The 57,671-nt window shown below is 67.6% G+C and carries 51 protein-coding genes (1 of these 51 running past the window's edge); 24 read left to right on the top strand and 27 right to left on the bottom strand.

Features of this window, described 5'->3' with window-relative positions; all coding sequences use genetic code 11:
• From fabF to fabD, 4 genes are all read right to left on the bottom strand, one after another.
• A protein-coding gene (fabF, locus tag AC1RUS_RS06580; RefSeq protein WP_492914267.1) for a beta-ketoacyl-ACP synthase II crosses the window boundary here: on the bottom strand, positions 1-477 show its 5' portion. 804 nt of this gene lie to the left of the window's left edge; 477 of the gene's 1,281 nt are visible here — the first part of the coding sequence; its start codon is at positions 475-477; its stop codon lies beyond the left edge, outside the window.
• A gap of 172 nt (positions 478-649) precedes the next feature.
• Positions 650-889 (bottom strand): acyl carrier protein, encoded by a 240-nt coding sequence (locus tag AC1RUS_RS06575; protein WP_007672577.1) that lies wholly within the window; start codon positions 887-889, stop codon positions 650-652.
• A 140-nt stretch (positions 890-1,029) separates the two neighbouring features.
• Positions 1,030-1,770 (bottom strand): 3-oxoacyl-[acyl-carrier-protein] reductase, encoded by a 741-nt coding sequence (gene fabG / locus AC1RUS_RS06570; protein ID WP_492914265.1) that lies wholly within the window; start codon positions 1,768-1,770, stop codon positions 1,030-1,032.
• A 138-nt stretch (positions 1,771-1,908) separates the two neighbouring features.
• Complete coding sequence (gene fabD, locus AC1RUS_RS06565) at positions 1,909-2,853, bottom strand: ACP S-malonyltransferase (RefSeq protein ID WP_492914263.1); 945 nt, start codon at positions 2,851-2,853, stop codon at positions 1,909-1,911.
• Positions 2,854-3,032: 179 nt separating this feature from the next.
• On the opposite strand from fabD, the gene AC1RUS_RS06560 reads away from it, so the two are divergent.
• The 3 genes from AC1RUS_RS06560 to AC1RUS_RS06550 all read left to right on the top strand — a co-directional run bounded on the left by AC1RUS_RS06560 (position 3,033) and on the right by AC1RUS_RS06550 (position 5,616).
• Complete coding sequence (locus AC1RUS_RS06560) at positions 3,033-3,575, top strand: peroxiredoxin (protein WP_492914261.1); 543 nt, start codon at positions 3,033-3,035, stop codon at positions 3,573-3,575.
• Positions 3,576-3,645: 70 nt separating this feature from the next.
• A complete protein-coding gene (locus AC1RUS_RS06555) occupies positions 3,646-4,749 on the top strand; it encodes a helix-turn-helix domain-containing protein (RefSeq protein WP_492914259.1) in 1,104 nt (367 codons plus the stop codon).
• A 69-nt stretch (positions 4,750-4,818) separates the two neighbouring features.
• Positions 4,819-5,616: a sterol desaturase family protein gene (locus AC1RUS_RS06550; RefSeq protein WP_492914258.1), complete on the top strand. Its 798-nt coding sequence runs from the start codon at positions 4,819-4,821 to the stop codon at positions 5,614-5,616.
• Here the strand turns inward: AC1RUS_RS06550 and AC1RUS_RS06545 are convergent.
• Positions 5,591-6,232 (bottom strand): hypothetical protein, encoded by a 642-nt coding sequence (locus tag AC1RUS_RS06545; RefSeq protein WP_492914256.1) that lies wholly within the window; start codon positions 6,230-6,232, stop codon positions 5,591-5,593. The two genes, AC1RUS_RS06550 and AC1RUS_RS06545, sit on opposite strands and share 26 nt — an antisense overlap.
• Positions 6,233-6,510: 278 nt before the next feature.
• Here AC1RUS_RS06545 and rpsF point away from each other — a divergent pair, with 278 nt between their 5' ends.
• The 7 genes from rpsF to alr all read left to right on the top strand — a co-directional run bounded on the left by rpsF (position 6,511) and on the right by alr (position 14,005).
• Entirely contained in the window at positions 6,511-6,897 is a 387-nt protein-coding gene (gene rpsF / locus AC1RUS_RS06540) for a 30S ribosomal protein S6 (RefSeq protein WP_492914254.1), read from the top strand.
• Between the two features lie 15 nt (positions 6,898-6,912).
• Entirely contained in the window at positions 6,913-7,188 is a 276-nt protein-coding gene (rpsR, locus tag AC1RUS_RS06535) for a 30S ribosomal protein S18 (protein WP_029914647.1), read from the top strand.
• A gap of 13 nt (positions 7,189-7,201) precedes the next feature.
• Positions 7,202-7,786 (top strand): 50S ribosomal protein L9, encoded by a 585-nt coding sequence (gene rplI, locus AC1RUS_RS06530; protein WP_492914251.1) that lies wholly within the window; start codon positions 7,202-7,204, stop codon positions 7,784-7,786.
• Positions 7,787-7,980: 194 nt separating this feature from the next.
• A complete protein-coding gene (locus AC1RUS_RS06525; protein WP_492914249.1) occupies positions 7,981-10,422 on the top strand; it encodes a TonB-dependent receptor plug domain-containing protein in 2,442 nt (813 codons plus the stop codon).
• Positions 10,423-10,574: 152 nt separating this feature from the next.
• Positions 10,575-12,095, top strand: coding sequence for a replicative DNA helicase (locus AC1RUS_RS06520; protein WP_492914247.1), 1,521 nt, complete (start codon positions 10,575-10,577; stop codon positions 12,093-12,095).
• 66 nt (positions 12,096-12,161) lie between these two features.
• A complete protein-coding gene (locus tag AC1RUS_RS06515) occupies positions 12,162-12,851 on the top strand; it encodes a MarC family protein (RefSeq protein WP_492914245.1) in 690 nt (229 codons plus the stop codon).
• Between the two features lie 65 nt (positions 12,852-12,916).
• Positions 12,917-14,005, top strand: coding sequence for an alanine racemase (gene alr, locus AC1RUS_RS06510; protein ID WP_492914243.1), 1,089 nt, complete (start codon positions 12,917-12,919; stop codon positions 14,003-14,005).
• A 16-nt stretch (positions 14,006-14,021) separates the two neighbouring features.
• Here the strand turns inward: alr and AC1RUS_RS06505 are convergent, their stop codons facing one another.
• Positions 14,022-15,215 carry a Yip1 family protein gene (locus AC1RUS_RS06505; RefSeq protein ID WP_492914241.1) on the bottom strand — a complete coding sequence of 398 codons (1,194 nt, stop codon included), beginning with the start codon at positions 15,213-15,215 and terminating at the stop codon, positions 14,022-14,024.
• Positions 15,216-15,382: 167 nt separating this feature from the next.
• Between AC1RUS_RS06505 and radA the strand changes: the two genes are divergently transcribed.
• The 7 genes from radA (at position 15,383) to AC1RUS_RS06470 (ending at position 23,505) form a co-directional block, all read left to right on the top strand.
• Positions 15,383-16,765 (top strand): DNA repair protein RadA, encoded by a 1,383-nt coding sequence (gene radA / locus AC1RUS_RS06500; protein ID WP_492914238.1) that lies wholly within the window; start codon positions 15,383-15,385, stop codon positions 16,763-16,765.
• Entirely contained in the window at positions 16,762-17,379 is a 618-nt protein-coding gene (locus AC1RUS_RS06495) for a CvpA family protein (RefSeq protein WP_492914236.1), read from the top strand. Before radA ends, AC1RUS_RS06495 begins: the two co-directional genes overlap by 4 nt.
• Positions 17,376-18,875 (top strand): amidophosphoribosyltransferase, encoded by a 1,500-nt coding sequence (purF, locus tag AC1RUS_RS06490; RefSeq protein ID WP_492914234.1) that lies wholly within the window; start codon positions 17,376-17,378, stop codon positions 18,873-18,875. Before AC1RUS_RS06495 ends, purF begins: the two co-directional genes overlap by 4 nt.
• A 123-nt stretch (positions 18,876-18,998) precedes the next feature.
• Positions 18,999-20,015 (top strand): bile acid:sodium symporter family protein, encoded by a 1,017-nt coding sequence (locus tag AC1RUS_RS06485; RefSeq protein ID WP_492914232.1) that lies wholly within the window; start codon positions 18,999-19,001, stop codon positions 20,013-20,015.
• A gap of 8 nt (positions 20,016-20,023) precedes the next feature.
• On the top strand, positions 20,024-20,773 hold the full coding sequence (locus tag AC1RUS_RS06480) for an SDR family NAD(P)-dependent oxidoreductase (protein WP_492914230.1): 750 nt from the start codon (positions 20,024-20,026) through the stop codon (positions 20,771-20,773).
• Between the two features lie 91 nt (positions 20,774-20,864).
• Positions 20,865-21,896: a hypothetical protein gene (locus AC1RUS_RS06475; RefSeq protein ID WP_492914228.1), complete on the top strand. Its 1,032-nt coding sequence runs from the start codon at positions 20,865-20,867 to the stop codon at positions 21,894-21,896.
• A gap of 208 nt (positions 21,897-22,104) precedes the next feature.
• Complete coding sequence (locus AC1RUS_RS06470; RefSeq protein ID WP_492914227.1) at positions 22,105-23,505, top strand: methyl-accepting chemotaxis protein; 1,401 nt, start codon at positions 22,105-22,107, stop codon at positions 23,503-23,505.
• Between the two features lie 85 nt (positions 23,506-23,590).
• On the opposite strand, the gene der is transcribed toward AC1RUS_RS06470, so the two are convergent.
• The 16 genes from der to AC1RUS_RS06390 all read right to left on the bottom strand — a co-directional run bounded on the left by der (position 23,591) and on the right by AC1RUS_RS06390 (position 34,750).
• Positions 23,591-25,363 (bottom strand): ribosome biogenesis GTPase Der, encoded by a 1,773-nt coding sequence (der, locus tag AC1RUS_RS06465; protein ID WP_492914224.1) that lies wholly within the window; start codon positions 25,361-25,363, stop codon positions 23,591-23,593.
• Positions 25,364-25,437: 74 nt separating this feature from the next.
• Positions 25,438-26,310, bottom strand: a complete 873-nt coding sequence (locus AC1RUS_RS06460) for a class I SAM-dependent methyltransferase (RefSeq protein ID WP_492914222.1) — start codon at positions 26,308-26,310, stop codon at positions 25,438-25,440.
• 99 nt (positions 26,311-26,409) lie between these two features.
• Positions 26,410-27,840, bottom strand: coding sequence for a PQQ-like beta-propeller repeat protein (locus tag AC1RUS_RS06455; RefSeq protein WP_492914220.1), 1,431 nt, complete (start codon positions 27,838-27,840; stop codon positions 26,410-26,412).
• On the bottom strand, positions 27,837-28,583 hold the full coding sequence (locus tag AC1RUS_RS06450) for a tetratricopeptide repeat protein (RefSeq protein WP_492914218.1): 747 nt from the start codon (positions 28,581-28,583) through the stop codon (positions 27,837-27,839). Before AC1RUS_RS06450 ends, AC1RUS_RS06455 begins: the two co-directional genes overlap by 4 nt.
• Before the next feature lie 168 nt (positions 28,584-28,751).
• Positions 28,752-29,579, bottom strand: coding sequence for a 3-methyl-2-oxobutanoate hydroxymethyltransferase (panB, locus tag AC1RUS_RS06445; protein WP_492915276.1), 828 nt, complete (start codon positions 29,577-29,579; stop codon positions 28,752-28,754).
• Positions 29,580-29,680: 101 nt separating this feature from the next.
• Entirely contained in the window at positions 29,681-30,061 is a 381-nt protein-coding gene (locus tag AC1RUS_RS06440) for a hypothetical protein (RefSeq protein WP_492914216.1), read from the bottom strand.
• Entirely contained in the window at positions 30,054-30,626 is a 573-nt protein-coding gene (locus AC1RUS_RS06435; protein ID WP_492914214.1) for an RNA polymerase sigma factor, read from the bottom strand. The genes AC1RUS_RS06440 and AC1RUS_RS06435 overlap by 8 nt, the downstream gene beginning before the upstream one ends.
• 28 nt (positions 30,627-30,654) lie before the next feature.
• Positions 30,655-31,038 (bottom strand): DUF6249 domain-containing protein, encoded by a 384-nt coding sequence (locus AC1RUS_RS06430; RefSeq protein WP_492914212.1) that lies wholly within the window; start codon positions 31,036-31,038, stop codon positions 30,655-30,657.
• Positions 31,039-31,145: 107 nt separating this feature from the next.
• Positions 31,146-31,436, bottom strand: a complete 291-nt coding sequence (locus AC1RUS_RS06425; RefSeq protein ID WP_492914210.1) for a hypothetical protein — start codon at positions 31,434-31,436, stop codon at positions 31,146-31,148.
• The gene (locus AC1RUS_RS06420) at positions 31,433-31,951 is read right to left on the bottom strand and encodes an RNA polymerase sigma factor (protein WP_492914208.1); all 519 of its coding nucleotides are present in this window, start codon (positions 31,949-31,951) and stop codon (positions 31,433-31,435) included. Before AC1RUS_RS06420 ends, AC1RUS_RS06425 begins: the two co-directional genes overlap by 4 nt.
• Positions 31,951-32,382, bottom strand: coding sequence for a hypothetical protein (locus AC1RUS_RS06415; RefSeq protein ID WP_492914206.1), 432 nt, complete (start codon positions 32,380-32,382; stop codon positions 31,951-31,953). Before AC1RUS_RS06415 ends, AC1RUS_RS06420 begins: the two co-directional genes overlap by 1 nt.
• 24 nt (positions 32,383-32,406) lie before the next feature.
• Entirely contained in the window at positions 32,407-32,586 is a 180-nt protein-coding gene (locus AC1RUS_RS06410; RefSeq protein WP_492914204.1) for a hypothetical protein, read from the bottom strand.
• Positions 32,587-32,631: 45 nt separating this feature from the next.
• Positions 32,632-33,300 carry an HAD hydrolase-like protein gene (locus tag AC1RUS_RS06405; RefSeq protein ID WP_492914202.1) on the bottom strand — a complete coding sequence of 223 codons (669 nt, stop codon included), beginning with the start codon at positions 33,298-33,300 and terminating at the stop codon, positions 32,632-32,634.
• A 118-nt stretch (positions 33,301-33,418) separates the two neighbouring features.
• On the bottom strand, positions 33,419-33,775 hold the full coding sequence (locus AC1RUS_RS06400) for an ArsC family reductase (protein WP_492914200.1): 357 nt from the start codon (positions 33,773-33,775) through the stop codon (positions 33,419-33,421).
• A 60-nt stretch (positions 33,776-33,835) separates the two neighbouring features.
• Positions 33,836-34,408: a 2'-5' RNA ligase family protein gene (locus tag AC1RUS_RS06395; protein ID WP_492914198.1), complete on the bottom strand. Its 573-nt coding sequence runs from the start codon at positions 34,406-34,408 to the stop codon at positions 33,836-33,838.
• Positions 34,409-34,411: 3 nt separating this feature from the next.
• Positions 34,412-34,750: a DUF8776 family protein gene (locus tag AC1RUS_RS06390; protein WP_492914196.1), complete on the bottom strand. Its 339-nt coding sequence runs from the start codon at positions 34,748-34,750 to the stop codon at positions 34,412-34,414.
• Between the two features lie 347 nt (positions 34,751-35,097).
• On the opposite strand from AC1RUS_RS06390, the gene AC1RUS_RS06385 reads away from it, so the two are divergent.
• From AC1RUS_RS06385 to AC1RUS_RS06355, 7 genes are all read left to right on the top strand, one after another.
• Entirely contained in the window at positions 35,098-36,375 is a 1,278-nt protein-coding gene (locus tag AC1RUS_RS06385) for an MdtA/MuxA family multidrug efflux RND transporter periplasmic adaptor subunit (protein ID WP_492914193.1), read from the top strand.
• Between the two features lie 9 nt (positions 36,376-36,384).
• Positions 36,385-39,513, top strand: coding sequence for a multidrug efflux RND transporter permease subunit (locus AC1RUS_RS06380; RefSeq protein WP_492914191.1), 3,129 nt, complete (start codon positions 36,385-36,387; stop codon positions 39,511-39,513).
• Positions 39,510-42,728, top strand: a complete 3,219-nt coding sequence (locus AC1RUS_RS06375; protein WP_492914189.1) for an efflux RND transporter permease subunit — start codon at positions 39,510-39,512, stop codon at positions 42,726-42,728. Before AC1RUS_RS06380 ends, AC1RUS_RS06375 begins: the two co-directional genes overlap by 4 nt.
• Positions 42,728-44,122 carry an efflux transporter outer membrane subunit gene (locus AC1RUS_RS06370; RefSeq protein ID WP_492914187.1) on the top strand — a complete coding sequence of 465 codons (1,395 nt, stop codon included), beginning with the start codon at positions 42,728-42,730 and terminating at the stop codon, positions 44,120-44,122. Before AC1RUS_RS06375 ends, AC1RUS_RS06370 begins: the two co-directional genes overlap by 1 nt.
• Positions 44,123-44,223: 101 nt before the next feature.
• Entirely contained in the window at positions 44,224-44,595 is a 372-nt protein-coding gene (locus AC1RUS_RS06365; RefSeq protein ID WP_492914185.1) for a response regulator, read from the top strand.
• 120 nt (positions 44,596-44,715) lie between these two features.
• Positions 44,716-48,711: a PAS domain-containing protein gene (locus AC1RUS_RS06360; RefSeq protein WP_492914183.1), complete on the top strand. Its 3,996-nt coding sequence runs from the start codon at positions 44,716-44,718 to the stop codon at positions 48,709-48,711.
• Positions 48,712-48,720: 9 nt separating this feature from the next.
• The gene (locus AC1RUS_RS06355; protein ID WP_492914181.1) at positions 48,721-49,128 is read left to right on the top strand and encodes a response regulator transcription factor; all 408 of its coding nucleotides are present in this window, start codon (positions 48,721-48,723) and stop codon (positions 49,126-49,128) included.
• Here AC1RUS_RS06355 and AC1RUS_RS06350 read toward each other — a convergent pair.
• From AC1RUS_RS06350 to AC1RUS_RS06330, 5 genes are all read right to left on the bottom strand, one after another.
• Positions 49,125-50,384, bottom strand: a complete 1,260-nt coding sequence (locus tag AC1RUS_RS06350) for a histidine-type phosphatase (RefSeq protein WP_492914178.1) — start codon at positions 50,382-50,384, stop codon at positions 49,125-49,127. The genes AC1RUS_RS06355 and AC1RUS_RS06350 overlap by 4 nt on opposite strands.
• 5 nt (positions 50,385-50,389) lie before the next feature.
• On the bottom strand, positions 50,390-51,508 hold the full coding sequence (locus tag AC1RUS_RS06345) for an acyltransferase family protein (protein WP_492914177.1): 1,119 nt from the start codon (positions 51,506-51,508) through the stop codon (positions 50,390-50,392).
• A gap of 7 nt (positions 51,509-51,515) precedes the next feature.
• Positions 51,516-53,819, bottom strand: coding sequence for an alpha-N-acetylglucosaminidase (locus AC1RUS_RS06340; protein ID WP_492914175.1), 2,304 nt, complete (start codon positions 53,817-53,819; stop codon positions 51,516-51,518).
• 146 nt (positions 53,820-53,965) lie between these two features.
• Positions 53,966-56,650, bottom strand: a complete 2,685-nt coding sequence (locus AC1RUS_RS06335; RefSeq protein ID WP_492914173.1) for a TonB-dependent receptor — start codon at positions 56,648-56,650, stop codon at positions 53,966-53,968.
• A gap of 482 nt (positions 56,651-57,132) precedes the next feature.
• On the bottom strand, positions 57,133-57,671 hold a 539-nt coding region (locus AC1RUS_RS06330), incomplete at its 5' end, for a PTS sugar transporter subunit IIB (protein ID WP_492914171.1).

The following is a 57,671-nucleotide window of genomic DNA, read 5'->3' as shown; positions in this document are numbered from 1 at the left end:
CTGCCCTGAGATCAGGTTGATCAGGGCCGAGGAGATGAAGAACGGGCTGACGCGGCGCGGGCCCTTGGCTTCCAGCTCCAGAGCGGTGTCGGCGATCGTCGACAGGCCGCCGATGCCCGAACCCAGGATCACGCCGGTGCGATACTTGTCTTCTTCCGTCTCGGGAACCCAGCCGGAGTCCTTCACGGCTTCATCAGCGGCGGCGATGCCGTACAGGATGAAGTCGTCCACGCGCTTCTGGTCGCGCGGGCTCATGGTCAGGTCGGGGTTGAACGAGCCCTCGATGTCGGGGCCGCCGCCGCCGCGTCCGTCGACGCGCGGAACCTCGCAGGCCACCTGGCAGGCATATTCGGTGGGATCGAAGGCCGAGATCCGATTCGCGCCGGACTTGCCGGCCAGGATGTTCTTCCAGGACACATCAACGCCCTGGCCCAGAGGGGTCAGCAGGCCCAGCCCGGTGACGACAACTCTACGCATGGATCACTCCCAAACCTTCGTATCGCGGGGAATATAGGGATGCGGACGAAAATCCGTACACGCCGCCCGGACCGCGAATCTTGGCCACATACGAAAACCGCCGCGCGCACGATGGCAAGAGCCCGTGCTGCGCGGCGGTGATAGACGTGTTCGCAACTAGCGAACCGGGCCGTTAGGCGCCGGTCTTTTCCGTGATGAACTTCACGGCGTCGCCAACCGTCTGGATGTGCTCGGCGGCGTCGTCCGGAATTTCGATGTCGAACTCTTCTTCGAACGCCATCACCAGCTCGACGTTGTCGAGGCTGTCGGCGCCCAGGTCGTCGATGAAGGAAGCCTTCTCGGTGACCTTCTCGGGATCGGCATCCAGGTGCTCGATGACGATCTTACGCACGCGCTCGAGAATGTCGGACATTCTGTTAGTCCCTCAGTTTGAATTCTGTTGTCCGCAAACGGTTTGGCCTTGGCCTCTCCATTCACGGGAATTGTCGGCCACCGCCTATCACGTTCCTTTTCAGGTGACCAGCGGGTCCCCTGCCAAGAAAACGTAAGCCGCTAGATCATGGCCATGCCGCCGTTCACGTGCAAGGTCTGACCCGTGACATAGGCGCCCTGGTCGCTGGCGAGATAAACGCACGCGGCGGCGATATCGCTCCCTTCGCCCAGGCGACCGGCCGGAATACTCGACAGGATGCCGGCCTTCTGGGCCTCGTTCAGGGCGTCGGTCATCGGGCTGGCGATGAAGCCCGGCGCCACGCAGTTGACGGTGACGTTGCGGCTGGCCAGTTCCTGAGCCAAGGCCTTGGAAAAGCCGATCATTCCGGCCTTCGAGGCGGCATAGTTGGTCTGCCCCGGATTGCCCGTGACGCCCACCACCGAGGTGATGCCGATGATGCGGCCCGAGCGGCGCTTCATCATGCCCTTGGCGGCCGCGCGGGCCAGGCGGAAATAGCCTTCCAGATTGACCTTGATGACCGTTTCCCAGTCCTCGTCCTTCATCCGCACGATCAGGCCGTCGCGGGTGATGCCGGCGTTGGCGATCACGATGTCCAGCGGCGCGCCGGCGGCCTCCTCGGCCTTGGCGACCAGGCCGTCGACGGCTTCGGCGTCCGACAGATTCGCGGCGACGGTCGAGACGCGCTCGCCCAATTCCGCCTTCAGCTCGGCCAGGGCCGATTCGCGGGTGCCCGAGAGCACGACATGGGCGCCTTGCGCGTGCAGGGCCTTGGCGATGGCCCCGCCGATGCCGCCGGTGGCGCCGGTGACGAGGGCGGTCTTGCCGGTGAGATCGAACATGATGGTTTTCCGTTCGGAGTGTGTCTTTGAGCGGAAACCTCGTCCTTCGACAGGCTCAGGATGAGGTCTTCCGAATGAACGCCGTGAAAGTAGCCCTCATCCTGAGCTTGTCGAAGGACGAGGGCGACCGCGCGGCGCCTAGAGCGATTTAGCGAAGGCTTCGAGGTCGGCCGGGGTGTTCAGCGGCGTGGCCTCGGCGTCGGGGGCGATGCGCTTGGCCATGCCCGACAGCACCTTGCCGGCGCCGGCCTCGGCGAAGCGCGTGACGCCGCCCTCGCCGGCCAGCCAGATCATGCTCTCGCGCCAACGGACGCGGCCGGTGACCTGTTCCACCAGCAGGCCGCGAATGACGTCGGGATCATGCACCGGGCCGGCGGTGATGTTGGCCACTAGCGGGGCGCGCGGCGAGACGATCGTCGTGCCGGCCAGGGCCTGGGCCATCTCGTCGGCGGCCGGCTGCATCAGCGGGCAATGGAAGGGCGCCGAGACGTTCAGCGGGATGGCGCGCGCGCCCAGTTCCTTGGCCTTCTCGATGGCCTTGTCGACCGCGGCCTTCTCGCCCGAGATCACCACGTTGCCGTTGTTGTTGTCGTTGGCCACGACGCAGACGCCGACTTCCGAACCGGCGGCGGCGGCGGCTTCGGCCAGGGCTAGGTCGGTCTTGGGACCGATCAGCGAGGCCATAGCGCCCTCGCCCACCGGCACGGCGCGCTGCATGGCCTGGCCGCGCAGCTTCAAGAGCTTGGCGGTGTCGGCCAGGGTGATGGCGCCGCCGGCGGCCAGGGCCGAGTATTCGCCCAGGCTGTGACCGGCCACGAAGGCGGCGCGGTCGATGCCGACGCCGAATTCCTTTTCAAGGACCCGCGTCACGGCCAGGCTGACGGCCATCAGGGCCGGCTGGGCGTTCTCGGTGAGGGTCAGGTCGCTCTCGGGACCTTCCTTCATCAGCGAAAACAGCTTCTGGCCCAGGGCGTCGTCGACCTCCTGGAAAACCTCGCGGGCGGCGGCGAACGCCTCGGCGAGATCGGCGCCCATGCCGACCGACTGGCTGCCCTGACCGGGGAAAATGAAGGCGATGCTCATGGAAGCCCGCTCCGTTTCTAGAGATTCAAACGTCGTTCTTGGGGGCGGAGGGTTAGGGGAAAGCCCCCTGCCCGGCAAGTCCGGCGGTGTTTGGCGACCATCGCTTGCTTTCTGTCACGGGGCGTCCAAATTGCCCGCCGGCCCGTAGCTCGGGCGTCGATCATCGCTTGGAGTTCTTCATGAAACGCCTGACCGCCGGCCTCGCGGCCATCGCCGTGCTCGCCGCCTCGCCCGCCTCGCCCGCCTTCGCGGCCCTGAAGCAGGGCGACAAGGCCCCCGACTTCACCGCCCCCGGCGCGCTGGCCGGCAAGGACTTCAGCTTCACCCTCAGTAAGGCCCTGAAGAAGGGCCCGGTGGTGCTGTACTTCTTCCCCGCCGCCTACACCTCGGGCTGCACCGCCGAGGCGCATGAGTTCGCCGAAGCCACGCCCGAGTTCGAGAAGCTGGGCGCCACCGTCATCGGCGTGACGGGCGGCAATGTCGACCGCATCAAGGACTTCTCCAAGGAACACTGCCGCGACAAGTTCGCGGTGGCCGCCGCCAACCCGGCCCTGATCAAGTCCTATGATGTCAGCCTGCCGCTGAAGGACACCTGGTCCAACCGGACGTCGTATGTCATCGCGCCGAACGGCAGCATCCTGATGGCCTATACCGACGGAAACTTCGCCGGCCACGTCACCAAGACGATGGACGCCGTGAAGGCCTACAAGACCAAGAAATAAGGGCGAGCCCTTTTCGGTTTCGACCAGTCTCGCGGCTTGAACGTCGCGAGACTGACGGGGAGGATCGGACATGACCGATCCGATGCTTCTTGAAGCCATGGTCCGGGGCGTCGCCATCGGCGGGTTCGCCGCTACGGCCGCCGCCATGGCCGCCAGCCGCAAGCTGGCGCCGCTGCGCTGGATCGGCGCGCTGCTGTTCATCTCCGCCATCGGCCATGTGATCGACAGCGCCAGCGGTCCACGTCATCCCAACGTCCTGCCTTGGGCTCTTTCGGTGACCGCGCCGGGCGTATTCTGGCTGTTCGCCATGACGCTGCTCAAGGACGAGCCCGCGATCTCACCTTGGCGGTTCGCCCCGCCGGTCGCGGCTTTCAGCCTCTGGGTTCTTGGCGCGACCTTGCCTCAACCCTTCTGTTTCTGGGTTTGGCGGCTGTACGCTGCATTCTCGGCGGGCTTGGTGATCCATGTGCTAGCAGTGGCCTGGCAGGGTTGGCGGTGCGATCTGGTCGATCAACGCCGCCACCTGCGCGCGCCGCTGTCGGCGGCGGCGGCCGGCTACATGCTGATCCAGGCATTTTGTGATTTCGGCTTGCCTGGCCTACCGCGACTTCCCTCCTGGGTGCAGGCGTTGGTCCTGGCGGCGCTGGGCCTCGGCGCGGTCGTGGCGCTGCTCCGCGTCGAGCCCGAGTTGGTTCAGCCTCCTGTGGCGTCCGGCAAGCCCATACAGGCTCCGTCCGCGACCTCGCTCATCCTGGGGCCCGCCGACCGCCTGATCCTGGCCCGCCTGGAACGCGCCATGACCGAGAACGAGGTCTGGCGCGACGAGACCCTGTCGATCGGAACCCTCGCCGCCCTGGTCGGCGCGCCCGAGCATCGCCTGCGCCGGCTGATCAACGGCGTGCTGGGCCACCGCAACTTCGCCGACTACGTCAACAGCCGCCGGATCGAGGCCGCCAAGACCGCCCTCGCCGATCCCGAACGGGCCCTGACCTCGGTGTCGACAATCGCCTACGACCTGGGCTTCGCCTCGCTGGGACCGTTCAACCGCGCCTTCCGGGCCGAGACCGGCGCGACCCCGACCGCCTGGCGCCAGCAGGCCTGCGCCGGCGCCCCGCCCCGGCTGCGACTGGTCGAAACCGGCGAAACGGCGTCGAATTCGAACAAGTCGGCCTGATATCCGGTTTCGGCGCGCCCGCCGCGTCGCCGCTTGCTGGGATCCCCTCGTTCATATCGAGGAGCTCCCATGGACGCCGTCAAACCATTCCTGATCCATTGGCTGGCCGCCACCCAGGTCGACGTCAGCCGCTATGTCGTGTTTTCCATCGGCGTCTGGCTGACACTGTGGGTGGTCCTCGCCGCGCCGCTCGCCGGGCGCAAGATCCGGGACCAGCGACCGCCGGCCCGCCAGCTGCTGATCGAGTTCGCGGTCTCCATCCGGTCGATCACGATCTTCTCGACGGTGGGACTGCTGACCTTCGGCCTGTTCCACGCCGGCTGGATGCCTGGTCCCCATATCGCGCGAAGTTGGGGACCCGCGTGGTTCTGGACCAGTCTGGCGCTGATGATCCTCGCCCACGACGCCTGGTTCTACTGGACCCACCGGTTGATCCACGACCGGCGGCTGTTTCGCGCCTTCCATCGGCGGCATCACCGCTCGAACAACCCCTCGCCCTTCACCGCCTACAGCTTCGACCTGGGCGAGGCGGCGATCAACGCGCTGTTCGTGCCGCTGTGGATGATCCTGGTCCCGACCCAGTGGCCGGTGACGGGCCTGTTCATGCTGCACCAGATCATCCGCAACACGATCGGCCACGCCGGCTACGAGCTGTTCCCCGCCCGCCGCGACGGCCGGCCGCTGATCCCCTGGCTGACGACCGTGACGCATCACGACCTGCACCACGCCCAGGCCGGCTGGAACTACGGTCTCTATTTCACTTGGTGGGATCGGTGGATGGGCACCGAGAACCCGGTCTATCTGGCGCGGTTCGCCGAGGCCGCAGCCTCCAAGCGCCAGCCTACCAGTTCGCCTTCACGAGCTTGACCATGAACCGGCCGTCCTGGATGCGCTCGTCGGCGGCGCGCAGGCTGACGGTGAACTCGGCGGGGATGTCGAACGGCCGCGTGAAGCTGACGTCGACGCCCTCGTCGCCCATCGTGCCGCCACCGACCGCGATCGAGCCGATGGGACGGCCTTCCAGGGTCAGGCTGGAGCGCACATTGGCCCGCGCCACCGGGATCTGGCCGGGGACGACGATCGACTGGCTGGCGTTCATGTCCATCGACACGCTGACATAGTTGGCGCGCGGTACGAGGCCGAAACCGAAGGCCTTGGACATCGACGAGCGCAGCCGGGCCTCGCGGTCGTTCCACGACGCGCCCAGCGCCAGCGACCGCTTGCCGGTGCGGGCCTCGTCGGGCTTCTGGACCAGGTTGAGGTCAAGATCGTAGGTCGGGCTCTCGATCGTGCCGGCGACCCTGGCGGTCAGCTTGGCGCTTTCGGTGTCGGTGGACAGGTCCAGCGGCAAGGCGGCCGAATAGCCGGTGAAGCGGCCGTCATTGGCCGACACCGACAGGGCCGGCTTCTGGATCGCCTGGGCGGCGGCCGGACCGCCAAGCCCGAGAACCGCCACGGCGCATAGGACAGCGCTGGACTTCATCAAGGTCGCTTCCTAGCACAACCGGCCCGTGCGACAAGTTCGGGCGAGACGCGTTCGACGACGTTTTCGCGGACGCCCGCCGGATAGGCGCGAACGCCGCCCGGCAATGCATTCTTGCCTCTGGCGTCCTTCTCCTGTAATAGCGCGCGCTCTCACGGATGGCGGTCTTGCACGCAGCCCTCACGGGTCGGGATTTCCCGCTCGGCTTGCAGGATCCATCGTGGTCGTCGGACTTCCGCCGCCGACCACGCCGCTATCCAAACCGGAAGAAGGAAAACATGGCGTTCTACGAACACGTGGTCATCGCGCGGCAGGATATCTCGCCGCAACAGGCCGAAGCTCTGAATGAGCAAATCAAGACCCTGATCGAAGAAGGCGGCGGTCACATCGCCAAGATCGAATACTGGGGCCTTCGCAACCTCACCTATCGCATCAAGAAGAACCGCAAGGGCCACTACTCCCTGCTCGCCATCGACGCTCCGGCGCCGGCGGTGAAGGAAGTCGAGCGCCAGCTGCTGATCAATGAAGACGTTCTGCGCTTCATGACGATCCGCGTCGAAGAGCTGGACCTGGAACTGTCGCCGGTTCTGGCCCGTCGTGACCGCGAACGCAGCGAGCGCCCCGAGCGTTCGGACCGTCCGCGCGACGACTTCGCGGCCGCGTAAGGGAGAATAGAGATCATGACCGATACGACTGCTCCCGAAGCCGGCGCTCCCGCCGCTGGCGGCGGCGCCCGCCGCCCGTTCTTCCGTCGCCGCAAGGTGTGCCCGTTCTCGGGCGCCAACGCGCCGAAGATCGACTACAAGGACGTCAAGCTCCTGCAGCGCTACGTTTCCGAGCGCGGCAAGATCGTGCCGTCGCGCATCACCGCGGTGTCGGCCAAGAAGCAACGCGAACTGGCCAAGGCCATCAAGCGCGCCCGCTTCCTGGCTCTGCTCCCCTACGTCGTGAAGTAAGGGAGACCCCACGATGAAAGTTATCCTGCTCGAACGCGTGGACGGCACCGGCGTCCTCGGCGACGTGGTCACCGTGAAGGACGGCTTCGCCCGTAACTTCCTGCTGCCGCGCCACAAGGCTCTTCGCGCCAACGCGACGAACCTGAAGTCCTTCGAAGTGCAACGCGCCGAGATCGAAGCCCGCAACGTCAAGAACCGCGAGTCGGCTGGCGCTGTCGGCGAGACCCTCGACGGCACGCAGTACGTGATGATCCGTCAGGCCGGCGAAACCGGCCAACTGTACGGTTCGGTCAACGGCCGCGACATCGCCGACGCCATCAAGGCCGAAGGCGGCAAGGTCGATCGCTCGATGATCGCCCTGGACAAGCCGATCAAGACGCTCGGCGTTCACGAAGTGAAGGTGAAGCTGCACGCTGAAGTGACCGTCACGGTCACCCTCAACATCGCGCGCAGCGCCGACGAAGCCGAGCGCCAAGCGCGCGGCGAAAACGTCATCGCCTCGCAATACGAAGAAGATCGCGCCGCTGACGCCGAAGCCGCCCAAGACATGGCCGAAGGCGGCGCCGGTTCGTTCGAAGGCGACCACTACGAAGCCTAATCCTCCGGGATCTGAGGTTTTATCGAGAAACGGCGCGGAGCAATCCGCGCCGTTTTTTTCTGCATTGCAGCCTAGAAATGCTCAGCTTGTGGGCAGGGCTACCTATTCCTATTTCCGCAATAGGGGTGACTTAACGCCCCTGCTCCGGGGCATAAGAGCGTTCATCGCCCCCGGATAATCCGAGGGGATTACACATGCGCTACAGAGACTTGCTGCTGGCCGCCGCTTCGGTGACCGCCCTTTCCGGCGTGGCCCACGCCCAGACCGCCGCTTCCAACGAAGAGAACGTCGCCGTTGACGAAGTGGTCGTCACCGGCACCCGCGTCGTCGGCCGCTCGCGCCTCGACACCCTGGCCCCGGTCGATGTCGTCACCGCAAAGACGTTGCAGCAGCGCGGGAGCACCGAGCTGGCCACCGCCTTGGCCGCCACCGTGCCATCGATCACCTTCCCGCGCCCGTCCAACACCGACGGCACCGACTCGGTGCGTCCGGCCGTTCTCCGCGGCCAAGGTCCCGACCAGACCCTGGTGCTGGTCAACGGCACGCGCCGCCACGCCACGGCCCTGGTCAATCTGAACGGCTCGGTCGGACGCGGCTCGGCCGCCGTCGACCTGAACGCCATTCCGTCGGTCGCCCTGGACCGCATCGAAGTGCTGCGCGACGGCGCGGCCGCCCAGTACGGCTCGGACGCCATCGCCGGAGTCGTCAACCTGCGCCTCCGCGAAGCCGACCACGGCGGCGGCGCGACCGTCACGCTCGGCCAGTACCGCACCAGCTTCAAGGGCCTGCAGACCGGCGCCAAGCGCGACATCCACGACGGCACGACCCGCACCGTGGCCGGCTGGCAAGGCCTGAAGCTCGGCTCGGACGGCTTCCTGACCCTGTCGGCCGAATATCGCGACCGCGACTTCACCAACCGCAGCGACATCGACACTCGCGTGACCCCGCAGCGCGTCACCTCGCGCTTTGGTGACCCGGAAACCAATGACATCAGCTTCTACGCCAACGCCGGTAAGCCGATCGGCGAGAACTGGGAAGCCTATGGCTGGTACGGCTATCAGCAGCGCGACGCCGAGGCCTCGGCCACCTATCGCCTGCCCACCGACGCCAGCCAGAACATCACCAGCGTCTATCCCAACGGCTACCTGCCGCTGATCACCACCAACACCGAGGACGTCACCGCCGCCGGCGGCCTGCGCGGCGACTGGAACGGCTTCAAGATCGACGCCAACCTCGTCTACGGCAAGAACGACATCGATTTCGGCGTCAAGAACACCCTCAACCCGTCCTATGGCCCGACTTCGCCGACCAACTTCAAGGCCGGCGGCCTGACCTATGACCAGCTGGTGTTCGGCCTGGACGTCAGCAAGGAGGTCGAGGTCGGCCTGGCCGGCCCGCTGAACGTCGCCTTCGGCCTGGAAGCCCGCAAGGAGACCTTCCAGATCAACGCCGGCGAGGTGGCCTCCTATGCGCGCGGCACGGTCTCGCCCAGCCTGGCCTTCGGCTCGCGCGGCTTCACCGGCTTCACACCCAGCAACGTTGTCGATGTCGATCGTGACGCCGTCGGCGTCTATCTCGACCTTGAAGGCAAGCTGACCGAGAAGCTGACCGGCTCGGCCGCCATCCGCTATGAGGACTATTCGGACTTCGGGACCAATACGAGCTGGAAGCTGTCGGGCCGCTACGATTTCACCCCGGCCTTCGCCATCCGCGGCGCCGCCTCGACCGGCTTCCGCGCCCCGAGCCTGCAGCAGCAGTACTTCACCTCGACCTCGATCCTCTACATCAACCAGACGGTCGGCGGCGTGACCACGGCCGTGCCGTTCGAGACCGGCACCTATCCGTCGGTCAGCCAAGTCGGCAAGGCCCTGGGCGGCAAGCCGCTGGAGCCCGAGAAGTCCAAGAACTTCTCGCTGGGCGCGGTCTATCACAAGGGTCCGTTCGAACTGACGGTCGACGCCTATCGCATCGACGTCGACAACCGCATCGTCCTGTCGGAAACCCTGACCGGCAGCGCCACGGCGGCGGCGGGCACCAACGCCCGAGTGATCTTCGATCTGCTGTCGCAATACGGCGCCTCGGCCGGCCGCTTCTTCACCAACGGCGTCGACACCGAGACGACGGGCCTGGACGTGGTGGCTCGCTATCGCATCGTCGACGAGCAGGCCGGCACCTTCGACCTGACGGCCGCGGGCAACATCAACAAGCTGGACGTCACCCGCACGCCGTCGACCACGGTGCTGCCGACTCCGACCTCGCTGTTCGCCCGCCAGGCCACCCTGCGCTTCGAGGAAGGCACGCCCGAACGCAAGCTGACCCTGCAGGGCGACTGGAGCAAGAACCAGTGGGGCGCGACCCTGCGCACGACGCTCTATGACAACGTCCTGTCGCCCGGCTCGGCCGCCGACGGCAGCGGCGACTGGCATACGGGCGCGCAAGGCATCGTCGACCTGGAGGCCCGCTATCGCTTCAACGCCGGCGTGACGGTGTCGCTGGGCGCCGACAACCTGTTCGACCAGTACCCCGACCAGGTGCCGCCGAACCTCAACACGAGCGGCGGTAATCCGTGGTCCAGCTTCTCGCCCTTCGGCTTCAACGGCCGGTTCGTCTACGGCCGGGTCGCCTATAGCTGGTAAGCGGCCACAACTACCTTACGGAAGGCGCGGAGAGCGATCTCCGCGCCTTTCTCTTGTGCGGAGCCCGGCTCAGAACATACACAGAATATCCCCGTTCATCTGACGCGCGCCGCGACGGCGCGCGCGCTAAAAATCAGGGTCCGCGTTAACCTGTGGCCATGTCTCTCGTCCCCGCTCTGGACCTTCACCCGCCCCACGCCGACGTGGTCGTCAACACGGCGCCGCATAACCTGGAAGCCGAGCAGGCCCTGCTCGGTGTGCTGCTGTACGACAACGCCGCCTACGAGCGCCTGACCGACTCGCTGAACGGCAAGCACTTCTACGAGCCGTTCCACCAGCGGCTGTTCCAGTCGATCGAGACCCACATCCGCAAAGGCCAGCTGGCCGAGCCGATCCTGCTGGCGGATGAGTTCAAGAAGGACCCGGCCTTCGACGAGCTGGGAGGTCTGCGCTACCTGGCCGACCTGGTCGATCGCGCCCCGCCAGCCGCGAACGTGGGCGATTATGCCCGCGCCGTCTTCGACCTCGCACTGCGCCGCGACCTGATCCGCATCGGCGGCGAGATCGCCCAGGCCGCCCATGGCGGCGGCGACGAGAAACGCGCGGCCCGCGACCAGATCGAAGCGGCTGAACAGCAGCTCTACACCCTGGCCGAAAGCGGCGTGGCCTCGTCCGGCTTCGTCAGCTTCGGCGACGCCCTGCGCGGCGCGGTGGAGATGACCGCCGAGGCCTACAGCCGCGACGGCGGCATGTCGGGCGTCTCCACCGACCTGATGGACCTGGACCAGAAGATCGGCGGCCTGCACCCCTCCGACCTGATCGTGCTGGCCGGTCGTCCGTCGATGGGCAAGACGGCGCTCGCGACCAACATTGCGTTCAACATCGCCAAGAAGTACGCCTACGAGATCCAGCCGGACGGCACCAAGAAGACGGTTCAGGGCGGCGTGGTGGCCTTCTACTCGCTGGAAATGAGCGCCGAGCAGCTGGCCCTGCGTATGCTGGCCGACGCCTCGGGCGTGTCGGGCGACCGCCTCCGCAAGGGCGAGATCGACGCCAGCGAGTTCGGTCGGGTCCGCGACGCGGCCATGGATCTGCAGGAAGCGCCGCTCTACATCGACGCCACCGGCGGCATCTCGATCGCCAAGCTGACCGCCCGCGCCCGACGCCTGAAGCGTCAGGTCGGCCTGGACCTGGTGGTCGTCGACTACCTGCAGCTGGTCACCGGCTCGGACCTCGGCTCCAACGCCAACCGCGTGCAGGAAGTCTCGCAGATCACCATGGGCCTGAAGGCCCTGGCCAAGGAACTGGCCTGCCCGGTCATCGCGCTCTCGCAGCTGTCGCGTCAGGTCGAAGCCCGCGAAGACAAGCGGCCCCAGCTCTCCGACCTTCGCGAATCCGGCTCGATCGAGCAGGACGCCGACATGGTCTGGTTCGTCTACCGCGAAAGCTACTATGTCGGCCGCGCCGAGCCGCGCGAGGGCACGCCCGAGCACCTGACCTGGCAGGAAGACATGGATCGCCTGCAGGGCCTGGCCGAAGTGATCATCGCCAAGCAGCGTCACGGTCCCATCGGCACCGTGCGCCTGTCGTTCAACAGCGACACCACCCGCTTCGGCAACCTGGCTCGCGACCACTACTTCGCGCAGGCGCGGAACATTCCTTCGGACGAGTAGCGTGTTTGACGCGAGGGGGCGTGGCGGGCAAGGCTCGCCCGCCCGCTTCCGTCAGACGAGTCACCCGTGAACTTCAGCCCCCTGCCCGTCTCGACCTTTGTCGGCGCCTTCCTGCTGGCGTTTCCGGCGCTGTTCTCGATCGTCAATCCGGTGGGCGCGTCGCTGATCTTCGACCAGGCGATGGGCGGTCGAGGCCGGGTCGAGCGGCTGAAACTGGCCCGCACCATCGGCTTCTACGCCTTCCTGGTGCTGCTGGGATCGTTGCTGCTGGGCGGCTACATCCTGAACTTCTTCGGCGTGAGTCTGGGCGCCCTGCGGGTGGCCGGCGGTCTGGTGGTGGCCATCCGCGCCTGGGGCCTCCTGATGGATCCGCAGGAGCACGAGGATCGCAAGGCCGATCAGACCGAGCCGGCCCAACGGCTGGAGGATGTGGCCTTCTTTCCGCTCACGATGCCGTTCACGACGGGCCCTGGCTCGATCTCGGTGGCCATCGCCCTGTCGTCGCAGCGCCCGACCGAGGGCAGCGCCGTCGGCTTCTTCGCCGGCGCGGGCCTGGCGGCGGGGCTGGTCGCGATCCTGGTCTGGCTGCTCTACAGCGCCTCGGGCCGAGTGACGCGGATGCTCGGCCAGTCGGGTGCGCGGGTGCTGTCGCGGCTGGTGGCGTTCCTGCTGCTCTGCATCGGCGTGCAGATCACCGCCTCGGGCTTCGAGAACCTGGTGACGGTGTTCGCGACCAAGCACCCAGGGCTGTTCTAGCTGGAAAAGCCGGGCCGCCTCCGCTACGCCCTGACCGCGCCCGCATCGCTTTCGCCTGAGCTCCCGTGACCGATCCTTCCGACGCCCGCCTGACGATCGACCTGGACGCCCTGACCGCCAACTACCGGGCGCTGAAGGCGGCCGCCGGCAGCGTGGACGTGGCTCCGGCGGTCAAGGCCGACGCCTACGGCCTGGGCACGGCCATCGTCGCCGATCGCCTGTGGGCCGAGGGCGCGCGCACCTTCTACACCGCCCGCCTTTCGGAGGGCGTGGCCCTGCGCGAAAGCCTGGGCGACCGCGAGGCGACGATCTACGTGCTCGACGGCGTCACGCCGGGCTCGGCCGCGAAACTGGAGGCCGCCGGCCTGACGCCAGCCCTCAACAGCCTGCCTCAGATCGAGGCGTGGAACAGCCACGCACGCGGCGGACGCCTGAAAGCCGCCATCCATGTCGACACCGGCATGAACCGTCTGGGCCTGCGCCTGGAGGAAGTCCGCGTGCTGCTGGGGGCGATGGACCGTCTCAAGCATGTCGAGGTTGTCCAGGTGATGAGCCACCTGGCCTGCGCCAACGAACCCGACCACCCGCTGAACGCGGCCCAACTGGCGCGTTTCCAGGAGGCTGTAACGCTCTTCCCGGACGCCCGCCGGAGCCTGGCCAATTCGGCGGGAGTCTTCCTGGGCGCCGACTACGCCTTCGACCAGGTGCGGCCGGGGATCAGTCTCTATGGCGGCGGTCCCAACGACGCGCCCGACGCCCGCATCCGGGCCGTGGCCACCTTCGAGGCTCCGATACTGCAGGTGCGCAACGTGCCGCGCGGCGAGAGCATCGGCTACGGCGGGGCCTATACCGCCACCGACAACACCCGGGTCGCCATCGTCGCCGTGGGCTATGCCGACGGCCTGCCGCGCGCCGCCCATCCGCGCGGCGCGGTGTGGTTCGATGGCAAGCTGCGGCCGATTCTAGGCCGGATCTCCATGGACCTGACCGCCGTCGACATCACCGACTGCGACGCCGCCCGGCCCGGCGCGATGGTGCAGATCATCGGCCCCGATCTTCCGGTCGACGACGCGGCGGCTGCGGCGGGCACGACGGCCTACGAGCTGCTGACTCGCATCGCGCCGCGCGCCCGGCGGGTGGTCAAGGGCGGCTGACGCCGCCCTCGCCTCACTACTTCGCCAAGGCTTCCAGACGGCCCGGATTGATCGAGGCCACCGCCTGTTTCAGCTCGTCGACGCTGGCGGCGTTGCCGTTGGCCTCGATGCTGAACCGGTCACCGACCAGCACCGCGTAGCGGCCCGACTTGGCCGAGCGGTCCCACTCCTCGGTGACCATGCGTCCGTCGACCTTGCCGATCTTCTCATAGCCGGTGGAGGTCTCGCGGCCGGACTGGGCGTTGACCGCATTGGCCATGGCCGCCAGGCCGGCCATCGCGCCCAGATCGGTGACCGCCAGCGAGAACGAGGTCCCGTCCTTGGCGTAGTCGCCCTTGACCACGGCCATGTTCATGCCGCCCGCGCCGCCCGAATTGCTCTCGATCTCGGTGCGGGCGTAGCCGGCGACGTTGTCGGGCAGCAGGGCCTTCAGCGCGTCGGACGAGACCAGCTTGACGTCGCGCCCGTCGCCGGAATTGGCGGCCGCTGCGGCGGCTTCGAGCTGCTTGGAGGCCGCCTCGACCTTGCCGAGATCGATCTCGTTGCCGTTGATGCTGACCTTGCCGGCGCTCCGGCTGGTTTCGACGTGGCCCATCGCGCCGCCCAGCACGGCCATGCCCGCGATGGCGCCGGTGACGGCTCCGACGACCAGGAACAGCACGATAGCGCACAGGATGGTCACGGCGGCGTAGCCGAACGCCTTCTCCTTGGGAGCCTTCATCAGCTTGGGCAGGCCGAGATAGAGCAGGTAGAGGCCATAGAGCCCGCCCAGGATGGCGATGAACCCCAGCGCCGGAATGATCTTCGCGATCCCGAACACCCAGCCGGCGGTGCCGCTGTAGGCCGCGACCTTGAAGGCCTGGATCCGGCTCTTCTGGCCGTCGAAGCTGGGCGCGAGGGCGTCGATGATCAGCGACAGGAGGAACACCGACAGCAAGGCCAGGCCATAGCTGACCACGGCCCCTGTGATGGCGGCGGTCAGGCTGGGCTTCACCGAGATCCCGAACAGGCCATGACCGAACAACTGGCCGCCGATCAGGCCGGCCAGGACCGGAAGGGCCGCCAGGATGCAGACATACCCCGCATAGATTCCGGGAACGGTGGCCCGTTCGGCGTCGATCCGGTCCCACTCGGCGGAAGGGCTCAGCAACAGCCGCTTGGCCCGTCCGAATAGGTCGGACGGAGCGGCGGCGGGTTCGATAACGGTCATGCGTCGGCTCTCCACGAATCCACAAACGCGCCCCCGCACGACGGCTCAATCTACGCATGTGTCGTGACAGTTGAGAACCGTGTTCAACAAGGGATCGACTGCGTCCGTCTTTGGCGCAGCGCGCCGGCAGCCTGTAGTCTCCAGTCATTCTCGAATCAGGAGCTTCCATGGCCCGTGACGGCGCCGTTTACGCCTGCCAGTCCTGTGGCGCGGTCCAGACCAAGTGGTCGGGGCAATGCCCGGCCTGCCAGGGTTGGAATACGCTGGTCGAGGAGGTCGGCGCCCGCGCGCCCGGAGCCTTGGCGACCACCAAGGCCAGCCGGCTTCGCGGCCTGCAGTTCACCGACCTGGAAAGCGACACCCCCGCCCCGCCCCGCATCATCACCGGCGTCGACGAATTCGACCGCGTCTGCGGCGGCGGCGTCGTGCCCGGTTCGGCCATCCTGATCGGCGGCGACCCCGGCGTGGGCAAGTCCACCCTGCTGCTGGAGGTGGTGTCCCGGGCCTCGCTGAAAGGCGTGTCCTGCGCCTACATCTCGGGCGAGGAGGCCGTGGCGCAAATCCGGGGCCGCGCCCACCGGATGGGCTTCGAGAAGGCGCCAGTGAAACTGGCGGCCGAGAGCAGCCTGCGCGACATCCTTGACGGCCTGAAGCGCGACAATTTCGATCTGGTGGTCATCGACTCCATCCAGACCATGTGGAGCGACGCCCACGAGGCCGGGCCCGGCACGGTCACCCAGGTGCGCGCCTGCGCCCAGGAGTTGGTGCGCCTGGCCAAGAAGAAGGGCGTGGCGATCCTGTTGGTCGGCCACGTCACCAAGGACGGTCAGATCGCCGGCCCGCGCGTTGTGGAGCATCTGGTCGACGCGGTGCTCAGCTTCGAGGGCGAGCGCGGCTATCCGTTCCGCATCCTGCGCGGCGCCAAGAACCGCTTCGGGGCCACCGACGAGATCGGTGTTTTCGAGATGGGCGACGTCGGCCTGCGCGAGGTCAGGAACCCCTCGGCCCTGTTCCTCAACGAGGGTGGCGAGCGCGCGGCGGGCGCGGCGGTGTTCGCCGGCATCGAGGGCTCGCGTCCCGTGCTGGTGGAATTCCAGGCGCTTGTGGCGCCGTCCGCCTACGGAACGCCGCGACGCGCCGTGGTCGGATGGGATTCCGGGCGCCTGGCGATGGTGTTGGCCGTACTTGAATCGCGCTGTGGCCTTGGTTTTGGCGATAAGGACGTCTATCTGAACGTCGCTGGCGGCCTGCGCATCACAGAGCCGGCGGCGGATCTCGCGGCGGCGGCGGCCCTGGCCTCTTCTGCGCTCGACATCGCCCTGCCCCAGGACTGCGTCGTGTTCGGCGAGGTCAGTCTGTCCGGCGAAGTGCGGCCCGTGAGCCGTATGGAGACGCGTTTGAAGGAAGCCGCGAAACTGGGGTTTGGCCGAGCGTTGTCGTCGCTCTCCGGCCTGCCTGAAGGCGGCGGCGCCTTGCCCGTGGCGGGGGTGGCGCGACTGGCCGACGCCGTGCGCCGGATCGGCGACGAGATCTGGGGCCAGCTGACGTGACGCCCTTCGACATCATCGCCGGACTTCTGCTTCTGACGTCCGGCTGTGTCGGCTTCGCGCGCGGGGCCTCGCGCGAACTGACCTCGGCCCTCTCCTTCATCCTCGCCGCCGCCATCGCCCTCTTCGGTCTGCGCGTCACCGGCCCGCTCTTCCGCGACCTGATGGACCCCGACTGGGCCGCCACGGCCTGCGCCCTGCTGGTGGTGTTCGTGGTCGTGTTCATCGGCCTGCGCCTCATCGGCGGACGCCTGACCGCCAGCCTGCACGAGAGCGCGCTGGGCCTGCTGGACCGCGCGGTCGGCGCGGGTTTCGGCCTGCTGCGCGCTTTCATCATCCTGGGCGTGTTCAACCTGCTCTTCCACATGGCCACGCCGCCCGATCGTGTGCCGGCCTGGGTCGAGAAATCCATCTTCTATCCCCTGTCCGAGGCCAGCGCCCGGGTGCTGAAAGTGTTCGCACCCAAGGGAAGCGCCCTGGCGGGAAAGCTCGCGCCGGCCATCGAAGGCGCGGTGCGGGGCGACAGCGACAAACCGTCCGACGCTAAATCGGGCGAACCCGGCTATGATAAGAACCAGCGTCAGCAACTCGACGATCTGGTGGAGAAATCGCGATGACCTTCATGGGCCAGTCGACCGACCGCTACTCGTCCCCCGTCTGGCGTGACCCCGAGGACGACACCCTGCGCCTCGAATGCGGCGTGTTCGGCGTCTACGGCGTCCGCGACGCCGCCGCCATCACCGCCCTGGGCCTGCACGCCCTGCAGCACCGGGGACAAGAGGCCTGCGGCATCGCCGCCTTCGACGGCCAGCGCTTCCATACCGAACGCCACATGGGCCACGTCGGCGACGCCTTCACCGGCGCCGACCTCGTCCAGCGCCTGCCGGGCGGCATGGCCATCGGCCACACCCGCTACTCCACCGCCGGCGGCAGCGGCATCCGTAACGTCCAGCCGATGTTCGCCGATCTCGAGACCGGCGGCGTGGCCATCGCCCACAACGGCAACCTGACCAATTTCCTGAGCCTGCGCGAACGCCTGGTGCAGGAAGGCGCGATCTTCCAGTCCACCTCGGACAGTGAAGTGATCCTCCACCTGATCGCCCGCTCGCGGAAGGCCAAGATCGTCGACCGCTTCATCGACGCCGTCGGCCAGATCGAGGGCGGCTACGCCCTGGTGGCGATCACCAACAAGAAGATGATCGGCATCCGCGACCCGCTGGGCATCCGCCCGCTGGTGCTGGGCGACCTGGACGGCAAGCCCGTCCTGGCCTCGGAAACCTGCGCCCTCGACATGATCGGCGCCCGCTTCGTACGCGACGTCGAGCACGGCGAGATGGTGGTGATCTCCGAGACCGGCGTGAAGTCGACCCGTCCGTTCTCGAACCTGCAGGCCCGCCCCTGCGTGTTCGAATATGTCTATTTCGCCCGCCCCGACAGCGTCGTGAACGGGCGCTCGGTCTATGACGTGCGCAAGCGCATGGGCCAGCGCCTGGCCATCGAGACCGGCGTCGAGGCCGATGTCGTGGTGCCCGTGCCCGACAGCGGCGTGCCGGCCGCCATCGGTTACGCCCAGCAGAGCGGCCTGCCCTTCGACCTGGGCATCATTCGCAACCACTATGTGGGCCGCACCTTCATCCAGCCGACCCAGGGCGTTCGCGAACTGGGCGTGCGCATGAAGCACAGCCCCAACCGCGCCGTGCTGGAAGGCAAGCGCGTGATCCTGATCGACGACTCGATCGTGCGCGGCACCACCTCGTTGAAGATCGTCCGCATGGTCCGCGAGGCCGGCGCCAAGGAGGTTCACCTCCGTTCGGCCAGCCCGCCGATCAAGTGGCCCGACTTCTACGGCATCGACATGCCCGAGCGCGAACAGCTGCTGGCGGCCAACAAGTCGCTGGAAGAAATGGCCCGGTTCCTGGAAGTGGACAGCCTGGGCTTCCTGTCGGTCGACGGCCTGTATGAGGCGCTGGAAGCCGGTCCGCGCGACCCGGTGACCCCGCAATTCACCGACCACTATTTCACCGGCGACTACCCCACCCGCCTGACCGACCGCGAAGTGGCCGAAGGCCGCAACGAGTCGAACGACAAGCAGTTGTCGCTGCTCAGCGCCTGATCCCACCCCACACGGTCATCCCCCGACTTGTTCGGGGGACCCAAGCTGAGCTAACCGTGCAGCCCGGACACCTCGGCTTGGGTCGCCCGGACGAATGGGGCGATGACGAATGAGAGTGGCCGCGTGAGCAATCCAGTTTCCAATCTCCTCTCCAAGCTGAAGATCGACGGCTACATCCTGGCCCTGGTCAGCATGGTGCTGCTGGCGTCCTTCCTGCCGATCCATGGCCAGCCCGCCGCGATCCTGGGCGTGGTGGTCAAGCTGGCCATCGCCCTGCTGTTCTTCCTGCACGGCGCCAAGCTGTCGCGCGAAGCCGTGGTGGCGGGGATCACCCACTGGCGTCTGCACCTGACGATCCTGGCCTTCACCTTCGTGCTGTTCCCGATCCTGGGCCTGCTGGCCTCAAAGTCGGGCGTGCTGTCGCCGACCCTGGCGGCGGGCATGGTGTTCCTGGCCTGCCTGCCCTCGACCGTGCAGTCGTCGATCGCCTTCACCTCGATCGCCCGGGGCAATGTCGCCGCCGCCGTCTGCGCGGCATCGGCCTCGAACCTGCTGGGCATCTTCCTGACGCCGGTGCTGGTCAGCCTGCTGATGCACGCCCATGGCGGCGCGGGCGGCTGGAAGTCGATCCAGGACATCGTGGTCCAGCTGCTGCTGCCGTTCGTGGTCGGCCAACTGGCCCGTCCGGTGATCGGCAAGTGGATCGACAGGCACAAGAAGATGATCGGCTACGTGGATCGTGGCTCGATCCTGCTGGTGGTCTATTCGGCCTTCAGCGCCGCCGTGATCGGCGGGTTATGGAAGCGGGTGTCGCCGCTGGAGCTGATCGCCCTGCTGGCCGTCTGCGGCGCGCTGCTGACGGTGGTCATGCTGGCCACCACCTTCGGCGCGCGGGCCCTGGGCTTCTCCAAGGCCGACGAGATCGCCATCGTCTTCTGTGGCTCCAAGAAGAGCCTGGCCACCGGCGTGCCGATGGCCGGCATCCTGTTCCCCGGCGCGACGGCCGGCGTGCTGGTGCTGCCGCTGATGATCTTCCACCAGATCCAGCTGATGGCCTGCTCGGTCATGGCCCAGCGCTACGCTAAGCGTCCCGCCGACGACCTCACGGACGGGGTTCAAGAACCCGCCGCCGCCCGCTAAAAGCCCCCATGGATTCTTCAGCACAACCGCTCGCGGGCCGCGTCGCCCTGGTCACCGGCGCGACGCGCGGCATCGGCGAGGCCATCGCCCTTGGCCTGGCCAAGGCCGGCGCCCATGTCGTCGCCATCGGACGCACCCAGGGCGCGCTCGAGGCCCTGGACGACGCCATCTTCGCCGCCACCGGCGAACACGCCACCCTGGTGCCGCTGGACCTGCGCGAGGCCGACGGCCTGGACCAGCTGGGCGCGGCCCTGCATCAGCGCTGGCGCAAGCTGGACATCTTGGTCGGCGCCGCCGGCGTACTGGGCGCGCTGACCCCGGTGGGTCACCTCGACCCCAAGGGCTGGGACATGATCCTGTCCACCAACCTGACGGCCAACTGGCGGCTGATCCGGGCCATGGACCCGCTGCTGCGCGCCTCGGACGCCGGCCGGGCCCTGTTCCTGACCAGCAGCGTCGCCAAGAGCCATCCGGCCTTCTGGGGCGGCTACGCGGCCTCCAAGGCGGGTCTGGAAGCCATCGTCGACTGCTATGCCGACGAGATGGAGAACACCTCCGTTCGCGCCCTCTGCGTCGATCCCGGCGCGATGCGAACCCGCATGCGTTCGGGAGCCTTCCCGGGCGAAGACGCGGCGACGGTTCCCGAGCCGGCCACGATCGTCCCCTACATCGTCGACCTGGTCCGCCCCGACCGCCAGCCGCCCAAGGGCGTGGCCCGGTTCAAGGATCGCGGCCAGGAATCGGCCAGCATCTCCTGAAGAAAAGCGGGTTTTCGTCGCGCCACTTACGCGACGGTTACCTTGGCTGGGACATCCTGCGCGCGACTGAGCGCGTGGCGGGATCCCAAACATGCGAAACTCGACGTTCCTGGCCGTCATCGGCGTCGTCGTGCTGGCGGGCCTCGCGGTCGGCTGGAACGCCGATCGCCTGACGCGCCCCGCCACTAGGTCCGAGAAGACCGCGCCGCGTCACCTCTATCTGTTCGACACCACCAAGGGCGGCCGCGATCCGGGGCGGGTGCGCTACGCCGACTATGTCGATCCGAACGGCCCGCGCCGCATGGACTGCATCCTGCCGCCAACCTCGCCCGACACCCAGATCGTGGCGTTCGGCGTCTATGAGAGCCAGGCGATGTCCAGCGTCACGGTCGGCGGCCTCTCTGAGGAGACCGGCGTCATCGACGTCGAGATCGAACCGGGCGCACGGCCGCTGTACCTGATCCTGTCCAGCTATGACCCGATGATCTGGCGGTTCACAGGGGCCACCCAGCGCGTCGCGCGCGTCGCCCTGGCCACGGTGACCCGCACCCCGGCCGGCACGCCGATGGCCGGAGTCGTCGGGCTGGACAAGGATCGGCTGGGCGCCGTCCAGGGCAAGGACTGTTTCGGCAGCTTCAGCAGCGCGGCCGAAGGTGGCCGCGTACGCCGGCTCAGCCGGACCGTGCTGGGTCGCGATCCCGATGTGCTGGGCGCGGCCTACGACATCACCGCCGTCCGCCTGCCGTCGGCCCGCGCGGCCAAGGCCCTGAGCGCGCCCGAACGGCCCGAAGGCTTTGATCCGGATCTGTGGCGCGAGGCGGCCCGCTTCAACCCCGGCGGCCTGGTCCAGGTCGATCCGACCCAGGTGATCGCACTGGGCGAGGCCCGGTCCTACGACATCCTGCCCAACCAGATGGGCTTGGCCCAGTTGATCGGGTCCGGCGCGATCCGCCCGCGCGACGGCCATTTCGAGATCACCCGCTCCATCGCCCACTATCCCGCCAGCCTGAGCGGCGCGCACGCCGTGGTCTTCAAGATGGCCGAGGGCGTGTCACGGCCCAGCGGCGATCCGGGGCACTCCTGCATGATCGGCGACAGCCAGTTTCATGGGTTGAGGTGCTAATTTGAGAACGATTCTCGCCTGAATTGTATAAACTGTGACAGTTCTTGCCTGTAGCGAGTTGCTGCAAGATTAGAGGCCACAAATTGTAAAATTTCGCGATCGAAAAGCAATATCCGACCCGCGAACAACCCGGATTAAGGCTTCGATAACCAGATCGACCCACCCGTGCGAACAACGTTTCTCGAAGCGGATTTCACAGGGGACCGAAATGGCGAACTTCAGTTTTGGCCGACGACCGGCCAACGATGCTACGCGTCTCACCAAGCTTGCGGAGACGGTCGCGGCCGTGGACCGCTCCCAGGCCGTCATCGAGTTCAATCTCGACGGCACGATCATCACCGCCAACGCCAACTTCCTGAAGACGGTCGGTTATTCGCTCGACGAGATCCAGGGCCGGCATCACCGCATGTTCGTCGAGCCGTCCTACGGCCAAAGCGCCGCCTATGACGACTTCTGGAAGACGCTCAACACCGGCCAGTTCCTGGCCGACAAGTTCATGCGCCTGGCCAAGGGTGGCGGCGAAATCTGGATCCAGGGGGCCTACAACCCGATCTTCGACGAGGCGGGAAAGCCCTACAAGGTCATCAAGTTCGCCACCGACATCACCGCCATCGAGACGGCGCGGATCGCCAACGAGGCCGAACGCGCCCGGTCCGAGGCCGAGCAGAACGCCGTGGTCTCGACCCTGGCCGACAGCCTGACCAAGCTGGCCCAGGGTGACCTGACTGCTCGCATCGACGCCCAGTTCGATGGTCGCTACCAGCAGATCAAGAAGGACTTCAACGCCGCCATCGACAGCCTGCGCCAAACCATGAGCAGCATCGCCGCCGCCGCGGACGGGCTGCAGAACGGCTCCAACGAGATCGCCAGCGCCTCTGACGATCTATCCAAGCGCACCGAGCAGCAGGCTGCCAGCCTGGAGGAGACCGCCGCCGCGCTCGACGAGATCACCGCCACGGTCCGCCGCAGCGCCGAGGGGGCCAAGCAGGCCTCGTCGGCCGCCAACGGCGCGCGGGTCGATGCGACGCGGTCGGGAGCCGTCATGCGCGACGCCGTCTCGGCCATGGGCGAGATCGAGCAGAGCTCGTCGCAGATCACCCAGATCATCGGCGTGATCGACGAGATCGCCTTCCAGACCAACCTCCTGGCGCTGAACGCCGGGGTCGAGGCCGCGCGGGCCGGCGATGCGGGTCGCGGCTTCGCGGTCGTGGCGCAGGAAGTGCGGGCCCTGGCCCAGCGCTCGGCCGACGCCGCCAAGGAGATCAAGACGCTGATAGCCAGCAGCACCAGCCAGGTCGAGCGCGGCGTGCGCCTGGTCGGCGAGACCGGTCAGGCCCTGACCGGCATTGTCGCCAAGGTGGCCGAGATGGACGCCCTGATCTCCGAGATCGCCCAGTCGTCGCAGGAGCAGGCCACTGGCCTCAACCAGGTCAACGCCGCCGTCAACCAGATGGACCAGGTGACCCAGCAGAACGCGGCCATGGTCGAGGAAGCCACCGCCGCAGCTTCGAACCTGAGGTCGGAAGCCTCCGAACTGGCTCGACTCGTGTCCAGCTTTGACACCGGTGTCCAGGGGCGCGCGTTCGAGCGTCCGCGCCTGCGGGCCTAGGGCGTCCTGCGGCTCTGAACCCACTGCAGATGGCCGTCGCCCGGTGAGGGCGACGGTTCATCAATGGGTGAACGTATGACGCGGATCAGCGCTTGGGCGGCGTCTTGTTGCCGCGAACGATCTTCGAGCCCGCCACCGGCCGCTTGGGCGCGGCCGCCTTGCCGCCGGCGGCCTTGAAGCCGACCTTGTAGCTGGGCGTGGTCGAGACCTTCTTCTGGGCGCGAGGGCCCTGCTTCTTGACCGACTTGACGGCGGCCTTGCCGGGTTCGGCGGCGGGTCCCTCGACGGCGGCGCTGGTGGTGGGCGCGCCGCCCTTGCTGGCGGGAGCCGCCTTCTTCTTCACCGGTTTGGCGACCTTGGTCGGATCGGGCAGACCCGCCGCGATCGCCGCCGCGGCGGCGGCTTCATCGGCGATGCGCTTGGACTTCTTGACCGTGTTGCGCGAGGCGCGGATGCGCTCCTCTTCGCGCTCGCGGCGCTCGAACTCGCGCTTGCCCCGGCCACTGTGGCCCTTGGCCTCGCCGTCGGCATAGGGGTTGGCGCCCGACTTGATGGTGATGCGCAGCGGCACCCCCGGCAGGTCGAAGCTCTCGCGCAGGCTGTTGATCAGATAGCGCCGATAGTGGTCGGGCATCTGGTCGGCGCGGCTGGAGAACAGGACGAACGTCGGCGGGCGGGCTTTGGTCTGGGCCATGTACTTGGGCTTGATGCGCTTGCCGCTGACCGAGGGCGGCGGATGGCGCTGCATGGCCATCTGCAGCCAGTCGTTCAGGTCGCGCGTCTTGACCTTGGTCGACCAGTCCTTGTGGATCTTCATCACGGCCGGCATCAGCTTCTCGATGCCCTTGCCGGTCTCGCCCGACAGCGCCACCACCGGCGCGCCGCGCACCTGGGGCAGCATGCGCTCGGCATGCTCGCGGAAGGCGGCCAGTTGAGCGGCGGGATCCTCGATCAGATCCCACTTGGCCAGCACGAACACCAGGGCGCGCCCTTCCCGCTCGGTCAGGTCGGCGATCTGCAGGTCCTGGATCTCGAAGGGGTGGGTGGCGTCCATCACCAGCACCACCACCTCGGCGAAGGTGACGGCGCGGATGGTGTCCTGGGTGGAGAGCTTTTCCAGCTTCTCCTGCACCTTGGCCTTCTTGCGCAGGCCGGCGGTGTCGACGAGGCGGACCTTGCGGCCGTCCCACAGCCAGTCGACCGAGATCGAGTCGCGGGTGATGCCCGCTTCGGGACCGGTCAGCAGGCGCTGCTCGCCGATCAGGCGGTTGACCAGGGTGGACTTGCCGGCGTTGGGACGGCCGACGATGGCCAGCCGGATCGGCTTGTCCTCATCATCCTCGTCGTCGTCGGAATACTGGTCCTCGGGAACAGCCTCCAGCATGGCGGCGTAGAGCTCGGCCATGCCCTCGCCGTGCTCGCCCGAGATCGGGATCGGCTCGCCCAGGCCCAGCTTGTAGGCCTCGCCAATGCCCGACTGGCCGGCTTTGCCCTCGGCCTTGTTGGCGGCGATGATCACCGGCTTGCCGCGACGGCGCAGCAGGGTGGCGAACACCTCGTCCAGCGGCGTCACGCCTTCGCGGGCGTCGTAGATGAACAGCGAGAGGTCGGCTTCCTCGACGGCCAGCTCGGTCTGCTGGCGCATGCGCGCTTCCAGGCTCTCGTCGGAAACATCCTCGAAGCCGGCGGTGTCGATTAGTTCCAGGTCGAGGTCGCCGAGGCGGCCCGAGGCGTAGCGGCGGTCACGGGTGACGCCCGGCTGGTCGTCGACGATGGCCAGTTTCTTACCGGCGAGTCGATTGAACAGCGTGGACTTGCCCACATTGGGGCGGCCGACGATGGCGAGTTTCAATGGCATCGGTGTGCAGTAGTCGATTTTTCCCGTTCCCGCAAAGCGAGCCGGGCTTTCGACGCCATCAAGGCCCGGCGATCCTATCCCTTGGCGCGGTAAAAACAGGCCCGGGCGTCGCTGGGAGCCAGCCAGGTCAGGGGATAGGTGGCGACCGCGAAGGCATAGGCGGCCAGCGACAGCGGCAAGGGTTCGGACTTCACGCAGCGGATGCGCGACCACAGGCCCTTGAGGCCGACCGTGTCCAGCCGCAGGCGTCCCACCTCGGTCAAGCCGCGGCGCTCAACGGCCTGCCGGAGGTTGCCGGCCGTGAAATACCAGATGTGCGGCGACGGCAGGCCGCGCTGCCACAGCCGCGCCAGGGCGCCGCCGAAGCCCAGACGATCGAGGACGGCGGCGGTGCGATAGTAGAAACCCTCGCGGTCAGGGCAGTTCAAGCACAGGACGCCGCCGGGCTTCAGACGATCGACGCAGGCCGCCAAGGCTGAATCCATGTCCGGGATGTGCTCGAACACGTCGTTGAAGACGATGATGTCGTAGGTCGCCCCGGGCTCCAGCACGTCGGGGAAGTAGCCGTGGCGCACCACGGCTCCGCCGGCCCGCGCCGCCTCCACCGTATTGGCGTCGGGCTCGACGCCCTCGGCCTGGAAGCCCAGCTCGCGGGCCTGCGACAGCAGGAAGCCCGGCCCGGAGCCGACGTCCAGCAGGCTGGCCGGCGGCGGCTTCAGCTGGGCCAGGCGTTCGAGGAGACGGGCGTTGTTGGCGCGCCGCAGGGTCTCGAGGCCCGCTTCGCGCAGGGATTCGTCGATCAGGCCCTCGCCGGCCTCGTCGGGAATATTGATCTCGAAATTGGAGCGGAGGACCCCGCAGGTCCCGCAGCGTCTAAGCCAGTCCCGGCGGAAGTATCGAAGCTGCCCGTCACAGACCGGGCAACCGATCTCACCATCCAAGGCCATCTGGTCTCTCACTCAACGCGTCACAATCGAAGATTGAGACGCGTTGAGAGGAAAACGCAACCTTGCAGCAATGAAACTCCACTCTCGCGAGTGGAATAATTAGCGGATCGCCACGACCTGGGCGTCGTCTGTCACCACATAGACCATCGCGCCGACGGCGATAGGGGCCAGCAGCACCGGCGCGCCGAGCTTGAGGGTCTTTTCGGTCGCGCCGGTCTTGGGGTTCAGGGCGACCAGCTGGCCGTCGCTGGAGGCCGTGATCAGGCGGCCCGAGGCCAGGATCGGGGTCGACCAAAGGCGCGGGTGCTTGGCCAGCTTCTTCTTCTGGCGCTTGGTCTGGCCCAGGCCCTCGTTGAGGTCGCGGATCCAGTAGACCGCGCCGCTTTCGCGCGCCACGCAGATCACCTGGCCGGCCTTGTCGATGACGTAGACGACGTCGCCGGCGGCCCAGGGGCTGGTGATGCCGGTGACCGGCAGGCTCCAGCGGGCCTGGCCCGTACGCAGGTCGGTCGCGGTGAACACGCCCGAGTGGCTGACGGCGAAGACGTCGCCCTTGTAGATCACCGGACGGCCGGGGATGTCGCGAATTTCCGACAGCGCGTTGGTGCGGCTGGCGCGCGACAGGGCCTCGCTCCACAGGTCGTTGCCGTTGGCGGCGCGCAGGGCCACCAGTTCGCCCGAGGCGAAGCCGGTGACGATGGTGTCGCCGCTGACGGCCGGGCTCGGGGCAGACAGGATGCGGGCCGGCTCGATCAGGGCCTGATAGGTCCAGCCCGGCGTGCCGGTGGCCGCGGCGTAGGTCAGCAGTTCGTTGTCGGTCGACACCACGAACACGCGGCCGTCGACGACCGTCGGGGCGGCGTGGATCGGCGTGGCCGTCGTCTGGCGCCAGCCTTCGGCGCCGCTGGCGGCGTCGATCTGGGCCACGAAGCGGAAACCCGACGAGACATAGAGCTTGTTGTCAGGGCCCAGGGCGACGCCGCCGCCGAAGCCGAGGCGGTCGTTCTTGACACCGCCGAAGCCCATGAAGCCCTTCTTGCCCGGACCGGCCGAGGGGCGCAGGTCCTTGCGCCAGTCGACCGAGCCGCTCTTGGCGTCGATCGCCGCGACGGAGGATTCGCCGTCCATCACGAAGATGCGGTCGGCGCTGGCCACCGGCGGAGCGGTGATGTGGAACTTGCGGTTGGCCTTCTGGCCGAAGCCCTTGCGCCAGGCGATCTCGAACGCCTTGGCGGCGTCGACATGTTCGACGGACTGCTCGGCGTTGCCGCCCGGCAGGCGCCATTCGGTCTGGGTCGCGGGCTCGGGGAGATAGAAGTCGGCGCCCTTCAGGGATTCGGAGGTCTCGACCTTCTGATCGAAGGCGATGACCGAGATCCGCTGGCCCTGGGTGGCCTTGGCCTTGGCCTTCTCGTCGGACTTGTCGAACGGATTGATCTTCGAGATCGTCGAGCAACCGCTCACCGTCATCGTCGCCGACATCAGCGCGATGAGCGCCACGGAACGCTTGGAAATCATGGAGCGGCTCATTGGGCGCCGTTCGGCGCGGGTTGCTGGAGCGCCGGCATCGTCGGAGCGGGAGGCAGCGCGATCGCGGCCTTCACCGTCGCCGCCAGATTGGCGGCCGAGCCGGAGTCGATCAGTTGGATGGCCGCTTGGGCGCGCTGGCGCACCTCGTCGGACGAGTTGTCGAGCAGATTGGCCAGAACAGTAAAGTCCTCGCGTGCGCCCTTAGTGTTTCCGGCTTGAAGCTTGGCGAAAGCCAAGGCTTCCTTGGCCTTCACCCGATACGGACTTTTTTCCCCCGCCAACGGCGTCAACCTCGCTTCGATGTCCTTGAACGAGGCCGTATCCATGAGCGCGAAGGCGGATTTGAGGCGGGCGAGGTCGCCAATCACCGGATCGGAAGAAAGCTTGGCCGCTTCGTCGAAATAGGCCACCGCCTCGGCGGTCTTGCCCTCGTCGAGGCGGATGCCGCCCATGTGCATCAGGGCCAGGGCGCGATAGCCGTGGGCGCCGCCCTTGGACACCGTCTGCATGGCGGGGAAGCCCTTGGCCGTGCCTTCGCGGCCCATGGTCTCCAGCGCGGCCTGATAGGCTTCCGACGCCTTGGCGGCTTCCTTGTCCTGGTAGGAGGTCCAGCCCCAATAGCCGCCCACGCCGATGACGACGGCGACCGTCGCGGCGCCGATCCACGGCAGCGCCTTCAGCGCGAGGGTCTTGTAACGGTCGGAGCGAAGCTGCTCTTCGACCTCGTCAAACACATCGACCACGAACGAGGCTCCGAAACGGGCGGTTGGACGGCCCTGGCGTGACATCGGAAAACGGTCCCGACGGCGACGCATGGTTTACAACAGAATGTGGCCGGCGGGGGGCCGCCAGCGCAGGCGGCGAACCTATAGCGTGTCCGGGGCCGCCGCAACGGCTCCGGCGGTCAAGCTTCAGCTCTTCTTGGCGTAGTAGGTCTCGGCCTCGCCGGGGAAGGTGCGCGCCTTGACGTCATCGGCGTACTGCTGAGCGGCGCGCTCGATCTCGCCCTTCAGGTCGGCGTAGCGGCGGACAAACTTGGGCGTCCAGTCGAACAGGCCCAGCATGTCGTCGGTCACCAGGATCTGACCGTCGCAGCCGGCCGAGGCCCCGATGCCGATGGTCGGCGGGGCGATGGCGGCGGTGATCTCGCGCGCCAGGCTCTCGGCCACGCCCTCGACCACGACCGCGAAGGCCCCGGCCTCGGCGGTGCGACGGGCCTCGTCGAGGATCAGCGCCCTGCCCGCCTCGTCCTTGCCCTTGGCCTTGAAGCCGCCGTCGACCAGCACGGCCTGGGGCCGCAGGCCGACGTGGCCCATCACCGGCACGCCGCGCTTGGTCAGATATTCGATGGTGGCCGGCACGGTGGGGCCGCTCTCGACCTTCACCGCCTGGGCGCCAGTCTCCTTCATGATCCGCACGGCGTTGTCGTAGGCGACCTCGGGCGAGGCCTCGTACGAGCCAAAGGGCATGTCGACCACCACCATGGCCTTGCGCGAGCCGCGCATCACCGCCTGGCCGTGCAGGATCATCATCTCCATGGTCACGCCCACGGTGTTGGGCAGGCCGTGGACCACCATGCCCAGCGAGTCGCCGACCAGCAGCAGGTCGCAGGCGTCGTCCAGGGCCGCCGCGACCGGCGCGGTGTAGGCCGTCAGGCAGACGATGGGCACGCCGCCCTTGCGGGCGGCGATGTCGGGGGCGGCCAGACGGCGAACCGTCTCTTCTCGGTGAGCGGACAGAAGGATGCTCCAGAACAGACCGTCGCGCGCGACGGCGCGCTGTTGTCGGTCAGAACGCGCCGCATCGCAACATGAACGACGATAAGTCGTTCATGGCCCGGCTAGAAGTCCTCCATCATCCGGGTCACGGCGAAGCCAAGCGCCAGCAGCGCCAGCCCCGCCGCCAGCCACAGCGCCTCGACGCTGGCGGGGGTGGCGGTCAGTTGGCTGAACTTGGTCATGGCCTTGTCGACATCGGCGCTCAGATCGCGCGTGCCGTCGTGCGACAGGGTCCGCAGTTCGGCCGAGAACCGGGTGGAGACGATCTGGAACGCCGCGATCAGTCCGGCCAGCACCCCTGCCCCGCCGATCAGCACGCGCCGCATCGCCCAGCCGCGATCGAGGCTGGCCCCGACCTGGGCGGCGAACAGCTCGGCGTCCGGAAAGGACGGGGCCTCGCTGTAAAGTCGCGTCAGCTGCGCTTCGAAATCGGGTTCAGCCATGAGCTTCCCTCCTCGAGCCTTCCGTCTGGGGGGCCAGTCTGGCCCTGAGTTTATCCAAACCACGTTTGACATGGGATTTCACCGTGCCGATCGGGATGTTCAGCGCCTCGGCGACCTCCGCGTGCGACCAGTCGCCCCCGTAGCAGAGCGAGACGCAGAGCCGCTCGCCCTTCGACAGGGCCTTGAGGGCCTCGTCCAGATCGATGCGGGCGCCGGTGCGGGACTCGTTGAGCGCCGACGGATCGTCGCCGTCCTGGGCCTCGTCGGTGAAGATCACCCGCGTGTCGCGCTTGACCTTGCGCAGGTAGAGCCGCGCGGCGATCCGCTTGATCCACCCCCCGAAAGCGCCTTCGCCGCGATAGTCGGCGACCTGCTCGAACCCGGCGAGGAACGCGTCCTGAGCGACATCATCGGCCGTGGCCGAGTCCGCGCCCATCCGGCGCAGAAGCCCCCGGATCGCCGAACCGTGCCGCCGAACCAGCTCACCATAGGCGCGCCGGTCGCCCGCCGCCGCGAAGGCGGCGAGTTCGACATCGTGGCCGGTTGGCGCGCGATCCATGGACATGCTTTTCCCCTTCCCCAAAGCCCAGCGATCAGACGCGCTTGGCTTTGTTGGGATTGAAGAAGCTGAGGATGATGTAGGCGACGCCGATCACGGCCGGGATGCAGGCGATGCCAATACCGGGCGAATGGAAGTCGCCGTCGCCGAAATCGGCGAAGTAGCTGAAGCCGGCCAGGCCGACGCCGACCGCCAGCCAGATGACGCCGGTGCGGACATCGCTCAGCGAGGTCGGGGCGACCTTCACATTGCGGGTCAGGGCCTCGATCACTTCGGGCGGGACGGGCTGACCCTTGTCGATGGCGGCGCGCAGCGTCGATTGCATTTCGACCCGCTCGCGGCTCTTGAGCCAGACCGGGGCGATGCAGATCGCCCCGATGACGATGAACAGGACGATGGGAACCAGAATGCCTTCCATGGCGAGATCCTCTTGGTGGGGCGCGATCCATTCAGCGCCGCCTTCTGATGATAAGAGGCGCCGGAGACCTTGTTTGGAGGCGCCCGCCCGGATGAAACTTTCGTAAGCTAGTCCCGCTGCAGCAACCGGGCCCCGGCCGCCGCCACGCACAAGGTAAAGGCCAGGATGCCCGCGACTGGCAGCAGTGTCGGCGCCAGGGTCTCGACGGCTAGGTTCAGCACCGGCGAGCAAGCCCACAGCACCACCGCCAGGGTCAGGGCTCCGGCGCCGATGGCCAGCACCCGGTCGAGGAAGGCGCGGCGCTCGACCGCCTCCATCACCTCGGCCACGAAGACGTCGGCCACGGCCGGCGCAGGGGTCTCGCCCAGAAAGGCGCTCAAGCGATCGTCGGGCGTCATGACGGTTCTCCCAGAACGGCGAGCAGTCTCTCACGACCACGCGTCACATGCGACTTAACAGTGCCCAGCGGCAGGCCCAGGGCGTCGGCGGCCTCGGCGTGGGACCAGGACTGGCCCAGGCACAGGGTCACGCAGGCGCGCTGGTCTTCGGGCAAGGCGGCCAGGGCGGTCTCCAGGGCCATGCGATCCTCTCCGGCGACCTGGCCCGGGGCTTCCTGAGCCTCCTGGCCGCGCCATTCCTCATCACGGCGCGCCGAGCGCGACGCGGCGCGGCGATGGTCCAGGGCCTTGCGCCAGGCGATGCCATAGAGCCAGGCGCGAAAGCCGTCGTCGGCGCGAAGCCGTCCCAGGCTGGTCCAGGCCGCCACGAAGGCGTCCTGGGCGATGTCGTCGGCGTCGGCCAGCCAGCCGTTTTTCCGCAGGAAGCCCCGCAGGGGCTTTTCGTGCAGCGCGACCAGTCGGGAGAACGCCGCCTGGGATCCGGCCCTCGCCGCCCTTACGAGCGGCGCGTCCATCAGACCTTGGGTCCGCGGCCGAGGAACACCGAGACCAGCGACGCCAGGCTCAGCGCGCCCATCACGAAGGCCACGATGATGAAGGCCTCCCCGGCTCCGAAGAGATCGGTGTAGGTCGCATAGCTGAAGCCCGCGCAGAGCACGCCGAACAGCACCACCTGATAGGCCGGATGATCGCCGCCGTAGCGGTAGCGGCGATAGTGGCGACGACGGCGCGGACGGTCGTCGTGATCGTCGTCATCGTCGTTCCAGCGCTTGTTCAGCCGGGCCACCAGCTCGGGCGGCGGATCACGGCCGTTGGCGGCGTAGGACTTCAGCAGGTCCAGCGTATCGCGGTTGGCGCGGTAGGACAGCCAGCTCTGATAGGCGCCGAACACGAACCAGCTCAGCGGGAACAGAAGCCACCAGTACTGCTTGAACAGGTCTTCCATCGTCTTGCCCCTCGAAACCCGTGCCTAGCGGCCCACGCGCGCGATCAGTTCGGCCGGCGGCTCGCGACCGTTGCGGGCGTAGGTCGCCAGCACGTCCATGGCGTCGCGCTCGGCGCGGTAGGACAGCCAGTTGCGCCAGGCGCCGACCACGAACCAGCTCATCGGGAACATCAGCCACCAATAGGCCTGGAACAGCTCGAACATCGAAAAATCCTCGGTGCGACGCGAGCCCCTCGCGTCTTCTGAGGATTAGTCGGCGCCGACGGTCTGCTTGGATGCAGCCAGATGCGAAATAATTTCCGAGGGGTTCTCGAAGACGATCGTGGGCGCGTGCTCGACCAGGATCGCGCGCTTGGCCGCGCCCCAGGTCACCGCGCCGCTGGCCAGGCCCATGGCGCGGGCGGCCTCAATGTCGCGCGTCTCGTCGCCGATGCAGATCACCTTGTCGCGCGAAACGTGGCCCGAGGTCACCTTGCGGAACTTGCGCGCCTTGCCGAACAGCGACGCGCCGCAGGCGAACTGGCTGATCAGGGCCGAAAGGTCGGGGCCCAGCACCGCGCGGATCGTCTGCTCGCTGTTGGAGCTGACCACCGCCAGGCGCAGGCCCGCGTCGTGCAGGGCCTTCAGCATCGGAGCCGTCTCGGGGAACAGCGGGATGGAGCCGCTGTCGGCGGCCATCATCTTCTTGCCGTGCGCGGCGATCATCGGGAGCTTCCAGGGCGAGATGCCCAGATAGCGGATCACCTCGCGCGTGCTCCGCCCCCGGAGCATGTCGATCTCTTCATCCGTGACGGTCTTGAAGCCGAACCGGCGGGCCATCGGATTGACGGCGCGGATCATCCACGCGGCGCTGTCGGCCAGCGTGCCGTCGAAGTCGAAAATGACCATGTCGTACGACGGGACGGGATGGGCTCCCACGCTCTGGTTCCTGCGTTCTTCTAGTCGAGACGGACGTCCTAGGCTGAAATAGCCCGGTCCAGCTCTGTTTGTCGCTCTAAAGTCGTCCGACTCGCGATTTCGGCAAAGCCGAATGGCGCTAAGCGGCCTTTCCGAGGACGCGGGCATAGACGTCCGGCTTGAAACCGGCGGTCAGCGCGCCGTCCACGTCCAGCACCGGCCGCTTGATCATCGAGGGCTGGGTCAGCATCAGGGCGATGGCCTTGTCGGCGTCCAGGTCCTGCTTGTCGGCGTCGCTCAGCTTGCGGAAGGTCGTGCCCGAGCGGTTGATCACCGTCTCCCAGCCCAGCTCGCGGGTCCATCGCTCCAGGCTAGCGCGATCGATTCCAGAAACCTTGTAGTCGTGGAAGGCATGGGCGACGCCGTGCTCGTCGAGCCAGGTCCGCGCCTTCTTCATCGTGTCGCACGCCTTGATGCCGTAGATCGTAACGCCCAAGGTCCCCACCTCTCGCCGACTGAGCCGCGAGGGGTAGCGCCGCGCCCGGCGCGATGCAAGTCAGCCGACCAGCGGGAAGCGGGCCAGCACCTCGTGGCGGCTTTCGCCCTGGTGGCTGATGACCAGCACGAACTCCCGAACCATCCAGCGCACCGGCTCGATCGTGGCCACCTCTTCGCCGGGCTGGCCGTAGATCACCGTCATGTGCGGCGTAAACTGGCGCGGCATTTCCTTTTCCAGCTTTTCCCAGGCCAGGGCCAGGCGCACGGCCTCACGGAACGCTCTCAGGGCGTCTAGCCCCTCCTGCCCCTGCAAGACCACGTTGCCGCTGTTGAACCCGCCGATCTGGTCGAAGACCACCTCGAACGGCGCGATCCGCAGCTTGGCGATCGCGCGGGAGACGCGCTCGACGAAGCTCTCGACGCGCTCCCTGACCTCGAACTTGCCCAGCGAGATGTGCATGCGGTCCAGCGGGAACACGCTGCCGCCCAGGCGCAGGTCAGACTTGTAGGTGCGACCGCGATCCTGCGCCGCCAGCCCCGCCTCGGGAACCGGATAGATCATCAGGGCGAAGAGCTGGTTGGTCGCCGGCGTCGGCGCGTCCATCAGCCCGAAGAGATCGCCGTCGGCCATGGCCTATGCCTTTTCCAGGCTGCCCCGCAGCCGTTCGGCGACCGCGCCCAGGGTGATCGCCGACAGGGCGTCGTCAACGGCCAGCTTGTCGTCGGACGAGGCGATCAGCGACAGGCGGTGGGTGAAGTCGGTCACCGCGGTGATGTGCTGGGCCAGCAGGTCGACCATGTGCAGCTTCTGCATGGCGGCCATCTGCACCTCGGGCGGCGCCGCCTCGAGGATCTGACCCAGCGCGCCGTCCAGCTCGCCGCAGGCCTGAGCCGCGATGGCCATTTCCGCCGAAACGGCGGCGAGGATGGCGGCCACGCTCGAGCCGGCGTCGTTGTCTTGGTTCGCAGTCATCATATCCCCGGCGTGAGTCTCTGGTTTCGTTCGGAATTTGGTTACCGGGCCCACGTTGGAGCGATACCGGGCTTAATCGCAAGCCTGTTTCCCACAGGTCAGCCGATTCCGGGACCCCGAACGGGTCCGATGCAGGCCTGAACCACCGCCACGGCCACATTTTGGGTTTTGTTCGTTACCCGACGGAAACACGGCGGCAATGCGCGAGCGCCATCACGCCTTGCGAGCAAGTCCCAACGGAACTTCCAACACTCAAGCTCCGTTTGGCTTGCGCTGCCGTTTCGTCGACGTGGCTCGCCACGCTCCAAGCCTCGTCCACTCGCGTGGTCGCTCCTGCCGAGATTCCCATGACCGCAAACATCTCCGCCCCCGCCCGCCCGGTCAGCCGCACCGGACGCATCGTCGGCGGCGTGATCGCGATCCTCGCCCTGGTCGGCGTGGCGTGGCTGGCCTGGACGCTGATCCACAAGGAACCGGCTGGCGGCGCGGGCGGCTTCGGCGGCCCGGGCGGCCCCGGCGGCGGCGGCGGACGTCGCGGCCCGGCCAGCACGGTCGCGGTGGCCACGGCGACCTCGGCCGACCTGCCCGTGATCATCGAGGCCCTAGGCACCGTCACCCCCGCGGCGACGGTCACCGTGCGGCCTCAGGTGTCGGGCGTCATCACCCAGGTGCTGTTCCGCGAAGGCCAGATGGTCAAGGCCGGCCAGGTGCTGGTGCAGATCGATCCCCGTCCCTTCCAGATGGCGCTACTGCAGGCGCAAGGGAACCTGGCCCGCGACCAGGCCCAGCTGGAAAGCGCTCGCGTCACCCTGGCGCGCTACCAGACCCTGCTGACCCAGGACTCCATCGCCCGCCAGGAGGTCGACACCCAGGCCGCCACCGTCAAGCAACTGCAAGGCACGGTGATGACCGACCGCGCCGCCGTCGGCACCGCTCAGCTCAATGTCGGCTATGCTCGGGTCATCGCCCCGGTCAGCGGCCGCGTCGGCCTGCGCGTGACGGATGTCGGCAACTATATCGGCGCGGGCGACACCGCCGGCGTGGCGGTGATCACCACGGTCACGCCCATCGACGTCGAGTTCACCGTGCCCCAGGACGACGTGCCCCGCATCGGCGCGCGCGCCAACAGCGGCGCGACCCTGCCGGTGACGGCCTTGGACCGCACCCGCACCACGACGCTGGATCGCGGGACCTTCTCGACCCTCGACAACCTGGTCGACACCGGCACCGGCACGGTCAAGGCCAAGGCCCGCTTCGCCAATGCGCGCGGAACGCTGTTCCCCAGTCAGTTCGTCAATGTGCGGCTGGAGCTGGACACCGTGCGCGGCGCGATCGTGATCCCGGCCACGGCCCTGCGCCAGGGCTCCGACGGCGGCTTCGTCTGGCTGCTGAACAGCGACCAGACCGTCACCAAGCGCAAGGTCACGCCCGGCCCGTCAACCACCACCCAGGTCTCGGTGACCAGCGGCCTGAAGGTCGGCGACAAGGTCATCACCGAGGGTGGCGATCGCCTCACCGAAGGCGGCAAGGTGCAGTTGCCCGGCCAGGCGGCCAAGGGCGCCGGCAAGGGTCAGGGCAAGGGCAAGCGTCCGGAAGGCGGCCAGCAGCGTCGTCGGCCCGAATAGGCCGCACCGATGAATCCCTCGCGTCCCTTCATCGAGCGGCCGGTCGCCACGGCCCTGTTCATGGCGGCCATCGTCCTGGCCGGCCTGGTCGGTTTCCGACTGCTGCCGCTGTCGGCCCTGCCCCAGGTCGACTATCCCACCATCCAGATCCAGACCCTCTATCCGGGCGCCAGCCCCGAGGTGATGAGCCAGACGGTTACAGCGCCGCTGGAGCGCCAGCTGGGCGAGATGTCGGGCCTGTCGCGGATGAGCTCGGTCAGCACGGCCGGCGCATCCGTCATCACCCTGCAGTTCAATCTGGGCGAGACGCTCGACGTCGCCGAGCAGGAGGTCCAGGCGGCCATCAACGGGGCCAACAGCCTGCTGCCGGCCGACCTGCCCGCCCCACCGGTCTACGCCAAGGTCAATCCGGCCGACGCGCCGGTGCTGACCCTGGCCATCACCTCCGACACCCTACCCCTGACCGAGGTGCAGAACCTGGTCAACACTCGCCTGGCCCAGAAGGTCAGCCAGGTCTCGGGCGTGGGCCTGGTCTCGCTCAGCGGCGGCCAGCGTCCGGCGATCCGCATCCAGGCCGACACCCAGGCCATGGCCTCGTACGGCATCACCCTGTCGGACGTGCAGAGCGCCATCGACGCGGCCAACGCCAACAGCGCCAAGGGCAGCTTCGACGGTCCCACCCGCACCTACACCATCAACGCCAACGACCAGCTGCTGACGGTCGAAGACTATTCCAGCCTGATCGTCACCTACAAGAACCAGGCGCCGATCCGCATCCGCGACATCGCCCAGGTGGTCGACAGCGCCGAGAACACCAAGCTGGGGGCCTGGGCCAACGCCACCCCGGCGATCATCGTCAACGTCCAGCGCCAGCCGGGCGCGAACGTCATCAAGACCGTCGACGCCATCAAGGCCAAGTTGCCCGAGCTTGAGGCCAGCCTGCCCGGCAGCCTGAAGGTCGCTGTCCTGGCCGACCGCACCACCGGCATCCGCAGCTCAGTCGAGCATGTGGAGATGGAGCTGGTGCTGGCCGTGATCATGGTCGTGCTGGTGATCTTCTTCTTCCTGCACAGCCCGCGCGCCACGCTGATCGCCAGCCTGGCCGTGCCGATCTCGCTGATCGGCTCTTGCGGGGTGATGTACCTGCTGGGCTACAGCCTCAACAATCTGAGCCTGATGGCCCTGACCATCGCGACCGGCTTCGTGGTCGACGACGCCATCGTCATGATCGAGAACATCGCCCGCCATCTAGAGAAAGGCGAGAAACCGATGGAGGCCGCGCTGAAGGGCGCGCGCGAGATCGGCTTTACCATCATCTCGCTGACCATCTCGCTGATCGCGGTGCTCATCCCGCTGCTGTTCATGGGCGACGTCGTCGGACGCCTCTTCCGCGAGTTCGCCGTCAGCCTGGCCATCACCATCCTGATCTCGGCCGTGGTCTCCCTGACCCTGACGCCGATGCTGTCGGCCCGCTGGCTGAAGTCGCACGCCGACGAGAAGGAGCCGCGCGGCCTTGCCCTGAAATCCCAGCGCCTGTTTGAGAAAGTCGAGGCCAAGTACGAGCGCGGCCTGGCCTGGGTGTTGGAGCGCCAGCGCGCCACCCTGGTGGTCGCCGTCGCCACCCTGGCCCTGACCGCCCTGCTCTACATCATCATCCCCAAGGGCCTGTTCCCGACCCAGGACACCGGCCAGCTGCAAGCCCGCACGGAAGTCGAGAAATCGGTCTCCTACGACCGCATGGCCACCCTGCAGCAGCAGGCCGCCGCCGCCATCCTCGAAGACCCGGCGGTCGACACCTTGAGCTCGTTCATCGGCGTCGACGGCGCCAACAATTCGATGCTCCACACCGGCCAGATGCTGATCAACCTGAAGAAGGACCGCAGCGGATCGCAGGAAAAGATCATGCAGCGGCTGCGGGCCCGTGTGGCCCAGGTGCCGGGTGTGACCCTCTACCTGCAACCGACCCAGGACCTGACCATCGACGCCGAGACGGGCCCGACACAGTATCGGCTGTCTCTGGAAGGCGCCGACACGGCCACCGTGCAGGAATGGGCCGGCAAGCTGACGGCTCAGCTGGCCAAGGTCAAAGCGGTCCGCAACATCTATTCGGACGCCAGCGCCACGGGCTCTGCGGCCTATGTCGACATCGACCGCGACACCGCCGCGCGCCTGTCGATCACCGCCTCGGACATCGACGACGCCCTCTATAGCGCCTTTGGCCAACGGATCGTCTCGACGATCTTCACCGAGACCAACCAGTACCGGGTGATCCTGGAGGCCAAGCCGGGCCTGCTGAAGGATCCGTCGTCACTGGGCCTGCTGCACTTGAAGACCGGCGGCGGCGCGCCGGCTCCGCTGTCGGCGTTCTCGACCATCAAGGAACAGACCGCGCCGCTGCAGGTGACCCACGTCGCCCAGTTCCCGGCCACCACCATCGGCTTCGACACCGCGCCCGGCGTCTCGCTGGGCAAGGCGGTCAGCCAGATCAAGCAGGCGATGGTCGACATCGACATGCCGACCTCGGTCAGCAGCACCTTCCTGGGCGCCGCGGGGGCCTATCAGAACTCGCTGTCCAACCAGCTGTGGCTGATCCTGGCGGCCGTGGTCTGCGTCTACATCGTGCTGGGCGTGCTCTATGAGAGCTACATCCACCCGCTGACCATCCTGTCGACCCTGCCGTCGGCCGGCGTCGGCGCGCTGCTGGCGCTGTGGATCACCGGCAACGACCTGGGCGTGATCGGCATCATCGGGATCATCCTGCTGATCGGCATCGTCAAGAAGAACGCGATCATGATGATCGACTTCGCGATCAGCGCCGAACGCGACGAAGGCAAGTCACCTCAGGACGCGATCTTCCAGGCCGCCATCCTGCGCTTCCGCCCGATCCTGATGACCACCCTGGCGGCCCTGTTCGCCGCCGTGCCGCTGATGCTGAGCTTCGGCGACGGGGCCGAGCTGCGCCGCCCGCTGGGCATCGCCATCTTCGGCGGCCTGCTGGTCAGCCAGCTGCTGACCATGTTCACGACCCCCGTCGTCTACCTGGCCTTCGACCGCCTGGCCCCGTCCCGCAAGCGCGAGCGCGACCAGAACCTCGACCCCGACCGCGTGACCGACCCGATCCCGGGGGCGCCGTCTTGAACCTTTCGGCGCCCTTCATCCGGCGGCCGGTCGCCACCGTCCTGCTGACCGTCGGCCTGGCCATGGCCGGGATCGCGGCCTTCTTCGTGCTGCCGGTCTCGCCCCTGCCGCAGGTGGACTATCCGACCATCTCGGTGTCGGCCAGTCTGTCTGGCGCCAGCCCCGAGGTGATGGCCTCCAGCGTCGCCACGCCGCTGGAGCGCCGGCTGGGCGTGATCTCGGGCGTCACCGAAATGACCTCGCAGAGCTCGAACGGCTCGACGCGGGTGACCCTGCAGTTCGACCTCAACCGCAAGATCGACGGCGCGGCCCGCGAGGTCCAGGCCGCCATCAACGCCGCGCGCGGCGACCTGCCCTCGACGCTGAAGAGCAATCCCAGTTACCGCAAGGCCAACCCGTCGGACTCGCCGGTGATCATCCTGGCCCTGACCTCGGACACCAAGACGCCGGGCCAGATCTACGACGCCGTCTCCAACGTGGTGGCCCAGCGCCTGTCGCAGGTGAAGGGCGTCGGCGACGTCGAGATCGGCGGCGGCTCGCTGCCGGCGGTGCGGATCTCGATCAACCCGTTCCTGCTCAACAAGTACGGCGTCAGTCTTGAGGACGTCCGCGCGGCCATCCAGTCGGCAAACGCCAACCGCCCCAAGGGCGCGGTCGAGGGCGATGGCCGCCGGTTCCAGGTCTATACCAGCAGCGGCGGACGCAAGGCGGCCGACTATGCCGGCCTGTTGGTCGCCTGGCGCGGCGACGCGGGCGTCAAGCTGTCGGACGTCGCCAGCGTCACCGACAGCGTCGCCGACACCCGCACCCTGGGCCTCTTCAACGGCAAGCCCGCCATCATCGTGCTGCTGACCCGCCAGCCGGGCGCCAACATCATCGAAACGGTCGACAGCGTCCGCGCCACCCTTCCCGAACTGCGCGCCCAGCTGCCCGGCGACATCAAGGTGCAGGTGGCGTCCGACAGCACCAACTCGATACGCGCCTCGCTGAAGGAGATCGAGGTCACCCTGCTGATCTCGATCATCCTGGTCGTGCTGGTGGTCAGCGCCTTCCTGCGCAGCGCCCGCGCCACCTTCATCCCGGCGGCGGCGACCATCGTCTCGCTGCTGGGCACGTTCGGGGTGATGTACCTGCTGGGGTTCTCGCTCAACAACCTCAGCCTGATGGCCATCACCGTAGCGACCGGCTTCGTGGTCGACGACGCCATCGTGGTGCTGGAGAACACCCAGCGCCACATCGAGCAGGGCATGGACCGCTTCAAGGCCGCCACATTGGGGGCCAAGGAAGTCGGCTTCACCGTGCTGTCGATCAGCATCTCGCTGGTCGCGGTCTTCATCCCGCTGCTGTTCATGGGCGGCCAGGTGGGACGCCTGTTCCGCGAGTTCGCCGTCACCCTGTCGGCGGCGGTGATGATCTCGCTGGTGATCTCCCTGACCACCACGCCGATGATGTGCGCCTACATGCTGCGGCCGCGCCCTGAAGGCTTCCAGGAAGGCCGCATCGCGCGGTTCTTCGAATGGGCCTTCGACCGCGTCCATCGCACTTATGAGCGCAGCCTGGACTGGGCGCTGAGCGCCAAGCCGATCGTCATCGTGATCCTGTTCGCGGTAATGGCGATGACCGCATGGCTCTATATCGCCGTGCCAAAGGGCTTCTTCCCGCAGACCGACAACGGCCAGCTGATGGCCGGCATCCGGGCCGACGAGAGCGTCTCGTTCCAGGCCATGCAGCAGAAGTTGCGGGCCGTGGTCGAGATCATCCGCAAGGATCCCGCCGTCGACACCGTTGTCGGCTTCACCGGCGGGGCGCGAGCCGGCGGCGGCTTCATGTTCGTCAATCTCAAGCCGGTCGGGCAGCGCAAGGAAAAGAGCGCCGCCGTCATCGCCCGCCTGCGGCCCAAGCTGCAGAAGGTGACCGGCGTCAGCATCTTCCTCAATCCGGTGCAGGATCTGCGGATGGGCGGACGGTCCAGCAACTCGACCTACCAGTACACTCTGACCAGCGACTCCAGCGCCGACCTCAAGACCTGGGCCGCCAAGCTGGGCGAGGCGATGAAGACCCACACCGACGTCATGAGCGACGTCGACTCCGACCAGTCGGAGAACGGGGTCGAGACCCTGGTGACCATCGACCGCGACAGCGCCTCGCGCCTGGGCGTCACGCCCCGCGCCGTCGACAACACGCTGTACGACGCCTTCGGCCAGCGCCAGGTCGCGACCATCTATGAGGACGTCAATCAGTACGCCGTGATCATGGAATGGGCCAAGCCGTTCGCCCAGGGCCCAGAGGCGCTGAGCGACATCTATGTGCCCTCCAGCAACAGCGGCTCGACGACGACCAGCACGGACACCTCGACCACGTCGAGCTCCGGCGCGACCAGCGTCAATCCGGGCCTGCGCGACGCCTCGACCGGCGCGGCGCTGAACACCGCGGCCACGCCGATGGTGCCGTTGAGCGCGATCGCCAGCGTTTCCCAGAACGCCACGCCGACCTCGATCAACCACCAGAACGCCGAGCTGGCGACCACCGTGTCGTTCAACCTTCCGGAGGGCGTGTCGCTCAGCCAGGCCCAGGCGGCGATCAAGCAGGCCGAGGCCGACATCGGCATGCCGACCAGCGTGCGCGGCAGCTTCCAGGGCAGCGCCCGCAGCTATTCGGAACAGATGAAGCAGCAGCCGCTGCTGATCGGCGCGGCGATCATCGCCATCTACATCGTGCTGGGCATCCTCTACGAGAGCTACGTCCACCCGGTGACGGTGCTGTCCACCCTGCCCGCCGCCGGCGTCGGCGCGGTGCTGGCCCTGCTGATGTTCGGCATGGAATTCTCGATCATCGCCCTGATCGGCGTCTTCCTGCTGCTGGGCATCGTCAAGAAGAACGCCATCCTGATCATCGACTTCGCGCTGGAGGCCCAGCGCAGTCGCGGGCTGACGGCGCTGGAAGCGGTGCGCGAGGCCAGCCTGCTGCGCTTCCGGCCGATCCTGATGACCACCCTGGCCGCCGCGCTGGGAGCCCTGCCCCTGGCCATCGGCTTTGGCGAAGGCGCCGAACTGCGTCGCCCGCTGGGCATCGCCATCATCGGCGGCCTGATCGCCAGCCAGCTGCTGACCCTGATCACCACCCCGGTCGTCTATGTCTATCTCGACCGCCTGAGGGGCAAGGCGCGCGACGAGCGCCACCTGACCCACACCCCCGCCGCGCCGGAGCCCGCCTGATGTCCCTCCTCACCCGCCTGGCCTGCGCCGCGTCGCTGATCGCCCTGTCGGCCTGCTCTGTCGGTCCCGCCTATGAGCGCCCGACCGTCGCGACCACCGCCGCCAGCTTCAAGGCTCTGGACGGCTGGAAAACCGCCGCCCCGTCCGATCATCTGGATCGCGGCGACTGGTGGACCCTGTTCGGCGATCCGCAGCTGGACGCCCTGGCCGGCCGCATCAACATCTCCAACCAGACCGTCGCCGCCGCCGAGGCCGCCTATCGCCAGGCCCGCGCCTTGGTGCGGGAGCAGCGCTCGGCGCTGTTCCCCACCGTCGACCTGTCAGGCTCGGCGACCAAGACCGGCGGCGGCTCGGGCTCCAATTCGCGCGGCGAGAGCTATCAGGTCGGCATCGGCGCCAGCTGGGAGCCGGACCTGTGGGGCCGCATCCGCTCGGGCGTCAGCAGCGCCAAGGCCGGGGCCCAGGCCAGCGCCGCCGACCTGGCCGGCGCCCAGCTGTCGGCCCAGGGCGAACTGGCCGTGAACTATCTGGGCCTGCGCCAGAGCGACGCCGAGATCGCTCTGGTCTCATCGACCGTCGAGGGCTATCGCCGCACGCTGGAGATCACCCAGAACCGCTATGCGGCCGGGATCTCGCCGAAGTCCGACGTGCTGCAGGCGCAAAGCCAGCTGGCCAACGCCCAATCCAGTCTCGCCGGGCTCGAGCAGACGCGGGCGACCTACGAGAACGCCATCGCCGTACTGGTCGGCGAGTCGCCCAGCGCCTTCCGCATCGCCGCCGATCCCAGTTGGACCGCCAGGCTGCCGGACGTGCCGGTTGGCGTGCCCTCGGCCCTGCTGGAGCGCCGCCCCGACATCGCCGCCGCCGAGCGGCGCGTCGCCGCCGCCAACGCCGAGATCGGCGTGGCCCGCGCCGCCTTCTTCCCGACCCTGTCGCTCAGCGGCTCGGGCCAGAGCAACGCCACGCGCCTGGGCGACCTGTTCTCGGCCTCCGCCAATACCTGGTCGCTGGGCCTGTCGGCGGCCCAGACCCTGTTCGACGCCGGGGCCCGCAAGTCCCAGGTCGAGCAGGCCCGCGCCAGCTACGACGGCACGGTGGCCGACTATCGCCAGACGGTGCTGACCGCCTTCCAGGACGTCGAGAACCAGCTGACCGCCACCCGGGTGCTGGAACGCCAATACGCCTTGCTGCAGACCGCCTCGACCGCCGCTGACCAGACCGAGCAGATGCTGCTCAACCAGTACAAGGCCGGCCAGGTCCCCTACACCGACGTGGTCACGGCCCAGGCCTCGGCCCTGTCGGCGCGGCGTTCGCTGCTGCAGGCGGCCATCTCGCGCCGCACCACGGCAGTGGCGCTGATCCAGGCGCTGGGCGGCGGCTGGACCGCGTCGTGACGCGATATTGTGCGCTGCAAAACCTGGAGTAGGCCCCGCGTTGTCTTTCGCTCACGTTGATGGCGAAGTGCGACACGTGACGTCATGACCGGAAGCTCTCATTGATCCAGGCCAAGCTGATCTACGCGATCGACGACGACGGCCTGGTTCGGACGTTCCTTGAGCACGCTCTGGCGCCGGGCGGCTATGTCGTCGAATGCTTCGGCGAGGCCGAGGCGATGATCACGGCCGCCCAGCGCCGATCGCCGACGCTGTTCCTGATCGACATCCGCATGCCCGACACCAGCGGCGAGGAACTTGTGCGGATGCTGCGTTCACTGCCCGACTGCGAGGAAACCCCGATCCTAGTCATGACCGGCTCGGGCCGCCTGGATCGTGTTTCGGCCGCGCTGCAGGCCGGCGCGCAGGGCTTCCTGCTCAAGCCCTTCTCTCCGGAACAGGCCCTCAGCGCCATCAATCGCTGGGCCAGCTGACCTCTACCTCAACTTGATCGAACGCCGATCGCTCATCGCGACATTGTGCCACATGGCGCGATCGCCATCGTTTACGCGTCCTTTCCAGGAAACCCGCCTTCTGTCGGCATGAGTTTTCCGATGACAGCGTTGCGAGTCCGCAAGCCCCTGGGCCTGAGCCCAAAAGCGGCGATCATCTTCGCAACGGTCTTCGTGCTGGCGATCGGCTGCGTGCTGGTTCCGCGCTCCGTGGGCCGCGTGTCGCCGATCTGGTTCGCCAACGCCGCCGTCCTCTGCTTCTACCTGCGCTCGCCAGCACGCCAGTGGCCCATCATCGCCAGCGCGGGCTTCGCGGCCAACGTCTTGGCCAACCTGCTGATCGGCGACAAGCTCAGCGTCGGCCTGACCCTGGCGACGGTCAACGTCCTGGAAATCCTGGCCTGTGCGTTGCTGATCCGCCGCGTGGTCGGACCGCGTTTCGACATCAGCCGCACAGCCCATCTGATGCAGTTCGCCATGGCGGCGGCAGCCAGCGCGGGCGGCGCGTCCATCCTGGCCTCTTCGGGTCTGGACCTGTTCAACGGCGACGAAGTGCTGCCCAGCCTGACCGTGTGGATCTTCGCCCACATCCTGGGCTTCCTGACCCTGACGCCTTGCCTGTTGCTGCTCACCGAACCGCGCGGCGCTGACGAGCCGAAGTTCAGGCAGCACGGTTGGACCTTGCTGGTGTTGTGCGCCGTGGTCTGCGTCACCTTCGGCCAGTCGCGCTATCCGCTGCTGTTCCTGGTGCCGCCTGCGCTGATGCTGGTGACCTGGCGGCTGGAGTTGTTCGGCGCGGCCATGGGTGTGCTGATCACAGCCCTGCTGGGCATCGCCTTCAGCCTCAGCGGCCACGGTCCCATCGGTTTGATCCACGGTGATCCGTCCGAGCGCATCATCGTGCTGCAGACCTTCCTGGCCGTATCGATCCTGGCCAGCCTGCCGGTCGCCAATCAGCGCGCCACCGCCCGCAAGCTGCAAGCCTCGCTGGCCGGAGCCCTCCGCGCGGCCGAGAGCGAAGCGCTGAAGCTGGAGACCGCCACCACCGTGGCCAAGCTGGGCCACTGGACGCTGGACATCCCCACGGGCGCCTTCACCTGGTCGCGCCAGATGTACGAGATCTTCGGCGTCGATCCGGCCGCCGACACTGATCTCTCGGCCGCCATGGCCAGGGTCCATCCGGACGACGCGCCCGAATGCCAGCGGCTGGTCGACCGCGCCATCAACCATGGCGAGGACTACTCCCAGGAGCAAATCCGCATCTTCCGCGCCACGGGCGAGATGCGCCTGACCGGCGGCCATGTGATGTGCCAGCGCGACGAGACCGGCGCGGTCGTAGCCCTGTTCGGCACCTTGACCGATCATACCGACGCCAAGCTGGCCGAGATGCAGCGGACCCACCTGGAAAGCCGCTACGCCGAGATCGCCGCCAAGGCGTCCGACATCGTCCTGCGTCTCGATCCGGATGGCGTCTGCCTCTCGGTCAATCCGGCCTGCAAGTCGACCCTCGGCTACGCCCCGCGGGAGATGGAGGGCCGCACCCTCGGCTGGCTGATCCATCCCGACGACTACGCCCTGATCCACGGCGCGTTGGTCAGCCTCCGCCAGGGCGAGACCATCGACAGCCGCCTGCTCTATCGCGCCCGCCACAAGGACGGCCGCTGGATCTGGCTGGAATCCCAGCCTCAAGGCGTCCGCGCCCCACTCGACGGCGCGCTGCTGGAGACCTCGGACGTCATTCGCGACGTCACCGAGCGGATGGAGCACGAGGCCGCGCTGACCGCCGCCCAGCAGACTGCCGAGGCCGCCGAGCGCGCCGCCCTGCTGGCCAACACCCTGATGCGGTCGGCCGAGAAGATGGCCCACATGGGCTACATGACCTTCGACATCGAGACCCAGGCCATGACCTGGTCGGACGAGATCTGGACCATCCTCGACCTGGACCCGGAAGAGCACGAGCCGGACTACGACCTGATGCTGTCGCGCCGCCATCCCGAAGACCACAAGCAGGTCCGCGACGCGTATGAGCACGCCCTGGAGCGTGGCGCGGAGGTGTTCGACACCAGCTATCGTCTGCTGCTGCCCGGCGACCAGGTGCGCCACATCATGCTGCGCGGCCACATCCGCTGGCAGGCCGGCAAGGCGGTCAGCGCCTTCAGCGTGCTGGTCGACGTCACCGACCTGAAGGTCGCCGAGGACGCCGCCCGCGAAAGCGACCGCCGCTACAAGCTGATGGCCCACAACGCCACGGACGTCATCGTCACCAGCGACCTGCAGGGCCTGATCACCTTCGTCTCGCCGGCCATCGAGACGCTCGCCGGGTACGAGGTCGAGAGCCTGATGGGCCTGAAGGCTTCCAGCTTCGCCCACGCCGAGGACCAGCCGGCCATGGAGGCGACCTTCCACGCGCTGTTCCGGGGCGAGCCCGCCCGGCGCGTGCGTTGGCGGGGCAAGCACAGGACCGAGGATCGCTGGCTGTGGCTGGAGTCCAGCCCCGCACTTCTGCGCGGCCCGACCGGCCAGCCCACCGGGTATCTGGACGTTGTGCGCGACGTCACAGCCCAGAAGGAACAGGAAGACGCCCTGGCCAAGGCGCGTCTCGACGCCGAGATCGCCATGCGCTCCAAGGCCGACTTCCTGGCCAATATGAGCCACGAGCTGCGCACGCCGCTCAACAGCATCATCGGCTTCTCGCGCCTGCTGACCGAGCAGTCGGGCCTGCAGGACGAGGACCGCCGCCGCGTCGCCCTGGTGCATAACGCCGGCCAGGCCCTGCACGCGGTGATCGACAACGTGCTGGACTTCTCCAAGCTCGAAGCCGCCGCGCTGGAGCTGAACGCCGCGCCCTTCGACGTCACCGCCTTCGTCGGGCAGACCGTGGCGATGCTCGAGCCGCAGGCCGCCGCCAAGGACATCTCGCTGCGCGCCCTGCTGCCGACCTCGGCCCCGTCGATGGTGATCGGCGATGTCGGCCGCTTGCGCCAGGTGCTGCTGAACCTGCTGTCCAACGCGGTGAAGTTCACGTCGCGCGGCGGCGTGACCGCCCAACTGCGCTGCGACCTCGTCGAGCCGGGCGCGATCCGCATCCGTATCGAGGTTTCCGACACCGGGACCGGCATCGCCGCCGACAAGATCAACGGTCTCTTCAACCGCTTCGCCCAGGCCGACGCCTCGACCTCGACCAACTATGGCGGCACGGGCCTGGGCCTGGCGATCTCCAAGCAGCTGATCGAACTGATGGGCGGCCGGATCGGCGTGGCCAGCGCCCTGGGCAAGGGCTCGACCTTCTGGTTCGAGATGTCCCTGCCGATCGCGGCGCGCCAGACCATCGCCGCCACGCCCGCCGAAAAGGCCGAGGGCTTCGCCGGCAAGCGCGTGCTGGTGGTCGACGACGTCGAGCTCAATCGAGAACTGATGATGGCCCTGCTGTCCAACCAGGGCTGCACGGTGAGCCTGGCCTGCAACGGCGCCGAGGCGGTCGAGCGGATCGCCGCCGAGCCGTTCGACCTGGTCCTGATGGACTGCCAGATGCCGGTGATGGACGGCTTCGCCGCCACCCGGGAGATCCGCGCCTCGGGCCAGTCCTATGCCAACCTGCCGATCGTGGCCCTGACCGCCAGCGCCACGGTCGAGCACCTGGCGCGCTGCGATGCGGCGGGCATGGACGCCCACCTGACCAAGCCCCTCAACCCCGGCGCCCTGGAAGCCGTGCTCAAGCGCTATCTGAGCCTGGCCGACAACGCGCCCGCCGTCGAGACGGAGGAGGATGCGGCCCAACGGCGCCAAGCATTGGAAGACCAGTTCGGCGCAAACGCGGTCATCAGTCTCCTGAAGGCGCTGCAAGGCCAGTTGGCCGCCAAGCTGCATACCGACGGCGACCGCGCGCGAACACGTGAAGACGCCCATGCTCTGTGCGGCGGTGTCGGCATGTTAGGCTATATCGCGCTTTCGGAGGCTTGCCGCGAACTGGAGCAGGTGATCGAAGACGGTCAGGACCATGGTCCCGCCCTGGCCCGCGCCCTGGCGCTGAAGGCTGCGGCGGCCAACGACGCGCAGGCCTGGCTGGCCGAGCTGACGCGGGATCAACGAGTAGCGTAGGAAACGACCATGGCGGCGACTATTCTCGTGATCGACGACGATCCGCTGATCCGCCAGATCGCCGATCTCGTCCTGACCCAGGCCGGCTATGTCGTGGCCAGCGCCGGCACCGGTGAATCCGGCCTGAAGATGGTCGAGCACACCCGCGCCCAGCTCGTCCTGCTCGATATCCTGATGCCCGACATGTCCGGCTTGAACGTCCTGCAGGTCCTGCGCCGCAATCGCCGCTCGAAGGTGCCAGTGATGATGCTGACCTCGCGCGGCGACATCGACACCGTCAAGGCCGCCCTCGCCGCCGGCGCCGACGGCTACATGGTCAAGCCGTTCAAGCCGGCCGACCTGCTGCGCCGGGTCGAGGCGGCCCTAGCCGCGGAGAAGCCGACGCCGCCGCCGTCGGACGCATTCATGCTCGACTAGTCGAGGCGCGCCTTCACGATCGCCTGGAAACGATCCAGGGGGCAGTCGAAGGACGGCCCGGCCTCGCTGCATCCCGGGATGAAGATTGGCGAGGCCGCCGGCGGCGCGGCGAGGCTCAGGGGCGTCTTGCCGCGCAGTTGGGCCAGGGTCTGGGTGGTGTAGCGGGCCCGGATCACGACGCTTCCGTCGGCCCGTCGCCAACGTTCGAACACCAGGGCTCCGCCCGGCGCGATCTGGTTGGGCTGATAGCCTGGCGTTGCCCACTCCAGACCCAGCAGCCCTCCCAGCGTCGCCAGCGTGCCGTCATGGCCGACGATCACCACGACCTTCGAGCCGGGCTCGCCGATCGCCAGCGGTTCGCCCGACGGCGCCAGCGTCGCCGCCAACCTTTGCGCCAGCCAGCCGCTGACGGTGCGCGCCACATACGGCGTGCGCAGGCGCAGGTCGAATTCGGCCTGATGCAGCGCGAAGACCTTCAGCAGCGCCGCCTCGTCGAGGCCCATCCAGCCCTGGGCCGCGAAGTCCTGGCCGTCGGCCCAGGCCATCAGCAGGCTTTCGGTGACGCCCGACGCGAAGGCCTCGGGTCCTTCGATCCCAACCGTCTCGTCGCCGTCGACGAAAGCGGGCTTGGCGTCGAAGATCCGCCGCTTGCCCGCTGGAGTCTTGGCCAGGCACGGTTGCGAGCCACACTGCAGCAGCAGGCTGTCCAGGCTCTCGATGGCGTCCCGGTGGCCGGCGCTCCAGGCTGTGAGGTCGCCGCCGACCCGGCCGGCCACCGCGGCGCGGGCCAGGGCGAGGTCGGGCTTGACCACGCCGGCCTTGACCGGCTCGAACAGCGGATCGGCTTGCCCTTCGCCCACCGTATGCACGGCGCTGGCGCAACCCGGCGACAGGCCCTCGGACAGCCCCTTGGCCGTAGCGATGGTGCGCTGAGTGACGTTGGCCCAGTAATAGACCGCTCCGCAGTCTGCGCCCGTCAGCAAACCTGCGGAGGCGTAGAGCTGGCGATAATAGGTTCCGAACAAGGTCGTCAGCACAGCGCCGTTGTTCGTCAGATGCCCCGGCGGAACCGAGAAGCGCGGCCACGGTCGCGCCGAGGTCTCGCCTAGCCGCTCGGGCGTCGACATGGCGGCGCGCACGCCGTGGCGGCTGAGGATCACCACCTTCTCGAGGCGCTCGCCGGGCGCTCTTGCCATGGCGGGCGCGACAGTCAGCGCGGCGAGTACGAGGGCGATGAGAAAAGCGGCGATACGCATGGCGGCTAGAGCTTCACCACGATTCCACGACGATCCATGACATAGCCCAGCAGCCAGCAGACCAGCATGTAGGCGACGGCGCACAGCAGCGAACCCAACGCGCCGGGAACAGCCGCCTGGAACACCGCCTTGCCGACCCACTCATAGAGATCGACGCCCGGCGCGACCTCGAACTGGCGCAGCGAGATCACGAACAGCTCGGAGAACAGGTAGATCACCAGCGGATTGAGCCCGAACACCTGGAAGAACCGAGTGGCCGGATTGGGCGCGCGGCCTTCGAGAACAGCGGTCAGGGCGGCCAAAACCATCAGGTCTATGCCAACGGTCAGCAGCACGAAGCTGCTGGTCCACAGCTTCTTGGCGATCGGGAACAGCGGGCTCCAGGCCAAGCCAGCCACCGCCAGGGCGACACCGACCAGCGCCATTCGGAGGATCGCTCGCCGGCGCTCCGGCGCGTCCTTCAGGAACCGCGCTGCCAGATAGCCGGCCAGCACGTTGACCGTCGCCGGCAGCGTCCCCAGCAGTCCCTCGGGATCGAAGCCGCCGTCCTTGCGATAGAGATGGCTCTTGCCGACCACCAGCAGGTCCAGGCGCGTACCGGCGTTGCCCAGCTTGGACAGCGGCGCGGCGGGATCGCTCAGGCCCAGCAGGATCCCCCAGTAGCCGACCAGCAGCACGACGCAGAGCGCCACGAGCTTCAGCGGCGACAGATAACGCGCCGCGAAGGCGGCCAGGGCGTAGCACAGCGCGATCCGCTGCAGCACGCCCATCACCCGGGTGTCGCCGAACGGGATCAGGCTCCAGGCCCCATCCACCTTCCGGACGAACGGGTACCAGTACATCAGGAAGCCCAGCAGGAAGATCAGCGCCGCGCGCCGCAGCACCTTGGCCGCGAACGGACCGTGGGCGATCGGCCGCGAGAAGGCGAAAGCCATCGAGCAGCCCACCGCGAACAGGAACGACGGAAACACCACGTCGGCGGCGGTGAAGCCTAACCACTTGGCGTGGACCAGCCAGGGATACGGCTCCGCGCCGGGTCCCGCCGTGTTGACGATGATCATCAGGCAGACGGTCAGCCCCCGGAACACGTCCAGGGACAGGAAACGGGAGGTCGGCTTGTCCATGTCGGTCCTAAGCCCGGTCGATGCGGGCGAGAAGGGCTTGGGTGGCCGCCACCGGATCGGCCGGACGCTCGCGGCGATAGACGGTGTTGCGATCGACCCAGGCATGTTCCCAGGTGATGAGGTCGCGCACCACGACGGCCTCGTCGAACCGCCCCGTTCCCGCCGCTCGCAAGGCGTCCAGGAACCGCGACCAGCGCGGCAGGTAGAAGTCGCGATAGAGGCCCTGCCAGGCCTTGGAGGCGTAGTCGTTGAGGTTGCCCTCCCCGCCCCAAAACGTCACCTGGGCCTTGGCGTTCAGGATATAGGCGCGGGCGTCGTCGGGCGTGTCGCCATAGGCGCGCGCATCGTCGATCCAGGTGGCCAGGGTCTCGGGCTGAACGCCGAGCAGGCCGTCGATCGCCAGGGCCAGGTCCTGGATCCGCTGGCGGGCCTGGTCACCGGCCGCTAGGTCCCCGCGCCGATAGGCGGTCACGGCCGCCTGCAGCGAGAGGTCGATCTCCTCGCTGGCCAGGTGGCGCGCGGAGTCGACCAGATCGATGACGAACAGGGGCTGTCCGGCGAGCTGCGGGCCCAACTTGATCAGGGCGCGGACCGCCTTGGCCAGCTTGGCGCGGTCGCCAGGATGGCCCGGGAAGTCGGGGATCGTCGCCGTCGGGCGCTTGAAGAACAGATAGGCCCCCGCCTTGCTCTTCCACCAGCGCGAGGTCCAGTAACGGGTCGTGTAGGCCGCCTCGACCAGATGGCCCAGCGCCGCGTCCAGTTCGGGCGAGGTCCGGCCGTAACGCGACCTGGCGTAGGTCGAGAGCCAGGCCGGCAGCGACGCCTCGCCCGCGTTCCAGGCCAAGTCGTAGGTCGCCTCGTAGACGATCGAGTTGCTGTGCAGCCCCTCGGGGAACATGCCGAAACCGGCCAGGGCCTTGGTGTCCGGATTGGCGGTCAGGGCGGCGATGTCGCGGCGATAATAGTCGAGGTCGCCATAGACCGGATTGCTGGCCCCATAGTTGTGCACATAGCCGTAAATCCACGGCTTGCCGCCGAACGCCTGGGCGTTGCGCCAGGTGTTGGGATAGCGGTCGTTGCCGATGTCCAGGATCATCAGCCGGTCGTCGGGAACCTGGCTGAGATAGGCGGCGATGGACGCCGGGTCCCAGAAATGCTGGTCGGCCCCGAACAGCCAGCCCTGCATCACCCACACAGCGTCCGGCTGGCTCCGGCGAATGGAATCGTAGATCGCCTTGCCATAGGCCGCCAGGCGCTTGGTCTTCAGCGCCGGATCGACCTCGACCTTGCCCTTGGTCGCCGCTGTATTGGCTGTGCCGTCGCCATAGACGGCGGCGCGGGCGTCGGCTCCGTCGGCGGCGATGGGCGGCAGCATCTCGTTGAAGGAGTCGGCGAGATAGTAGGTCCCCGCTCCATAGGTCTTGGTGTAGAGCGCCACGAACCACGCGGCCAGCTTGGCGAACAGCGGATCGGCCGGGTCCAGCCAGTAGGTCTCGTGGAAGCCCTCCCACGGCCGCATGCGGTAGATCTTGGCCTCGGGGTGTTTGAGCGCGAAGGCCTTTGGCACATAGCCGCCGAAGGCCGGCAGGATCGGGGTCATGCCCAGCTCGCGCATGCGGCCCAGGATCTTGCGCTGCAGGTCCTTCTTCTTGTCGATCCAGGCGGCGGGCAGCGGGGCGCGATAGCCCTCGATATTGCCCATGCGCTGCCAGGGGGTGAAGGCCGGCCCGGAGAAGTAGTCGGCCAGCTCGGGCTCGGACAGCCCCGCCTCGCGCCACAGGTCCCGCCAGACATGTTCCTGGCCTTCCATGGCCAGCGGCATGTCGATCCCATGGACCGCCATCCAGTCGATCTCGCGGCTCCACCGCGACCAATCCCACCACGGCGTGGTGTAACCGTAGGTGCAGGTGTTGAGATAGGCGCGGTGCGCGAACGGGCTCTCCACCCGGCCGCTGGCGAAATCGGCTGGCCGCGCGGGAAAGGCCACGCGGTCGCCTTCCCAGCTGACATGGGCCGCGCCGGTCTGGCGCAGCCAGGCATAGACGCCGCGCGCCAGGGCCACGGGCGTGTCGCCGCGCGCCGAGACGGTCCCGCCCCGGCTCTCGACCGCATACCAGGGCTTGGCGCCGGTGGAAGGCTCCAGGCTCAGCGCGACGCGGCCCGCGCGCTCGCCGAACAGCCGGGTCAGCACCCCGCGCGCGGCCGTCGCTCCCGCCGTCTTCCCGGCGGCCAGAACAGGCTTGGCAAGGCCCAGAAGACCGGCGGCGGCGGCGCTCGACAGGGCCTGACGGCGGGAAACGGACGTGAACATGGTCGCCTGGCCTTGAACCTAAAAAGGACGCTGGGGCCGGAGAACAGCCGCCAGCGCCTGAAGTGAAGGGCCCCGCTCGCCTTGCAGGTACGAGCGGGGCCGTGAACGTCCGACCTCCGGGGAGGACAAGGTCGGAGTTCGGACGGTTACATCTTGTACTGGAACGACAGGTAGTAGCTGGGACCGGTGGCCGAGCTCATCTGCCAGCGGCTCTTGTCGATCAGATAGGCCTTCTCCTCGGCGTCGTTGATGTTCATCGCCGCGAAGGACAGGCTGAGCTTCTCGTTGATGTTGTAGCCGAGGTTCAGGTCGAACTGGGTGCGCGAGGCGACCGTGTGGCCCAGAGGACCGGCAAAGAAGCTCTCCACCGAGGTCTGGTCGTAGGCGCTGCGGTAGTTGGCCGACAGACGCGCGCTGAACGTCTTGTTCTCCCAATAGACCGTGCCGTTGGCGGTGTGCTCGGAGAGGTTGGCCAGCTTGAAGCCGGTGACCGACTTGGCCGGATTGACGTGGGTGTAGTTGGCGATGAAGCCGAAGCCCGCGATCGGCAGCCAGGCGTCCAGCGACTGTTGCCAGTTCAGCTCGTAGCCGTGGATGTCGACGGTGCGCGCGTCGTTGAAGCTCTGGGTGATCGAGTAAGTGTCGCCGGCGCCGGAGACGCAGACGCCGCTCGCGTCCTTGGACAGCGACACGGTCTCGTAGGAGCTCGGGCACAGCACCGAGGTGTAGGTGCCGTTCTTGACCTTCTTCGAGAAGAAGCCGCCCGACAGGCCGTTGCCCTCGCCGTAGTACCATTCCAGGCTGACGTCGATCTGGTTGGCCGTCATCGGATCCAGCGAGCCCTGGCCGATGGCGATCGTATAGACCTTGTGGCCCGTGGTGTCGGTCGTGCTGGTCGACGTCGTGGCCAGCTGGTTGTTGGAGTCGATGATCGGACGCACCAGCACCTTGGCGGCGGCGAAGCGCAGCAGCAGGTTGTCGGTCAGGTCGACGCTGAGGTTCGCCGACGGCAGGACGTTGTCGTACGACTTCTTGGTCGTGTAGGTGCCCGCCACCAGCTTGACCTCGGTGTTGAGCGGGTTGGCCGCGCCGCCGACATAGCCGTCGACGGTCTGATCGGTGCTCTCGCGCCGTACGCCCACATTGCCGCGGAAGGTGCGCGACAGCAGTTCGCCCTTCAGGTTGGCCATGGCGTAGAACGAGGTCAGGTCACGCTCGACCCGGAAGGTGCCGGCCGGATCAAAGGCTTCGTAGACGGTGACGCCCTGGGCCTTCAGCGCGGCGCGATAGGCGTCGAGGTTCGGCGACACCCAGCTGGCCGGCAGGGTCATGGCGCCGTCCAGGAAGTTGCTGACGGTGATGCCGGTGGCGGCCATGGTCGGCGAGTACGAGGCCGGGATCGAGTTCTGGCCGTCGCGGCGCACGACATAGCGCTTGAGCACCTCGTGCCGGATCTTGCCGCCGGCCTGGATGGACTCCAGGAAGCCGAGGTCCAGATAGCGCTTGGCGTCGAACTGACCGGCGTCCTCGTAGGAGTCGATCGTGCGATAGGCGCCGTTCGGATAGGTGTTCCGGATCAGCGTCGCCGGATTATACTGCGTCGCGTCGGTCAGCGCCGTCGACGTCGTGAAGACGATGTTCTTCGGGTTGCTGATGTCCAGGGTCGCGGTCGGGATGTTGACGCCGAGGATCGCCGCCTCTTCGTTGAAGATCGCGTGGCCGCGCGAATAGTGGGCGACGCCCTTGAAGTCCCAGTTCTCCAGGCCCGTGTAGTGCACGTTGGTCGTGAAGGCGCCGGTCGACTGCGGACGGGTCTCGTGCTGGTGATTGTTCTCCAGGCGGAAGTTGTTGATCTGCACCTTGGTGGCGGTGTTGTTCGCCGAGGCCAGGGTCACCACGTTCGACGCCGAGGGCGTGGTGAACAGGAAGACCTGCTGGTGCAGTTCCTGGGTGGTGTTGTCCTTGGCGTAGGTGGCGATCGCGTCGATCTGCAGGTCGGCGGTCGGCTTGAACTGGATCGCGCCGTTGACCATCGAGCGCTTGGTCTCGCGGTCGATGCGGCGATAGCGCAGGCGCGCCGGGGTATAGGCGCCGTTGGCGACGGTCCAGCGGTCCATCCACAGATAGTCGCCGCGGTCCTTCAGCTCCTGGTAGCCGCCGCCCAGGAAGACGCCAAGCTTGCCGTCGAAGAAGTGGTCGACATAGGTCAGGCCGGCCTTGCCGGTGGGGCTGCCGCCGACCAGATCCTGCCGCTGCAGCTTGCCGGCCAGGATGATCTGGCGGCCCTTCACGTCGAACGGATGGACGGTGTCGATATTGACCGTGCCGGCCAGGCCGCCGGCGTCCATGTCGGCGGTCGGCGACTTGTAGACCTGGATGCCCGAGGCCAGTTCGGTCTGGATGACGTCGTAGCGGAAGCCGTCGGTAAAATTCGAGCTCTTGAACGCCTGGCCGTTGACGGTGGTCAGCGCGTACTGCGGGCCCAGGCCCCGGATGCTGATCGTCGAGCCGCGACCGTTGATGTTGGAAATCTGGACGCCAGGAATGCGCTGGATGGCTTCGGCGATGTTTTCCGACGGGAACTTGCCGATGTCCTCGGACGAGATGCCGTCCGAAACCCGGATGTCCTTGCGCTTGACGTCGAGGGCGGTGGCCAGGCTCTTGCGGAAGGCCGTGACGATCACCTCGTCCATGGCGTCGGGTTCGGACGACGCGGCGGGCGCGGTCTGGGCCGAAGCGACGCCGGCCAGGCAGGCGCCCGCCAGCAAGGTCAGCACGAATGCCTTTCGCCGGCCGGCGGAGCCGGAAACAGCGCGCGTATGACGCATCATGATGTTATCCCCTCAAGTCATGTGACGCGCCGACCGCGCCGTTTTCGGACGCCGCGTCCCGGCGGCGTCCTGAGCAGACCATTTAGAGACCTATATGATACCGCTCCCGGCAAGCTATGCGGGCTGATGTCCTGAGGGTCAAAGACTGCAACCCGTTATTTTGCTTCTATTTTGATGACGATTGAGACATAGGCGCCAGTGCTTCCGGGCTATTTGCCATCCAAGGCGCGCCGAAATCACATTCTTCTTTATATTCAGCAATTTAAATGCAAACGACGCCATAATCGAACGTCGGTATACAATACCAATTTAGTGCCTTTTTTACGACCATTCTCGCCGGGGTTCCGAGGGCGCCACATCTCCGACGATAGCGGCCACACGTCACCCGGCCTGAAACATGAAAAAGCCGCCCCCGCCAGGCGATCAAACCCGGCGAAGGCGGCTCGAAGTCCGGAATCATTGGGCCCGAAGCGGGCCGCTGCTCAGCCCTTGAGCGCCTGCATCGCCACAGCCATGGCCTCGGCGTTGGGGCCGAGGACGACGTGGAGGGTGTGTTGTCCGATGCGGGCGACACCTCTCGCGCCGAGGGCCTTGAGGGCGGGCTCGTCGATGGCGTTGGGGTCGAGGACGACCAGGCGCAGACGGCTGGTGCAGCTGGAGAGGGTCTCGATGTTGCGCGCGCCGCCGAGGGCGTCGACCAGGCGCTGGGCCTGGGCGGTGTCGCCGGCCGCGGCGGGCTGGACCGCGCTGGGTTGAACGGGCGCTGCGGCGACCGCGACCACGGCCGCCCCTCCCCCACTGGCAATGACCGCGCGGATCTCGCTGGCGACCTGGTCGGCGATGGGGCCCAGGACCACCTGCAGGGCGCGGTCTGACGGCCGCACGACGCCGCGCGCACCGAGCGCCTTCAGGCGGGGCTCGTCGATGGGGGCTGCGCCGGTGACGACCAGCCGCAGGCGGGTGGTGCAAGCATCGACGCTGGCGAGATTGGCCGCGCCGCCCAGGGCGATCAGGAAGTCCT

It is taken from the genome of Caulobacter sp. GW821-FHT10F06 (assembly GCF_058809215.1).
This window is presented reverse-complemented; position numbering and strand designations above follow the sequence as displayed.

Coding starts and splice junctions, on each gene's coding strand:
- AC1RUS_RS06575 (WP_007672577.1), bottom strand. CDS start 889: ATGTCCGACATTCTCGAGCGCGTGCGTAAGATCGTCATCGAGCACCTG.
- fabG (WP_492914265.1), bottom strand. CDS start 1,770: ATGTTCGATCTCACCGGCAAGACCGCCCTCGTCACCGGCGCCACCGGC.
- fabD (WP_492914263.1), bottom strand. CDS start 2,853: ATGAGCATCGCCTTCATTTTCCCCGGTCAGGGCAGCCAGTCGGTCGGC.
- AC1RUS_RS06560 (WP_492914261.1), top strand. CDS start 3,033: ATGAAACGCCTGACCGCCGGCCTCGCGGCCATCGCCGTGCTCGCCGCC.
- AC1RUS_RS06555 (WP_492914259.1), top strand. CDS start 3,646: ATGACCGATCCGATGCTTCTTGAAGCCATGGTCCGGGGCGTCGCCATC.
- AC1RUS_RS06550 (WP_492914258.1), top strand. CDS start 4,819: ATGGACGCCGTCAAACCATTCCTGATCCATTGGCTGGCCGCCACCCAG.
- AC1RUS_RS06545 (WP_492914256.1), bottom strand. CDS start 6,232: ATGAAGTCCAGCGCTGTCCTATGCGCCGTGGCGGTTCTCGGGCTTGGC.
- rpsF (WP_492914254.1), top strand. CDS start 6,511: ATGGCGTTCTACGAACACGTGGTCATCGCGCGGCAGGATATCTCGCCG.
- rpsR (WP_029914647.1), top strand. CDS start 6,913: ATGACCGATACGACTGCTCCCGAAGCCGGCGCTCCCGCCGCTGGCGGC.
- rplI (WP_492914251.1), top strand. CDS start 7,202: ATGAAAGTTATCCTGCTCGAACGCGTGGACGGCACCGGCGTCCTCGGC.
- AC1RUS_RS06525 (WP_492914249.1), top strand. CDS start 7,981: ATGCGCTACAGAGACTTGCTGCTGGCCGCCGCTTCGGTGACCGCCCTT.
- AC1RUS_RS06505 (WP_492914241.1), bottom strand. CDS start 15,215: ATGACCGTTATCGAACCCGCCGCCGCTCCGTCCGACCTATTCGGACGG.
- radA (WP_492914238.1), top strand. CDS start 15,383: ATGGCCCGTGACGGCGCCGTTTACGCCTGCCAGTCCTGTGGCGCGGTC.
- purF (WP_492914234.1), top strand. CDS start 17,376: ATGACCTTCATGGGCCAGTCGACCGACCGCTACTCGTCCCCCGTCTGG.
- AC1RUS_RS06480 (WP_492914230.1), top strand. CDS start 20,024: ATGGATTCTTCAGCACAACCGCTCGCGGGCCGCGTCGCCCTGGTCACC.
- AC1RUS_RS06475 (WP_492914228.1), top strand. CDS start 20,865: ATGCGAAACTCGACGTTCCTGGCCGTCATCGGCGTCGTCGTGCTGGCG.
- AC1RUS_RS06470 (WP_492914227.1), top strand. CDS start 22,105: ATGGCGAACTTCAGTTTTGGCCGACGACCGGCCAACGATGCTACGCGT.
- der (WP_492914224.1), bottom strand. CDS start 25,363: ATGCCATTGAAACTCGCCATCGTCGGCCGCCCCAATGTGGGCAAGTCC.
- AC1RUS_RS06460 (WP_492914222.1), bottom strand. CDS start 26,310: ATGGCCTTGGATGGTGAGATCGGTTGCCCGGTCTGTGACGGGCAGCTT.
- AC1RUS_RS06455 (WP_492914220.1), bottom strand. CDS start 27,840: ATGAGCCGCTCCATGATTTCCAAGCGTTCCGTGGCGCTCATCGCGCTG.
- AC1RUS_RS06440 (WP_492914216.1), bottom strand. CDS start 30,061: ATGGCTGAACCCGATTTCGAAGCGCAGCTGACGCGACTTTACAGCGAG.
- AC1RUS_RS06435 (WP_492914214.1), bottom strand. CDS start 30,626: ATGTCCATGGATCGCGCGCCAACCGGCCACGATGTCGAACTCGCCGCC.
- AC1RUS_RS06430 (WP_492914212.1), bottom strand. CDS start 31,038: ATGGAAGGCATTCTGGTTCCCATCGTCCTGTTCATCGTCATCGGGGCG.
- AC1RUS_RS06425 (WP_492914210.1), bottom strand. CDS start 31,436: ATGACGCCCGACGATCGCTTGAGCGCCTTTCTGGGCGAGACCCCTGCG.
- AC1RUS_RS06420 (WP_492914208.1), bottom strand. CDS start 31,951: ATGGACGCGCCGCTCGTAAGGGCGGCGAGGGCCGGATCCCAGGCGGCG.
- AC1RUS_RS06415 (WP_492914206.1), bottom strand. CDS start 32,382: ATGGAAGACCTGTTCAAGCAGTACTGGTGGCTTCTGTTCCCGCTGAGC.
- AC1RUS_RS06410 (WP_492914204.1), bottom strand. CDS start 32,586: ATGTTCGAGCTGTTCCAGGCCTATTGGTGGCTGATGTTCCCGATGAGC.
- AC1RUS_RS06395 (WP_492914198.1), bottom strand. CDS start 34,408: ATGGCCGACGGCGATCTCTTCGGGCTGATGGACGCGCCGACGCCGGCG.
- AC1RUS_RS06390 (WP_492914196.1), bottom strand. CDS start 34,750: ATGACTGCGAACCAAGACAACGACGCCGGCTCGAGCGTGGCCGCCATC.
- AC1RUS_RS06385 (WP_492914193.1), top strand. CDS start 35,098: ATGACCGCAAACATCTCCGCCCCCGCCCGCCCGGTCAGCCGCACCGGA.
- AC1RUS_RS06380 (WP_492914191.1), top strand. CDS start 36,385: ATGAATCCCTCGCGTCCCTTCATCGAGCGGCCGGTCGCCACGGCCCTG.
- AC1RUS_RS06370 (WP_492914187.1), top strand. CDS start 42,728: ATGTCCCTCCTCACCCGCCTGGCCTGCGCCGCGTCGCTGATCGCCCTG.
- AC1RUS_RS06360 (WP_492914183.1), top strand. CDS start 44,716: ATGACAGCGTTGCGAGTCCGCAAGCCCCTGGGCCTGAGCCCAAAAGCG.
- AC1RUS_RS06355 (WP_492914181.1), top strand. CDS start 48,721: ATGGCGGCGACTATTCTCGTGATCGACGACGATCCGCTGATCCGCCAG.
- AC1RUS_RS06350 (WP_492914178.1), bottom strand. CDS start 50,384: ATGCGTATCGCCGCTTTTCTCATCGCCCTCGTACTCGCCGCGCTGACT.
- AC1RUS_RS06345 (WP_492914177.1), bottom strand. CDS start 51,508: ATGGACAAGCCGACCTCCCGTTTCCTGTCCCTGGACGTGTTCCGGGGG.
- AC1RUS_RS06340 (WP_492914175.1), bottom strand. CDS start 53,819: ATGTTCACGTCCGTTTCCCGCCGTCAGGCCCTGTCGAGCGCCGCCGCC.
- AC1RUS_RS06335 (WP_492914173.1), bottom strand. CDS start 56,650: ATGATGCGTCATACGCGCGCTGTTTCCGGCTCCGCCGGCCGGCGAAAG.